At 69.8% G+C, this 57504-nt stretch carries 48 protein-coding genes (2 of these 48 cut by a window edge); 24 read left to right on the forward strand and 24 right to left on the reverse strand.

Features of this window, described 5'->3' with window-relative positions; all coding sequences use genetic code 11:
- The 3 genes in view from AC1DG4_RS12850 to yicI are tightly spaced (each overlapping or abutting the next) and all read left to right on the forward strand, a layout consistent with a single transcriptional unit that may run on beyond the window.
- Window positions 1-64, forward strand: the 3' end of a protein-coding gene (locus AC1DG4_RS12850; protein WP_477381187.1) for a carbohydrate ABC transporter permease. It extends 860 nt beyond the left edge of the window; only the last 64 of its 924 coding nucleotides appear in the window; the start codon falls outside the window, past its left edge; the stop codon is at window positions 62-64.
- Window positions 61-903, forward strand: coding sequence for a carbohydrate ABC transporter permease (locus tag AC1DG4_RS12855; RefSeq protein WP_477381189.1), 843 nt, complete (start codon window positions 61-63; stop codon window positions 901-903). Before AC1DG4_RS12850 ends, AC1DG4_RS12855 begins: the two co-directional genes overlap by 4 nt.
- The gene (gene yicI, locus AC1DG4_RS12860) at window positions 903-3026 is read left to right on the forward strand and encodes an alpha-xylosidase (RefSeq protein ID WP_477381191.1); all 2124 of its coding nucleotides are present in this window, start codon (window positions 903-905) and stop codon (window positions 3024-3026) included. The genes AC1DG4_RS12855 and yicI overlap by 1 nt, the downstream gene beginning before the upstream one ends.
- 36 nt (window positions 3027-3062) lie before the next feature.
- Here yicI and AC1DG4_RS12865 read toward each other — a convergent pair whose 3' ends face one another.
- The 5 genes from AC1DG4_RS12865 to AC1DG4_RS12885 all read right to left on the reverse strand — a co-directional run bounded on the left by AC1DG4_RS12865 (window position 3063) and on the right by AC1DG4_RS12885 (window position 7500).
- Complete coding sequence (locus AC1DG4_RS12865) at window positions 3063-3824, reverse strand: MBL fold metallo-hydrolase (RefSeq protein WP_477381193.1); 762 nt, start codon at window positions 3822-3824, stop codon at window positions 3063-3065.
- Window positions 3821-5284, reverse strand: coding sequence for a purine-cytosine permease family protein (locus AC1DG4_RS12870; protein WP_477381195.1), 1464 nt, complete (start codon window positions 5282-5284; stop codon window positions 3821-3823). The genes AC1DG4_RS12865 and AC1DG4_RS12870 overlap by 4 nt, the downstream gene beginning before the upstream one ends.
- Before the next feature lie 172 nt (window positions 5285-5456).
- Window positions 5457-6104, reverse strand: a complete 648-nt coding sequence (locus AC1DG4_RS12875) for a TetR/AcrR family transcriptional regulator (protein WP_477381197.1) — start codon at window positions 6102-6104, stop codon at window positions 5457-5459.
- 110 nt (window positions 6105-6214) lie between these two features.
- Window positions 6215-6616, reverse strand: a complete 402-nt coding sequence (locus AC1DG4_RS12880) for a hypothetical protein (protein WP_477381199.1) — start codon at window positions 6614-6616, stop codon at window positions 6215-6217.
- Complete coding sequence (locus AC1DG4_RS12885; RefSeq protein ID WP_477381480.1) at window positions 6613-7500, reverse strand: RNA polymerase sigma-70 factor; 888 nt, start codon at window positions 7498-7500, stop codon at window positions 6613-6615. Before AC1DG4_RS12885 ends, AC1DG4_RS12880 begins: the two co-directional genes overlap by 4 nt.
- A 181-nt stretch (window positions 7501-7681) precedes the next feature.
- Between AC1DG4_RS12885 and AC1DG4_RS12890 the strand changes: the two genes are divergently transcribed.
- From AC1DG4_RS12890 to AC1DG4_RS12915, 6 genes are all read left to right on the forward strand, one after another.
- Window positions 7682-8437 (forward strand): SDR family oxidoreductase, encoded by a 756-nt coding sequence (locus AC1DG4_RS12890; RefSeq protein ID WP_477381201.1) that lies wholly within the window; start codon window positions 7682-7684, stop codon window positions 8435-8437.
- Window positions 8438-8573: 136 nt separating this feature from the next.
- A complete protein-coding gene (locus AC1DG4_RS12895; RefSeq protein WP_477381203.1) occupies window positions 8574-8966 on the forward strand; it encodes an ArsR/SmtB family transcription factor in 393 nt (130 codons plus the stop codon).
- 21 nt (window positions 8967-8987) lie between these two features.
- Entirely contained in the window at window positions 8988-9965 is a 978-nt protein-coding gene (locus tag AC1DG4_RS12900) for an SRPBCC family protein (RefSeq protein WP_477381205.1), read from the forward strand.
- Window positions 9966-10102: 137 nt separating this feature from the next.
- A complete protein-coding gene (locus tag AC1DG4_RS12905) occupies window positions 10103-10657 on the forward strand; it encodes a hypothetical protein (RefSeq protein WP_477381207.1) in 555 nt (184 codons plus the stop codon).
- 69 nt (window positions 10658-10726) lie between these two features.
- The gene (locus AC1DG4_RS12910) at window positions 10727-11557 is read left to right on the forward strand and encodes a DUF998 domain-containing protein (protein WP_477421266.1); all 831 of its coding nucleotides are present in this window, start codon (window positions 10727-10729) and stop codon (window positions 11555-11557) included.
- Window positions 11558-11695: 138 nt separating this feature from the next.
- Complete coding sequence (locus tag AC1DG4_RS12915) at window positions 11696-11902, forward strand: hypothetical protein (protein WP_477381211.1); 207 nt, start codon at window positions 11696-11698, stop codon at window positions 11900-11902.
- 48 nt (window positions 11903-11950) lie between these two features.
- On the opposite strand, the gene AC1DG4_RS12920 is transcribed toward AC1DG4_RS12915, so the two are convergent.
- A complete protein-coding gene (locus tag AC1DG4_RS12920; RefSeq protein ID WP_477381213.1) occupies window positions 11951-13123 on the reverse strand; it encodes an epoxide hydrolase family protein in 1173 nt (390 codons plus the stop codon).
- A 61-nt stretch (window positions 13124-13184) separates the two neighbouring features.
- Here AC1DG4_RS12920 and AC1DG4_RS12925 point away from each other — a divergent pair, with 61 nt between their 5' ends.
- Complete coding sequence (locus tag AC1DG4_RS12925; RefSeq protein ID WP_477381215.1) at window positions 13185-14147, forward strand: helix-turn-helix transcriptional regulator; 963 nt, start codon at window positions 13185-13187, stop codon at window positions 14145-14147.
- A gap of 71 nt (window positions 14148-14218) precedes the next feature.
- Here the strand turns inward: AC1DG4_RS12925 and AC1DG4_RS12930 are convergent, their stop codons facing one another.
- Complete coding sequence (locus AC1DG4_RS12930) at window positions 14219-14821, reverse strand: helix-turn-helix domain-containing protein (RefSeq protein ID WP_477381217.1); 603 nt, start codon at window positions 14819-14821, stop codon at window positions 14219-14221.
- A 77-nt stretch (window positions 14822-14898) separates the two neighbouring features.
- Between AC1DG4_RS12930 and AC1DG4_RS12935 the strand changes: the two genes are divergently transcribed.
- Together AC1DG4_RS12935 and AC1DG4_RS12940 are read left to right on the forward strand one after the other, a co-directional pair.
- A complete protein-coding gene (locus tag AC1DG4_RS12935; protein ID WP_477381219.1) occupies window positions 14899-15825 on the forward strand; it encodes an NAD(P)/FAD-dependent oxidoreductase in 927 nt (308 codons plus the stop codon).
- Window positions 15826-15844: 19 nt separating this feature from the next.
- Window positions 15845-16120, forward strand: coding sequence for a hypothetical protein (locus AC1DG4_RS12940; RefSeq protein WP_477381221.1), 276 nt, complete (start codon window positions 15845-15847; stop codon window positions 16118-16120).
- A gap of 60 nt (window positions 16121-16180) precedes the next feature.
- Here the strand turns inward: AC1DG4_RS12940 and AC1DG4_RS12945 are convergent, their stop codons facing one another.
- The 5 genes from AC1DG4_RS12945 to AC1DG4_RS12965 form a co-directional block, all read right to left on the reverse strand.
- Window positions 16181-16537 (reverse strand): protealysin inhibitor emfourin, encoded by a 357-nt coding sequence (locus AC1DG4_RS12945; protein WP_477381223.1) that lies wholly within the window; start codon window positions 16535-16537, stop codon window positions 16181-16183.
- A complete protein-coding gene (locus AC1DG4_RS12950; RefSeq protein WP_477381225.1) occupies window positions 16518-17627 on the reverse strand; it encodes a M4 family metallopeptidase in 1110 nt (369 codons plus the stop codon). Before AC1DG4_RS12950 ends, AC1DG4_RS12945 begins: the two co-directional genes overlap by 20 nt.
- A gap of 118 nt (window positions 17628-17745) precedes the next feature.
- Complete coding sequence (locus AC1DG4_RS12955) at window positions 17746-20316, reverse strand: DEAD/DEAH box helicase (RefSeq protein ID WP_477381227.1); 2571 nt, start codon at window positions 20314-20316, stop codon at window positions 17746-17748.
- Between the two features lie 188 nt (window positions 20317-20504).
- On the reverse strand, window positions 20505-21218 hold the full coding sequence (deoD, locus tag AC1DG4_RS12960) for a purine-nucleoside phosphorylase (protein WP_477381229.1): 714 nt from the start codon (window positions 21216-21218) through the stop codon (window positions 20505-20507).
- A 107-nt stretch (window positions 21219-21325) separates the two neighbouring features.
- Window positions 21326-21988, reverse strand: a complete 663-nt coding sequence (locus AC1DG4_RS12965) for a DNA alkylation repair protein (protein WP_477381231.1) — start codon at window positions 21986-21988, stop codon at window positions 21326-21328.
- Between the two features lie 163 nt (window positions 21989-22151).
- On the opposite strand from AC1DG4_RS12965, the gene AC1DG4_RS12970 reads away from it, so the two are divergent.
- Window positions 22152-23957 carry a glycoside hydrolase family 35 protein gene (locus tag AC1DG4_RS12970; protein ID WP_477381233.1) on the forward strand — a complete coding sequence of 602 codons (1806 nt, stop codon included), beginning with the start codon at window positions 22152-22154 and terminating at the stop codon, window positions 23955-23957.
- Between the two features lie 205 nt (window positions 23958-24162).
- On the opposite strand, the gene AC1DG4_RS12975 is transcribed toward AC1DG4_RS12970, so the two are convergent.
- Window positions 24163-25200, reverse strand: coding sequence for an FUSC family protein (locus AC1DG4_RS12975; RefSeq protein WP_477381235.1), 1038 nt, complete (start codon window positions 25198-25200; stop codon window positions 24163-24165).
- A 196-nt stretch (window positions 25201-25396) separates the two neighbouring features.
- Between AC1DG4_RS12975 and AC1DG4_RS12980 the strand changes: the two genes are divergently transcribed.
- From AC1DG4_RS12980 to AC1DG4_RS12990, 3 genes are all read left to right on the forward strand, one after another.
- The gene (locus tag AC1DG4_RS12980; protein ID WP_477381237.1) at window positions 25397-25777 is read left to right on the forward strand and encodes a hypothetical protein; all 381 of its coding nucleotides are present in this window, start codon (window positions 25397-25399) and stop codon (window positions 25775-25777) included.
- A gap of 227 nt (window positions 25778-26004) precedes the next feature.
- Window positions 26005-28848: a helix-turn-helix transcriptional regulator gene (locus tag AC1DG4_RS12985; RefSeq protein ID WP_477381239.1), complete on the forward strand. Its 2844-nt coding sequence runs from the start codon at window positions 26005-26007 to the stop codon at window positions 28846-28848.
- Between the two features lie 98 nt (window positions 28849-28946).
- Complete coding sequence (locus AC1DG4_RS12990) at window positions 28947-29783, forward strand: oxidoreductase (protein ID WP_477381241.1); 837 nt, start codon at window positions 28947-28949, stop codon at window positions 29781-29783.
- Window positions 29784-29947: 164 nt separating this feature from the next.
- Here the strand turns inward: AC1DG4_RS12990 and AC1DG4_RS12995 are convergent, their stop codons facing one another.
- Window positions 29948-30886 carry a siderophore-interacting protein gene (locus tag AC1DG4_RS12995; protein ID WP_477381243.1) on the reverse strand — a complete coding sequence of 313 codons (939 nt, stop codon included), beginning with the start codon at window positions 30884-30886 and terminating at the stop codon, window positions 29948-29950.
- A gap of 24 nt (window positions 30887-30910) precedes the next feature.
- On the opposite strand from AC1DG4_RS12995, the gene AC1DG4_RS13000 reads away from it, so the two are divergent.
- The 3 genes from AC1DG4_RS13000 (at window position 30911) to AC1DG4_RS13010 (ending at window position 35153) form a co-directional block, all read left to right on the forward strand.
- The gene (locus AC1DG4_RS13000; protein WP_477381245.1) at window positions 30911-31768 is read left to right on the forward strand and encodes an ABC transporter ATP-binding protein; all 858 of its coding nucleotides are present in this window, start codon (window positions 30911-30913) and stop codon (window positions 31766-31768) included.
- 225 nt (window positions 31769-31993) lie between these two features.
- The gene (locus AC1DG4_RS13005; protein ID WP_477381247.1) at window positions 31994-33019 is read left to right on the forward strand and encodes an ABC transporter substrate-binding protein; all 1026 of its coding nucleotides are present in this window, start codon (window positions 31994-31996) and stop codon (window positions 33017-33019) included.
- A 19-nt stretch (window positions 33020-33038) separates the two neighbouring features.
- The gene (locus AC1DG4_RS13010) at window positions 33039-35153 is read left to right on the forward strand and encodes an iron ABC transporter permease (RefSeq protein ID WP_477381482.1); all 2115 of its coding nucleotides are present in this window, start codon (window positions 33039-33041) and stop codon (window positions 35151-35153) included.
- A 123-nt stretch (window positions 35154-35276) separates the two neighbouring features.
- Here the strand turns inward: AC1DG4_RS13010 and AC1DG4_RS13015 are convergent, their stop codons facing one another.
- From AC1DG4_RS13015 to AC1DG4_RS13040, 6 genes are read right to left on the reverse strand one after another with little or no spacing between them, the layout of a single operon-like run.
- Window positions 35277-35957, reverse strand: a complete 681-nt coding sequence (locus AC1DG4_RS13015) for a response regulator (RefSeq protein WP_477381248.1) — start codon at window positions 35955-35957, stop codon at window positions 35277-35279.
- Complete coding sequence (locus AC1DG4_RS13020) at window positions 35954-38803, reverse strand: ATP-binding protein (protein WP_477381484.1); 2850 nt, start codon at window positions 38801-38803, stop codon at window positions 35954-35956. The genes AC1DG4_RS13015 and AC1DG4_RS13020 overlap by 4 nt, the downstream gene beginning before the upstream one ends.
- Window positions 38804-38844: 41 nt before the next feature.
- Entirely contained in the window at window positions 38845-39486 is a 642-nt protein-coding gene (gene kdpC / locus AC1DG4_RS13025; protein ID WP_477381250.1) for a potassium-transporting ATPase subunit KdpC, read from the reverse strand.
- A gap of 15 nt (window positions 39487-39501) precedes the next feature.
- Window positions 39502-41823 carry a potassium-transporting ATPase subunit KdpB gene (gene kdpB, locus AC1DG4_RS13030; protein WP_477421267.1) on the reverse strand — a complete coding sequence of 774 codons (2322 nt, stop codon included), beginning with the start codon at window positions 41821-41823 and terminating at the stop codon, window positions 39502-39504.
- Entirely contained in the window at window positions 41820-43505 is a 1686-nt protein-coding gene (kdpA, locus tag AC1DG4_RS13035) for a potassium-transporting ATPase subunit KdpA (RefSeq protein ID WP_477381254.1), read from the reverse strand. Before kdpA ends, kdpB begins: the two co-directional genes overlap by 4 nt.
- A complete protein-coding gene (locus AC1DG4_RS13040; RefSeq protein ID WP_477381256.1) occupies window positions 43505-43594 on the reverse strand; it encodes a potassium-transporting ATPase subunit F in 90 nt (29 codons plus the stop codon). Before AC1DG4_RS13040 ends, kdpA begins: the two co-directional genes overlap by 1 nt.
- A 294-nt stretch (window positions 43595-43888) precedes the next feature.
- On the opposite strand from AC1DG4_RS13040, the gene AC1DG4_RS13045 reads away from it, so the two are divergent.
- Window positions 43889-44665: a tyrosine-protein phosphatase gene (locus tag AC1DG4_RS13045; RefSeq protein ID WP_477381258.1), complete on the forward strand. Its 777-nt coding sequence runs from the start codon at window positions 43889-43891 to the stop codon at window positions 44663-44665.
- A gap of 54 nt (window positions 44666-44719) precedes the next feature.
- Here the strand turns inward: AC1DG4_RS13045 and AC1DG4_RS13050 are convergent, their stop codons facing one another.
- The 3 genes from AC1DG4_RS13050 to AC1DG4_RS13060 all read right to left on the reverse strand — a co-directional run bounded on the left by AC1DG4_RS13050 (window position 44720) and on the right by AC1DG4_RS13060 (window position 49166).
- The gene (locus AC1DG4_RS13050; protein ID WP_477381260.1) at window positions 44720-45355 is read right to left on the reverse strand and encodes a hypothetical protein; all 636 of its coding nucleotides are present in this window, start codon (window positions 45353-45355) and stop codon (window positions 44720-44722) included.
- Between the two features lie 90 nt (window positions 45356-45445).
- Window positions 45446-46960, reverse strand: a complete 1515-nt coding sequence (locus tag AC1DG4_RS13055) for an HNH endonuclease signature motif containing protein (protein WP_477381262.1) — start codon at window positions 46958-46960, stop codon at window positions 45446-45448.
- Between the two features lie 124 nt (window positions 46961-47084).
- Window positions 47085-49166, reverse strand: coding sequence for an APC family permease (locus tag AC1DG4_RS13060; RefSeq protein WP_477381264.1), 2082 nt, complete (start codon window positions 49164-49166; stop codon window positions 47085-47087).
- A gap of 248 nt (window positions 49167-49414) precedes the next feature.
- Here AC1DG4_RS13060 and AC1DG4_RS13065 point away from each other — a divergent pair, with 248 nt between their 5' ends.
- The gene (locus AC1DG4_RS13065; RefSeq protein ID WP_477421268.1) at window positions 49415-51883 is read left to right on the forward strand and encodes a discoidin domain-containing protein; all 2469 of its coding nucleotides are present in this window, start codon (window positions 49415-49417) and stop codon (window positions 51881-51883) included.
- A gap of 65 nt (window positions 51884-51948) precedes the next feature.
- On the opposite strand, the gene AC1DG4_RS13070 is transcribed toward AC1DG4_RS13065, so the two are convergent.
- Complete coding sequence (locus AC1DG4_RS13070; protein WP_477381268.1) at window positions 51949-53115, reverse strand: ROK family transcriptional regulator; 1167 nt, start codon at window positions 53113-53115, stop codon at window positions 51949-51951.
- An 82-nt stretch (window positions 53116-53197) separates the two neighbouring features.
- On the opposite strand from AC1DG4_RS13070, the gene AC1DG4_RS13075 reads away from it, so the two are divergent.
- From AC1DG4_RS13075 to AC1DG4_RS13085, 3 genes are all read left to right on the forward strand, one after another.
- The gene (locus tag AC1DG4_RS13075) at window positions 53198-54442 is read left to right on the forward strand and encodes a Gfo/Idh/MocA family protein (protein ID WP_477381270.1); all 1245 of its coding nucleotides are present in this window, start codon (window positions 53198-53200) and stop codon (window positions 54440-54442) included.
- A gap of 17 nt (window positions 54443-54459) precedes the next feature.
- Window positions 54460-56235 (forward strand): glycoside hydrolase family 35 protein, encoded by a 1776-nt coding sequence (locus AC1DG4_RS13080; RefSeq protein ID WP_477381486.1) that lies wholly within the window; start codon window positions 54460-54462, stop codon window positions 56233-56235.
- A gap of 109 nt (window positions 56236-56344) precedes the next feature.
- Window positions 56345-57504 carry the 5' portion of an ABC transporter substrate-binding protein gene (locus AC1DG4_RS13085; protein ID WP_477421269.1) on the forward strand. 151 nt of this gene lie beyond the right edge of the window, so the window shows 1160 of its 1311 coding nt (coding positions 1-1160); it begins with the start codon at window positions 56345-56347; its stop codon lies off the right edge, out of view.

Below are 57504 nucleotides of genomic sequence, written 5' to 3' on the forward strand. Positions count from 1 at the left end.
CGTCGTCAGCGTGGTGTTCATCCTCGTGCAGAACCGCATGGAGACGAAGGAGGACCAGCGATGAGCCGTCGTGGCCCGAACCGCCGTCGGTTCTCCGACTGGATCATTCTGGCGATCGCCGTGGGGCTGGGCCTGCTCATCGCGGTTCCGCTGCTGCTGATCCTGGTCAACTCGTTCAAGTCGCCGCAGGACTACAACTCCTCCGGTCCGCTCGCGCTCCCCACGGGGCTCTACTTCGACGGCATCGTGGCGTTCTGGGAGCGCGTGGACTTCCCGCTCAAGCTCTGGAACAGCTTCTTCATCTCCGGGATGGTCGCCGTTCTCGCGGTCGGACTGTCGATGCTCAACGCATTCGCCCTCGGCATCGGCCGCGTCAAGGGCCGGCTCTGGATCGTGGTGCTGATCCTGCTCGCCAACATGCTGCCGCAGGAAGTGCTGCTCTACCCGCTGTACTTCCTGTTCAAGCAGGTCGGCCTGTACGACAATCCGTGGTCGGTGATCATCACCTTCACTGTCATCCAGTCCGCCTTCGGCACCTACCTGCTGTCCTCGGTGTACGGCACCTTCCCGAGGGAGGTGCTCGAGGCGGCAGCCCTCGACGGCGCCGGGCGCTGGCAGATCCTGTGGCGCGTCGTCTTCCCGATCTCGCGTCCGACCCTGTCGGTGCTGCTGATCTTCTTCTTCATCTGGACGTGGAACGAGTTCCTCATCCCCCTGACGTTCCTCGTCTCGAACGCCAATCAGACGGTGCCCGTGGCGATCACGGCGCTGCAGGGCGACCGGCTCATGGACGTCACCACCACGAGTGCTTCGGCGCTGCTGGGGCTGCTGCCCACGCTGGTCTTCTTCCTCATCTTCCAACGCACCCTCACTCGGGGCATCACAGCAGGAGCGGTCAAGTAATGAAGTTCACCGACGGTTTCTGGCAGCTGCGTCCCGGAGTCGACGCGATCTATGCGCGGGAGGCGAGGGAGATCGCCGTCGAGGGCGATGAGCTGAAGGTCTGGGCGCCGACCCGGGTGATCGGGGCACGCGGCGACACCCTGAACCGGCCGCTGCTGACCGTCTCGCTCGGCAGCCCTGCAGAGGGCGTGATCCGTGTCCGCATCGAGCACCACACGGGGAGCGGCGCGGCCGGGCGTCGCCTCGAGCTGCCGGGGGCCGGCAGCGGATCCGCGCAGATCCGCGTCGATGAGCATGGCGGCCTCGTCGACGCGGGGAGCCTTCGGGCCAGGGTCGCGCCAGGAGCACCCTGGCACCTTTCGTTCGAGCACGACGGAGGCGTCTACGCCACCAGCGGCGACAAGTCGATCGGACACGTGTCTCTTTCACCGGGGGCCGCGGTCGCTGCGGAGCCCGTCGGCGAGGACGGCGTCACCGCCACCGGACTCGCCGAGGCCTCGTCCTACGTGCACGCCCAGCTCTCGCTCGACGTGGGGGAGCTGATCTACGGGCTCGGCGAGCGGTTCGGCCCGCTCGTCAAGAACGGGCAGACCGTCGACATCTGGAACTCCGACGGCGGCACGTCCAGCGAGCAGTCGTACAAGAGCATCCCGTTCTACCTCTCCAACCGCGGCTACGGCGTGCTCGTGAACGACGCGGGGCATGTGTCGTTCGAGGTCGGATCCGAGGCGGTCGAGCAGGTGCAGTTCTCGGTCTCCGGGGAGTCCCTCGAGTTCTTCGTCATCGCGGGGCCGACGCCGGCCGAGGTGATCGATCGATACACCCGCCTGACCGGCCGGCCTGCGCAGGTTCCGGACTGGTCGTACGGGCTATGGCTCTCGACCAGCTTCACGACGGACTACGACGAGCAGACGGTGACGTCGTTCATCGACGGGATGGCCGAGCGTGGGATCCCCCTGGAGGTGTTCCACTTCGACTGCTTCTGGATGCGCGAGTTCCGCTGGACGGACTTCGAGTGGGATCCCGCGGTGTTCCCGGATCCCGAGGGCATGCTCGCCCGCCTCCACGAGCGGGGCATCAGGGTGAGCGCGTGGATCAACCCCTACATCGCGCAGCACTCGAGCCTGTTCCGCGAGGGGGCGGAGCGCGGGTACCTGGTGCGCCGCTCGGACGGATCGGTGTTCCAATGGGACCGCTGGCAGGCCGGAATGGCGCTCGTGGACTTCACCGATCCGGACGCGACCGCCTGGTTCCAGGGCTACGTCCGTCGCCTGCTGCGGCAGGGCGTGGACGCGATCAAGACGGACTTCGGCGAGCGGATCCCGCGGGGTCTCTCCTGGCACGACGGCAGCGACCCCGAGGCCATGCATCACCGCTACACGCAGCTGTACAACCGCGCTGTCTTCGAGGTCCTGCAGCAGGAGCGCGGCGATGGCGAGGCGGTGCTCTTCGCGCGTTCGGCCACGGTCGGCGGCCAGAGCATGCCGGTGCACTGGGGCGGGGACAGCTCGTCATCGTTCGTGTCGATGGCGGAATCCCTGCGCGGTGGTCTCTCGCTGTCGTTGAGCGGCTTCGCGTACTGGAGCCATGACATCGGCGGCTTCGAGGGATCGCCGGATCCGGCCGTGTTCAAACGATGGCTCGCCTTCGGTCTGCTCTCGAGCCATTCCCGGCTGCACGGCTCCACGAGCTATCGCGTGCCGTGGGCGTTCGACTCCGGCGACGAGGCGCCCGGTCAGAGCGCCGTCGACGTCGCGAGGATCTTCACGCTCCTGAAGCGATCGCTGCGTCCGTACCTCGTCGCGGCGGGTGAGGAGGCGCACCGCACGGGGCGGCCCGTGATGCGGCCGATGGTGCTGGAGTTCCCGGACGATCCCGCAGTCGCGCACCTCGACCGCCAGTACATGCTCGGCCCCGATCTGCTGGTCGCGCCGGTCTTCACGACTTCCGGGGAGGTCACGTACTATCTGCCGGCAGGGCGATGGACCGACTGGTTCACCAAGGAAGAGGTCGTCGGCGGCGGGTGGCGCACGGAGACCCACGGCTTCGACACCCTCCCGCTCTGGATCCGCGGGGATGCCGAGATCCCCCTGGAAGCCCCGCCCGTGAGCAAGGACGTCTAGGGATGAGCGTCACGGATCGGTCCGCGGTGAACGGGGTCAGGGCGTCCGTGCGCGCACGTAGTCGGAGATGATCTCGCGCATGCGGCGGGCGTCGAACGGATCGCCGTGACCGGGGTAGACGGTCCGCACGGCGAGCGCGCTCAGCCGCCGCATGCTGGCGACGTATTGCTCGATATCGGATTCATGGAGCTCGTCGAGCAGGACGTCGTCGTAGATGACGTCTCCGCTGAACAGCGCGCCCGTGTGCTCGTCGAACAAGCAGATGCTCCCCGGGGTGTGGCCCGGCAGGTGCAGAACGCCGAAGCGTCGATCGCCGAGATCGATCACGTCCCCGTCCTCGAGCGCAGACGTCATCGGAGCCGGGCGGATCGCATATGCCCCGGGATCGAAGCCGGGCGGCGCCGATTCGATCAGCAGGTCGGGCATGCCGAATCCCTCCAGGCCGAGCAGATCTGCGAGCTCGGGCCCTCGCAGTGAGGCCGCGGTCCGTTCGTCGACGGCGCTGAGACGGTGCATGCGCCGATCGGAGAACTCGTGCGCCGAGCCGACATGGTCGAGGTGCGCGTGCGTCAGGACGAGGACGGGGTCGTGGGCGAAGAGGTCCGGCAGGTGCTCTCGTAGAGAGGCGACACCCAGGCCCGCGTCCACGACGAGGTCCCGATCTCGTCCCCGCACGTGCCAGATGTTGGCGCGGAGGAACTCATGGACGTGCGGCTCCTCGATCCGCTCGATTCCGCGCGCGACCTGCTCGCGTCGGAACCAGGAGGTCGCGACGGGGACCGGCGGGAGGCCCGTCACGCGACGGCCTCCGGATCGAGCGTCGATGCAGGTGCGGGCAGGAGCCCTGTCCCGCGGTCGGCGCGGCGGAGGCGACGCCATTCGGCGGCCGCATACAGGCTGCCTCCCACCAGGGCGCCGGCGAAGACCGTGATGTCCGCACCGCCGAGGGCCTGCGCGATGGGGCCTACAAAGAACGTGGTGTTCAGGCAGAACGAGGCGACCAGCGTGCCGAGCAGGAGGGCGCCGAAACCGCCGAGATGGAATCCGCCGGTGAACCAATAGGGGCTGCCGGGGGACGTGTCCTGAAGGGCGGGGCCATCATAGCGGTTGCGGCGCAGGAAGATGTCCACCGCGTAGATGGCCATCGACGGTGCGAGCACCGCGAGGCTGACTTCGAGAAGCCCGGACAGTGTGTCCAGGAAGTTCGAGATGAACAGCGCATACAGTGTTACCGCGATCGCGACGACCGCATCGAAGATCACGGTGACCGAGCGCTTCCACGGGATGCCGGTCGCCAGGAGGGCGAGCCCCGTGCTGTACGCGGTGAGCGCGTTGTTGGACACGGAACCGACGATGATCACGAGCAGGAAGACCACGTAGAACCACGAGGGCACGAGCTGGGCCATCGCGATCTCCGGGTTGCTCATGTCGACCGCGGTCGCGGCCAGCGCGCCGAGAACGGCGATGCCTGTGGCGGGCAGGAAACCTCCGAATCCCGTCCAGAACGCGGTCGCCCCGGCGCTCGTCCTCGTCGGCAGATAGCGGGAGTAGTCCGCGCCGACGGACCAGGAGAGCGGCGCCGACGCGATCAGGCCGAACCCCGCCGCGGCGACCGCCCACAGCGCCGGCCCCGAGAGGACACCGCCCTTCGGCTCGTATCCGAAGTCGGCGTGGGAGAGCACGAAGAACGCCAGGATCACAAGCGCGCTCAGCAGGATCCACGCGAACCACGGCGCGAGCTTCACGATGGTCGCGTGTCCGTAAACGCTGATCGTGAAGGTGACGACGGCGAGGACGATGACGATGGCCGCCTGCAGCGGAAGCGGGGCGGAACCGAAGAACTGCGTAACGAGTGCGACGCCGGCCAACGCGCCGACCGACAGATTGATCGCCTCGTACAGCACGCCCACCACCCAGCCGACCACGATCTGGATGATGCGGTTGCCGTTGACGCCGTAGAACGCCCGGCTGATGACCTCGCTCGGGCTCCCCGATGACGGGCCGCTGATCGCCAGGTAGCCGACGCCGATCCACGCCAGGTTGCCCGCCAGGATGACGACCAGCGCCTGCCAGAGGTTAAGGCCGAGGATCACCAGCAGGCTCCCCAGCACGAAGTAGAGATAGATGATGTTGGACCCGGCCCACACGCTGAACAGAGATCGCGGGGAGCCGTGCCGCTCCGCCTCGGGGATGTAGTCCGCGCCGTGGGTCTCGACCCTGCCCGGGCGATCGGTGGTGACGACCGTGCGATCCGACATGTCCGCTCCTTTGCGACCTGTTCTTATTGCCCCGATGAGCAATAAGGTGTGGGCTGAACCTAGCACTTGTTGCACAGGTGAGCAATAACGCGGACCGGGGACACCCGTGCGACCGCCGGGATGCCGGGGTCGGCGGATCGGGTCGGCGGATCGGGGCGGCGTCAGGAGCGGGTCAGTGGAGCGCTCCGGGCGCGAGCCCGAGTTCGCGCTCCGTCGTCGCGGTGAGTAGTCCCTCGACCGCGGGGTAGTCGAGGGACGAATCGACCAGGGCGCCTCGGACCGCGGAGGCCGCGACCTGCCCGTCGAGGAGGGCGAGGACGCGCATCGCCACCACCGCGGACGGGTCCTGCAGGTCGAATTCGCCGGAGGAGGCGCCCGCCTCGATCGTGTCCTTCATATCGGCGAGGTCGAGTTCCATCTGCTGGACCACGGCCGTGCGGACCGCCGGACGATCGGCCGCCTGTCGCCAGGCGTCGAGCCAGAGCAGCCCCAGTGGATCGCGGGTAGGAGTCGTATAGGCGGCGATCGTCTCGCGCAGTCGTTCCGTCGCTGTCGGAAGCTCGGCGACCCGGGTCGCGATCGCCTCTCGTTCCGCCGTGACGACCTGGGAGAAGGCGGCGCCGACGAGCTCGTCGATCCCGCTGAAGTAGTGGGTCACGAGCCCCGAGCCGACGCCGACGAAACTCGCGACGCGACGCGCGGTCACGCCGCTCAGTCCGTCGGAGAGGGCGATACTGCACGCCGCGTCGATGATCTCCTGTCGGCGATCCTCGGGCGGCTTGCGCCGCGCGGGATTGACGGGGGATGGCGCCGCGCTCATGAGGCAAGCGTAGGCGACAGCCGCCCGTGCCTCATCGTCCGGATGAGGCGGTCGTGGAGGTCGTCCCAGTTCATCCGGGGTGCTCGCGCCAGGACAGGTGTCTCGCCCCGTCACCGCCTATTCCAGTGCCGCAGCTTCTCGGGGCTGCACACCACCCAGACGCTCGTCAGCAGCCGTCGACGCATCTCCGCCGTGACCGCCCCCACCACGAGGCCGCCGCGGGCCAGCACGAGCCCTGGCGTGCCGTTGATGGACGCCGCCGTGATCGAGGTCTCGGCGGTCGTCAGCGTGCGCAGCGCCGCCGCCACCTGGCTCGGCCCGGTGAGTGGAGTCGTCGCTGCCGAGGCGATCCCGCCGCTGTCGATGAGCATCACCACGTCGCGATGCAGCAATGCCCGCGCACTCGACTCGGCGCCGGTCAGGAGCGCGATCGCGAGCTCCTCCAGAAGAGCCCGGTCCGCGGCGCCTCGGCCTCGTCGATGCAACCACGCAGGGCGGTTGCCCCCGCTCATGCGACAGCCGCGGTCACGGTGCCGAGCTTGTCGGGGCTCATCACCCACAGCAGTTGTGCGATGCCCTCGGCGGACGTCGTCACGGTCACGAGCGTGGTGACCTCCCCGTCCTGGACGAGAGCCGCGGCGGGCTGGCCGTTGACCTCGACCCATCCGATCGACTTGCCGATCCAGAAGTGATGCGCGAACGCGGCCACGAATTTGGCGACCCGGCCCCGGCCGATCACCGGAATGCGGGCGGCGAGCTTGACGCCGTTGCCGTCGGTGTAGCTCACCACGTCGTCCGCGAACAGCTTCTCGAGGGCCTGTGCATCGCCCTGCTGGGCGGCGACCAGGAAGGCTTCGAGCAACCGGCGCTGGTGTCCCGGATCCACGGTGACCTGCCGATCCGATGCGAGGTGGGAACGTGCGCGGCTGACCAGCTGGCGAGCGCCGACCACGCTCGAGGAGATGATCTCGGCGATGCGCGGGTACGGATAGTCGAACGCCTCGCGCAGGATGTACGCGGCGCGCTCGGTCGGGGTGAGCTTCTCCAGCGTCAGCAGGATCGCGAACTGCAGCGCCTCGGCGCGCTCCGCCCCCAGAGCCGGATCGTCGTCGGTGTTCACCGGTTCGGGCAGCCACGGGCCGATGTAGGTCTCCCGCTTCGCGCGCGCCGACTGCAGCACGTTGATCGAGAGTCTCGTGGCGACGGTGGTGAGGAAGGCGGCCGGCTCCTGCACGGAAGCCCGGTCGGCGCCCTGCCAGCGGATCCACGTCTCCTGGACGATGTCCTCCGCATCCGCGACCGTGCCCACCATCCGATACGCGATGCCGAACAGTCGCCGCCGCTGGGCGGCGAACGCCTCCGCGGCGCTCTCCAGGCTCTCGGCCTCAACGTTCATTGCCACGGTCTCACTCTCCTCTGCCGGGCGGGCCTCCGGCAATGCCGGCCCCACCAGCTCTGACCGCTGATCGCCGGGATCTGTGACGGATGGAGCGGGTCTCGTCACAACCGGCCCCGCTGGCCGGTCATCCCTATGAGCACCGGAACCGGCGTCTCATCCCCCCGCGAAAGGCTTGGACATGGCAAGGATCGTCGTCATCGGAGGCACCGGCCTCATCGGCTCGAAGGTGGTCGCGAAGCTCAGCGCGCACGGCCACGAGGCCATCGCCGCATCACCCAACACGGGCGTGAACTCCCTCACCGGGGAAGGGCTCGCCGAGGTGTTGGAGGGTGCGGACGTCGTCGTGGACGTGTCGAACTCGCCCTCGTTCGCGCCCGCCGATGTGCTGGAGTTCTTCACCACCTCCACGCGCAACCTGCTCGCCGCGGAAGCCGCGGCCGGCGTCGGCCATCACGTGGCCCTGACGATCGTCGGCACGAACCGCCCGCAGAACATCCCCTACTTCGCGGCGAAGACTGCTCAGGAGAAGCTGATCCGCGAGGCCGGCATCGGCTACTCGCTCGTGCACGCCACGCAGTTCTTCGAGTTCGTCGGCAGCATCGCGGACATCTCCACCGCGGGAGACACGGTCACGCTTCCCGGCGCGCTGATCCAGCCGATCGCCGCGGAGGACGTCGCGACCGCCGTCGCGCAGGCTGCCGCCGGCGAGCCCGTCGGCGACATCGAGATCGCGGGTCCCGAGGCCTTCGGCATGGACGAGTTCGCCCGCCGCGCCCTCGCGTTCCGTCATGACCCGCGGACCGTCGTCCGTGACGACACGGCGCCCTACTACGGCGCGCAGATCGAGGAGCGGACGCTGATCCCGCTCGACGGGGCACGCCTCTTCACGACCACGCTCGAGGAGTGGCTGCCGCTGAACCCGCCGCGGGCCTAGCGTCTGTTCCGCCCAACGGGCGGGGAGTGCCGGAGGCGGCGCTCCCCGCCCGTTCGGCGTCCTGGCGCTCGACCCGTCGCAGATCCGACAACGCCGCTCTTGACACCCGGATCCAGCCGTCGTAATCTACAACCAAATGGTTGTACGAAACGAACTGAGCGATGAACAGATCGACCGTGTGTTCCAGGCCCTCGCGGCGAGCACGCGGCGCGACATCCTGCGCCGCACCGTCGAAGCCGAGCGATCGGTCTCCGAGCTCGCCCGCGACTACGACATGTCGTTCGCGGCTGTGCAGAAGCACGTCGCCGTGCTGGAGGCGGCCGAGCTCATCGTCAAGCGCGCCGAGGGACGCGAGCGGCTGGTCCGCGCGAACCCCGAGATGATCGCGCGCGCCCGAGCACTGCTGGCCCGCTACGAGGACCTGTGGCGAAGCCGTATCGCCCGCCTCGACGACCTGCTCGCCGAGGACTCCGATGCCGACAATGACTCCGATCCTGGATCCGCACCGCGCGGATCCACCACCACCTGACCGACACAGAAGGAGGGTGACATGCCCGTCACCGACGTGACCACCGATCCCGAGAACCTGACGCTGACGATCCACGCCGACTTCGCCGCCCCGGTGGAGCGGGTTTGGGCGGCGTACTCCGACCCGCGCCAGCTCGAGCGTTTCTGGGGCCCGCCCGGATGGCCGGCCACCTTCACCGCCTTCGACCACACCGTCGGCGGCATCGCGCAGTACCACCTTGATGGCCCGCGCGGCGAGAAGTCGTCGGGGCGGTGGGAGTTCACCCGGATCGAGGCGCCCACGCTGTTCGAGGTGCTCGACTCGTTCGTGGACGACGGGGGCCAGCCCATCGACGACCTCCCGGCGATGCGGATGACGCTGGAGTTCTCGCCGACCGCCGAGGGCACGCGCATGGTCGGCACCAGCCACTTCGACTCGGCCGAGGCGCTCGAGCAGGTCGTCGCGATGGGCGTGATCGAGGGCACGAAGATGGCGATGAGCCAGCTCGACACGGTGCTGCAGGATCTGCGCGACTACGCCCAGGGCAAGGGCACCCGTCTCGAACTGCTCGACGACACCCATGTGCGCATCACGCGGCTGGTCGAGGGGCCGCGCGAGCTGGTCTGGCGCGCGCACTACGAGCCGGAGCTCATGAAGCAATGGCTGCTCGGGCCCGACGGGTGGGAGATGACCGAGTGCACGGTCGCGACCGAGCCCGGTCAGACCTACCGCAGCTCGTGGGCCCCGGTCGGGGATACCCCTGGTCAGGCGTTCGGGTTCGAGGGTGAGGCGCTGCTCGTCGAAGCCCCGCGTCGCGCCGTCACCACGGAGAAGATGCAGGGCACCGACGGCCCGGTCACGCTGAACGACCTCAACCTCTATGAGGAGGACGGGGCGACCCTGATCACCCTCCTCGTCGAGTATCCCGACCTCGAGAGCCGTGACATGATCCTCGCGACGGGCATGGTCGACGGCATGGAGGCCTCATACGCCCGCATGGAGGACCTGGTCCTGGCCTGACGGCGTTCGAAACTCAGGAGATCCTGGTCGTTCCGTCCCTTTTTGGAGTGGATCCGGCCGGGATCTCCTGAGTTCGGTACGGACTCTGGCTGGCAGTCGGGGATTTCGCCGGGGCCGCGAGGCGGTACCGTCAAGAGGTGTCCGCGGTCGTGGTGAAGGTCCTCATCGTGCTGGCCGTCTTGATCCTCGTGGCGGCAGCCGTGTCGAGGATGCGCGGGCGCCGCTCCGTGGGACCCGTGCGGCAGCGCATGCCGCTGCTCGTCCCGATCGTGGGCGCTCTGTTCGTGGCTATCGGCGGGCTGATGGGGCTGGCCTCCTTCACGGAGAAGAACACCGACGGCATGCTGTGGCCGCTGCGGATCGCGTCGGTCGCGATCGCCCTGGCCGGCGTGGCCCTCCTCATGATCTACCGCAATTTCTACGTCGAGCCCCGCGTCGACGAGATCGCATTTCGTACCGTGTGGGGCCGCGAGGGCGTGATCGCTTATGCCGATATCACCGACTTCTCGGTCCGGGCATCCGGCGGGCAGTTCCGGCTCACCGTGCGGGGTTCGTCCGGTCCGCGGCTGCGCCTGAATCCGCGCCTGTTCGACATCTCGCCGCTGCTGCGCGCGAACGAGTTCCGCCAGCACAACGGACGTTGGCCCCTCCGTGGCGAGATGCACGGCGGAGCGGGCACCGTCCGCGGTTGAGGCGGCCCTCCCTACTCTCGAGTCGTCCCCCTCAGCGGACCCCCTGGCGTCCACTGAGGGGGACAGCAGATGCCGCCGTGGCAGACGACGATCTCGCATGCCTCCGCGATCGCGCTGACCGTCGCCTTCGCGGCGGTGACCGCGTTCGGGGTGCTGCTGGGCGGGCTCGTCTTCGGTGCCGGCCTGCACGACTTCCGGGCGCCGGCGCTGGGCGGCGCCCTCATCGCGGGGGTGGCGTCGGCGATCGGCGGGCGCTTCGCCTACACGGCGGGGGTGGGCATCCGCACGCGGGATCTGGCGGCGCTGCTGTTCGGCTTCCTCACGATCGGCACGCTGTTCGCGATGGCGACAGCGGCGGATCCGCTGTGGTGGCAGCAGAACTTCTCGCAGCTCGGCCTCGGCGCCCGAGGCTGGGCGTTCAACGGCACGCTCGTCGTGGCAGGGCTGCTGTTCGCGACGGTCGGCACGTACATCGGCCGCGACCTGCACCGTCTGCGCGGCGACCATGCCTTGCGCGGGATCGCCGTCGTGGTCGCCCTCTGGGGCGCCACGGGCGTCGCGCTGGCGGTCGTGGGCTTCGTGCCGATCGAGTTCAACCGGATCGTGCACTGGATCGCGGCGATCGGAACGCTCGTGCTGTTCGCGCTCGCCGCGGCGATGTCGACGAAGGCCCTGCCCGGGCCACCTCTCGCACTGCTGGTCGCCACGATCGGGCTCGGAGTGCTGCTGGCGGCGGCCGTGCTGCTGCACATTCCGGTCCGGCTGTACTCCTCGACCGGGCTCGAGGCGATCGCGGTCGGGCTGGGCCTGGTCTGGATGACGACGTTCGTCCGGGTGCTCGCCGTGCTGGTGCCGGACGTTCCACGGGTGTCGGCCAGGGCGACGCTCTGGCGCGGGTGAGGCGCGAATCGTGAGACACCACGTTCTGCGCGAGACACCGCGTCAGTGCTGGTGTCTCGCGCAGAATCTGGTGTCTCGCGGAGTCGCCGCCGCGAGAACGACGACCCGCTCGTGTGCCGGCGGGCGCACAATGGACGCATGGGCATGTTCACGCAGAAGCCGGAGGAGAAGGCCCCCTGGGCAGCACTGCCCGGAGAGCCGCTGGACCGGAATGAGGCGACCGACCTTCCGGAGGCGCCCGTCGCAGATCCGCTCGCACTCGGGCTGGGTGCACCGACCTCCGCGACGACCGTCGCGATCCCGATGCCGCCAACGCCCGCGCAAGAGCCCGCGCCGGAAGCCTGAGCGCGGGGAGCGGTGGCCTGACATCGGCTTCCGCAGGGCCGCCGAGGGTCACCCCCGCAGGGATCCGAAGAACGCGCGGATGTCGTCGGTGAGCAGCTCCGGCTCCTCCATGGCCGCGAAGTGCCCGCCGCGGTCCTCGATGTCCGTCCAGCGCACGATGCGGTGATGCTGCTCCTCGGCGAACCGCAGGCCGATGTCGTGGGCGAACGCGATCACGGCGGTCGGCACGCCGGAGCTCGGCTTCGGCGCCTCCCATGCGGTGTTCAGCGCGTAGGTGAGGGCTGCGGATGATCCACCGCTCGCCGTGAACCAATACAGCGACGCGTTGTCGAACACGAAGCGCTCGCCGAGCACGTCCACCGCATCCCGCTCGGCGGGGTGGGTCCAGGCCTGGAGCTTGTCGTAGATCCACGCGAACTGGGCGACAGGGCTGTCTGCGGTCATCTCGCCGATGAGACCGGGCCGGGTGCCCTGGATCGCGATGTAGCCGAACTCGCGCTGCATGAACTCCGCGACGCGACGCAGTCGGTCCTGCTCGAGAGGGGTGAGCCGGGCCGCGGTCTCGTCATCGACCTCGCCGAGGAACGACCCGCCGAGGGAGCCATTGACATGCACTCCGATCACGCGTTCGGGAGCAAGACGTGCCAGTTCTGGTGCCACGGCCGCTCCGTGGTCGCCGCCCTGCGCTGCGAAGCGGTCGTATCCGAGACGGGACATGAGCTCCAGGAACGCGCGTGCGGTCCGCTCGATCGTCCAGCCCGCGTCCTCCAGCGGCGTCGAGAATCCGAACCCGGGATGCGAAGGAATGATCACGTCGAAGGCGTCGGCCGCGTCGCCGCCGTGCGCGACCGGATCCGTCAGCGATCCGATGAGGCCTTCGAACTCCAGGAAGGAACCGGGCCAGCCGTGCATGAGCAGGATCGGCGTCGCTCCGGGATGCGGGGAGCGCACGTGCACGGCGTGGATGGTCTGCCCGTCGATGCGGGTGACGATCTGCGGGAGGGCGTTGAGGCGCTCCTCGGTGGCTCGCCAGTCGTGGCGCCCCCACCGTGTGACGAGGTCCTGGAGCACCGCAACGGGTACGCCGTCGCGCCAGCCGTCTCCGGGCAGCGGTGCCGGGAAGCGTGCGGTGCGGAGCCGGGAACGGAGATCGTCGAGGACGCTCTCGGCGATTTCGACGCGGAAGGGGAGGATGGCGGACTCGTTCTGGTCTTCGTTCATGACTTCAGGTTCTCGCCCATAACGGTCACAATATGACCGGAAAGCAAAGGAAGCTGAGACCATGACCCGCACGACCGGACGCACTCTCGCCCTCCTCTCTCTCCTGCAGATCCGCCGCGAATGGAGCGGCGCCGAGCTGCGCGAGCGGCTGGAGGTGAGCGATCGCACCCTGCGCCGCGACATCGACGACCTCCGCGAGCTCGGGTACGGCATCGACGCCACGCGTGGGCGACACGGCGGGTATCGGCTGGGGCCGGGCGCCAGCGTGCCGCCGTTGACCCTGTCCGACGACGAGTCGATCGCGATCGCCGTGGGTCTGCGCGCCGCCGCGAACAGCGTCGTCACCGGGATGGAGGAGGCCGCGGGGCGCGCGCTCGCGAAGCTCGAGCAGTCCCTCTCCTTCGCGGCACGCACCCGCATCGCCGAGGTCGAGCGGGCCCTGGTGCCGCTGGATCCAACGGCCGATGCGGAGGGCGCCGTGGACCCCGGGATCGTGGCGGCGATCGCCACCGCGATCGACGTCCGCCAGCGTCTCCGCGTCGATTACACCCGCCACGACGGCGCCGCCGTGCAGCGGATCATCGAGCCGCACCGCATCGTGCACACCGTGCGGCGCTGGTACCTCGTCGCGCGGGATCCTGAGCACGATGCGTGGCGCACGCTGCGGATCGACCGGATCCGGCGGTCACTGATGCTGCGGGAGGACTTCCCCGTCCGGGAGATCCCGGAGGAGGCGCTGCGGGAGTTCACGGCGCACAGCATCACGACCGCGCCCTACCGCTACCGCGCGCGGGTGCGCATGCACGCCTCTGCGACGGAGGTGCGCCGCCGGTTCGACGCCACGGTCGCGGTCGTGACCGCGGAGGCGGAGGAGACGAGCATCCTCGTTGCGGGATCCCGCTCGCCCGAGGAGTTCGCGCTGTACCTCGGAGCCTCGGGGATTCGCTTCGAGGTGCTGGAAGGAGAGGAAGTGCGTACAGCGCTGCGCACGGTCTCGGCCCGGCTGACGGAGGCCGCCGGCTGAGGACGTGGACGGAGCGACGCGTGTGCCCGGGCGGGCGGATGGCTGCCAGGGTCAGCCGCCGCCGGCCGCGCTCAGGGAGCGGTCGCCCCGTCGCTCGTGTCGCTCGCCTCGGGGATGTGCACGCGCGCGCCGTTCCGGTCGAAGAGACTGAGGATCTCTGCGGGCGCGTCGCCCGTGGCCCCGAACCAGTGCGGAGTACGGGTGTCGAAGTCCGCGACCTCGCCCTGGCTGAGCACGAGGTCCCTCTTGCCGACGATGAGGCGGATCCGCCCGCTCAGGACGTAGATCCACTCGGATCCGTCATGCGTCCGCAGGACGCCGGGGCCCTCCTCGACGGGCATCACGACCTTCCACGCCTGCACGCCGCCAGGGTTGCGGCTCAGCGGGATCACGACGCGCCCGTTCCTGCGCCGTGGGCGCAGCCGCACACGCGGATCGCCGAATTCGGGAGCGCCGACGAGGTCGTCCAGACTCATCCCGTACGCGCGGGCCAGGGGGAAGAGCAGCTCGAGGCTGGGCCGGCGTAAGCCGCTCTCCAGGCGCGAGACGGTGCTCGCGGAGGTGCCGGCGAGCTCCGCGACCTCGGCGAGGGTGAGCCCGCGGCCCGTGCGGATCCGCTGGAGGCGGGGCCCGATCCCGTCCAACGCGGTCGCGAGATCTGCGTTCGTGTTCACGAGGACAAGAACACCAGCCTTTTGCGGTTTCCGCAAGCAAGATTGCCATCTCGAAGCACCGCTGCAAACCTGGTCCCATGACCCGAGAACTGTTCGACACCGCGATCATCGGCGGCGGGGCCGCCGGGCTGAGCGCCGCACTCGTGCTCGCCCGCTCCCGCCGTTCCGTCGTGCTCCTCGACGGCGGCGCACCGCGCAACGCCCCTGCCGCGCACATGCACGGCTTCCTCTCGCGCGACGGCTTTCCGCCCTCACGTCTTCTGGAGATCGGACGCGAGGAGATCACGTCCTACGGGGTGCGCCTGGTCCCGAACCAGGTCGCGTCGGCGACCGGCGACGCCGAGGAGGGATTCGTGCTCACGACCGATGAGGGGGCCGAGATCGCCGCCCGCCGGATCATCCTCGCGACGGGCGTCGAGGATGTGCTGCCCGACGTCCCCGGGGCCCGCGAGGCCTGGGGGCGCTTCCTTCTGCATTGCCCCTATTGCCACGGCTACGAGGTCGGGGACGGATCCTTGGCCGTCTTCGGGGGCGTTCCGGGTGCCGTGAAGCACGCGATCCTCCTCCGGCAGTGGTCGTCCGATCTCACCTACTTCGCCAACGGGTGCGCCCTCTCGGAGGAGGACGCGCGTCTGCTCCGCGTCCGGGGCATCCGCGTGCAGGACGGACGGATCGCGGAACTGCTTCTCGACCGGGAGCGCTTCCATGGAGTGAGACTCGAGAGCGGCGACGTGGTCCCCGTCGATGCCGTGTTCGTCCGGCCGGAGTCCCGCCCCCGCACCGAGCTCGTCGCGGCTCTCGGAGGCGTCATCGATGGCGCGGGCTTCGCACACCTCGACGCTTCGGGACGCACCTCCGTGCCGGGAGTCTGGGTCACCGGCAACCTCGTGGATCCACGCGGACAGGTGATCACCGCCGCCGGCCACGCCAACGCGGTCGCGATGGACGTCAACGCGGATCTCGTCGACGTCGATGTCCGCGGCGAGCTCCTCGCGTCGCGCTGAGCAGAGAGGCGGACACCACATGAAGCGCACATTCGTGCCCGACGTCCCCGACGTCCCCGACGCCCCCGACGCCCCGCGGCCGCCGAGCCAGCACACGCTCGCTCTGATGATCTGGATCGCTGTGGCTCCGACTCTCCTGGCGATCAACCTGCTGCTGGGCCCGCTGATGGCCGGGATTCCCGTGGTCCCGCGCACGATCATCACCGTGACGATCGCCGTTCCCATCGTGATCTACGGGCTCATGCCGTTGCTGCACAAGCTCCGTCGTCGTTGGGCGGCCTCGCGTAGGCGCTAGGCGACGGCTGCCCGGAAGCGCGATGTGAGTCGCTCCCCGAGCGGCGTTTCGGGCCGTGGATCAGAGCGGCGCCGTGCCGGTGTCCGCCTCCTGCACCGCATCCACGAGGGCGCGCCACGGGCCGAGCAGATGCTCCTCCGGGATCACCTGCTCGTGGCGCTCGCGGCGGATCCGCACCTCGATCCGCCACGAGTAGCGATCCGCGCCGGTGCCGCGGGGAAGCTTCTCGTTCCAGGGGCACTGCTCGACGAGGACGATCCAGTGCGCGGCCTCGCCGCCGGATGGCTGCACGCTCCATCGCCGGGTCATGCCGGCGATGCCACCGCTGCGGGCGACGCGGATCGCGACGCCGTCGTCGCCGGCGGCGTCGGAGTCGACGGGGATGCCGACGGGCGGATCAGCCGGCGGCTCGCTCATCACCCGTCGCCTTGATCACGCCGACCGAGGCCCAGGCGGTGCGCGCGGCGTCGCCCGTGGCCGGGCTCACCGCCTCCGCCTCGGCGATCGTCGCCTTCGCGAACTGCGCGAAAGACGCCGATGCCGGCAGCCCGCCGGTCAGCGCGCGATACCAGACGGATCCGGCCGTCTCCCACGCGTAGCCGCCGAGCTCGACCGCGAACAGCGCGAAGGCGCGGTTCGGGATGCCCGAATTGAGGTGCACGCCGCCGTTGTCGTCGGTGGTCTGCACGTAGCCGCTCATGTCGGCCGGCTGCGGATCCTTGCCGAGCTCGGGGTCGTCGTACGCGGTGCCGGGATGCAGCATCGACCGCAGCGCCTTGCCGTGGACGGCGGGGGTGAAGATGCCCGCGCCGATGAGCCACGTCGCCTGGTCCGCGGTCTGGGCGAGCAGGTGCTGCTCGGTGAGCGCGCCGAAGACATCGGCGAGCGACTCGTTCAGCGCGCCGGGCTGCCCCTCGTAGTCCAGGCCCGCGGTGTGCTGGATGACGCCGTGCCCCAGCTCGTGACCGATCACCGTGGTCGAGCCGGTGAAGCCCTGGAAGACCTGGCCGTCGCCGTCGCCGAACACCATGCGCTCGCCGTTCCAGAACGCGTTGTCGTATCCGGATCCGTAGTGGACAGTCGCGTCCAGCGGCAGGCCCTTCCCATCGATCGAGTTGCGCTGGAAGGCGTCGAGCAGCATCTGGAACGTCGCGCCGAGCCCGTCGAACGCCTGGTTCACGGCGACGTCGGCCACCGTCGGCTCGTCCTCCGTGCGCACCACGGTGCCGGGGAGCGTCTCGGTGCCGTGCGCGTCGCTGATCGTGCGGTTCGGAGCCGCCTCGACCGTGGCCACGAGCGAGCCGTTCTCGTCGATCGACAGCCGCAGCTGAGCCCGGTGCTCGGCCGGCGCCGGGGCGATCAGGGTCTGCCTGGCGGCCTCGGCGGCCTGGGCGTACCGCTCTGACTCGGCCAGTTTCGCCAACAGGTAGGACGGGACGATGCCCTGGTGGACCTGTGCCCGCCGAGCCGGGGTCCGCGGCCCCCCGCGGCCTTCGTGAATCGTCATGATGCCCTCCGTTCCGCTCCGTGCCTCCGACGATACGCCGGGCGCCCGACATCGTCACGGATCGCGCTGATCGGCGGGAGTACGCCGCAGACGAGTGTCCCGCAGAGGTGCCGTCCTGCTACAACCGGGCCACTCCGGTCACCGCGATGACCGCCTCACCGGCTTCGTCGGAGGCGTCCAGGTCGACCATCGCGGAGATCCGCCAATCGTGGTCTCCTGCCGGGTCGTCGAGGATCTGCTGCACGGCCCATGCCCGGGCCGGGCGCTCGTGATCCTGGCCACCGGTCTCGTCGAGGATGATCAGCGCTGCGCTGCGCGCATCGGCGCCGGTGCGGATCTCGTCGTGCTCGGCGAAGTAGGCGTCCAGAGCCGCATCCCACCTCTCGGCGCCGAACTCCGGATCCAGCGCGGCGAGGGCATCCAGATCCTCGCGCGCGGCGAGCTGCACGCGGCGGAACAGCTCGTTGCGCACCAGGATCCGGAAGGCGCGCACGTTGGTCGTGAGTCGTTTGGGTGCCGGGGGCACGACGGGCTCGTCGGTGTGCGAGACGGGGTGACCGGAGACGAGTTCCTCCCATTCGTCCAGCAGCGAGGAGTCCACCTGACGGACGAGCTCGCCCAGCCACTCGATGAGGTCGCGCAGCTCCTCGCTCTTCAGATGCTCGGGGATCGTCTGCGAGGCCGCGCGGTAGGCATCGGAGAGATAGCGCAGCACGACGCCCTCGGAGCGCGCGATCTTGTACAGCGCGACATATTCCCCGAACGACATGGCCCGCTCGTACATGTCGCGGACGACCGACTTGGGGTGCAGCTCGAAGTCGCGGATCCACGGCTGCGCGGCGCTGAAGGTCTCGAACGCCGCAGACAGCAGCTCTTCGAGGGGCTTCGGATACGTGATCTCCTCGAGCGCCTCCATGCGCTCCTCGTACTCCATGCCCTCGCGCTTCATCGCTGCGACCGCCTCGCCGCGGGCGATGAACTCCTGCTGGCCCAGGATGGCGCGGGGGTCGTCGAGGGTGGCCTCCACGATCGACACCATGTCGAGCGCGAACGTGGAGGAATGCGGCACCGCGGAAGCGGATCCCGCTGTCTCCGAGCCGCTGGAAGGGTCGAGCAGGTCGAACGCCGCGAGGGCGAAGGGGGAGAGCGGCTGGTTCAGCGCGAAGTTCGGCTGCAGGTCGACGGTGAGGCGTATCGTGCCGTCGGCGTCGCGCTCGACGATCCCCGACTCGCGCAGTGTCCGGTAGATCCCGAGCGCCCGGATCGCCAGGATCCGCTGCCGCGCGCGCGACTCGTGATTGTCATATACCAAAGCGCGCATATTCGCGAAGACGTCGCCGCCGCGCCCGATGATGTTCAGCATCATCGCGCTCGTGATCTGCATGTGCGAGGTCAGCGTCTCGGGCTCCGCGGCGATGAGCTTCTGGAACGACGGCTCCCCCCAGGACACGAAACCGTCCGGTGCCTTCTTGCGGATGATCTTGCGCTTCTTCTTCGGATCGTCGCCGGCCTTGCGGACCGCGGCGATGTTGTCGCTCTCGTGCTCCGGTGCCTGCGCGACGACCGTGCCCGCAGTGTCGAAGCCGGCCCGCCCTGCGCGCCCGGCGATCTGGTGGAACTCGCGCGCATTGAGCTGGCGCATCCGAGTGCCGTCGAACTTCGTGAGCGCCGTGAGCAGCACCGTGCGGATGGGCACGTTGATTCCGACGCCGAGGGTGTCGGTGCCGCAGATCACGCGCAACAGCCCGCGTTGTGCGAGCTGCTCGACGAGCCGGCGGTACTTCGGCAGCATGCCGGCGTGGTGCACGCCGATGCCGAGCCGGAGCAGGCGCGCGAGGGTCTTGCCGAAGGAGGTGGTGAACCGGAAGCCGCCGATGAGCTCGGCGATCTCGTCGCGCTGCTCGCGGGTGGCGACCTTCGCGCTCGCGAGCGCCTGCGCGCGCTCCATGGCGGCGGCCTGGGAGAAGTGCACGACGTAGACCGGTGCGCGGTCGGTGTGCAGCAGATCCTCGATCGTCTCGTGGATCGGGGTGGTCTCGTAGAAGTAGTGCAGCGGCACGGGCCGCTCCACCCCGGTGACGACCGCGGTCTCCCGGCCGGTGCGGTGGGTGAGGTCGGCGGCGAGCTCGCTCACATCGCCGAGCGTGGCCGACATGAGGACGAACTGCGCCTGCGGCAGCGTGAGCAGCGGCACCTGCCAGGCCCAGCCTCGATCCGGGTCCCCGTAGAAGTGGAACTCGTCCATGACGACCTGGCCGACCTCGGCGTCCGGCCCCTCGCGGAGGGCCAGGTTCGCGAGGATCTCGGCCGTGCAGCACATGATCGGGGCGTCGGCGTTCACGGCGGAGTCACCGGTGACCATTCCGACGTTCTCCGCGCCGAAGACCTCCACCAGACTGAAGAACTTCTCGCTGACCAGCGCTTTGATCGGCGCGGTGTAGTACGTGCGGCGCCCGTCGGCGAGGGCCGCGAAATGGGCGGCGACCGCGACGAGCGACTTGCCGGTGCCGGTAGGGGTACTGAGGATCAGGTTCTGCCCCGACACGATCTCGATGACCGCCTCGTCCTGCGCCGGGTAGAGCGAGATCCCGGTCGACTCGGCCCACTCCACGAAGGCCAGGTAGACGGCATCCGGATCCGGAGCCCCCTCGGCGGGGCGGACGACGGACGGATCGAGGCGCGCAGACATGATGCATCGATCATCCCACCCGGGGATGGACGACGCGGGCCGTACCGTTCTCAGGATGGAATGCCCGCAATCGACGGGACAGGGCCGAGATCGCGGGGATCCGCGGAATCGATCCTGAGAACGGTCAGGGCAGGTGCCGGCAGCCAGGTTACGCGCGCGCCCGGCGGCGCGGCTGACCGCCGCCGGCGTCAGACCGCGATCGCGGCCTCGAGCGCGATGCGGACCATGTCGCCGAAGCTCTGCTCGCGCTCCAAGGCTGTGGTCTCCTCGTGCGTGACGAGGTGGTCGGAGACGGTGCAGATGCTCAGGGCGCGGCGACCGAAGTACGCGGCGAGCGTGTAGAGCGCGCTCGTCTCCATTTCGACGGCGAGGGCTCCGTGCTGCACGAACGGCTCGGTGAGCTCGGGGCGGGTGCTGTAGAACTGGTCGCTCGAGAAGAGCAGGCCGACGTGTACGACGTGGTCGAGGTCCATCCGCTCGCTCGCCTCGACGGCGCGGCGCAGGAGCCCGAAGTCGGCGACGGGCGCGTAGTCCTGGCCATGGAAGCGGACCCGGTTGATCCCGGAGTCGGTGCATGCGCCGTTCGCGATGATGATGTCGCGCATGCCGACCTTCTCCGTGAGCGCGCCGCAGGAGCCCACCCGCACGATCGTCTGCACCTCGTACTCTTGGAACAGCTCGTTCGCATAGATCGACATCGACGGCTGTCCCATGCCGGATCCCTGCACGGACACCCTGTGGCCCTGCCAGGTGCCGGTGAAGCCGAGCATGCCGCGCACCTCGGAGTAGCACTCCGCGTCGTCGAGGAAGTTCTCCGCGATCCATCTCGCGCGCAGCGGATCCCCGGGGAACAGGACGATGGGGGCGATCTGACCGGGTGCGGCGGCGATGTGCGTGCTCATGCGATCAGGGTATTCGGGCGGCTTCCTCCGGCGCGAGGCTCGCGCGCATGCGCGATCCGAGGCTCGCGCGCATCCGCGGATCCGTCCCGCCGGGTGCGAGGACGCGTTCAGCCCTGGCGGCGCACCATCTCCGCGATCCACAGCGGCGCGAAGGGCGAGGTGCAGTTCGGCGGGGTGGGGTAGTCGGCGAGCACCTGCAGCCGCTCGCCGATCGCGATCGCGCGGTCGCGCCGTGCGGGGTCGTTGATGCCGATCGTGGCGAGGGTCTCGTTCATGGCCCACTGCTCACGGGCGGGGGCGCCAGCGAGCTCGCGCTCGATCCGGTCCAGGAGCGCGTCGAGGTCGAGTCCCTCCGGAGCCTTCGCGACCCGAGCCGAGGTGAGCGACCAGGCCGCGGCGCGCGCGTCGGGCGCGGCATCGTCCAGCCAGCGCACACGCAGCTCTTCCGCGAGCGGAGACTTCTTCACGAGGTACGCGACGAGCCAGTCGTGCGCCTTGGAGCTCAGGGTCTCCCGCACCATGCGGTCGAGGTCGTCGGCGTCGAGGGCGCGGGGTTTGGCGAGCAGGATCCCAAGGAGCTGCCCCGCCACATCGCCGGACGCCCACAGCTCGCCGGCGAGCTCCGGATCTGTGCCGATCCGCTTCGCGAGCGCGCGCATCTGCGACAGGTTCACGCCGTGCGCGTCGCCGTGCCGTTCGTTGACGGCGCGGGCCTTGGGATCCTCCAGCGCGGCCAGATCGGCGAGGGCTTCGGCGAGAGTGACGGGCATGTCGCCAGCCTACGCGTGCGAAACTCAGTCGATCCGGGCCGCCCGGGGGCGGGATCCGAGCGTGGTGGCCGGATTCGACTGAGTTCGAGACCGGTTTCGGCCGACAGGTGCTGCCTGCGAGACTATGGTGACGCAAACATCGTGCCGCACCCCGAGGAGAGCCATGACCGAGTCCCCGCGCGCAGCGCTCACCTATGCCGACGGCGCGCTGCTGCGCCGCGGCCGTCCGTTCCGGATGCTCTCCGGCGCGGTGCACTACTTCCGGATCCACCCCGACCAATGGGAGGACCGGCTGCGCCGCCTCGCCGCGATGGGGGCGAACACGGTCGACACCTACATCCCGTGGAACTTCCACGAGCGGGTCGAGGGCGAGAGCGACTTCGGAGGCTGGCGCGACGCCGAGCGGTTCATCCGGCTCGCCGGCGAGATCGGGCTCGACGTGTTCGTGCGTCCCAGCCCCTACATCTGCGCGGAGTGGTCGAACGGCGGCATCCCGTTTTGGCTGAGCGGCCGCACGCGCGCTCTACGCACAAGCGACCCCGTCTTCGTCGCCGCGGTCGACGCCTGGTACGACGAGCTGATCCCCCGGCTCGCCGCGCTGCAGGCGGCGCATGGCGGTCCGATCACGGCGCTGCAGATCGAGAACGAGTACGGATCCTTCGGCAGCGACCACGACTACCTCGTGCACCTGCGCGACGGGCTGCGCTCGCGCGGGATCGTCGAGCTGCTCACCACGGCGGACGGGACCACCGCGGACATGGTGCGCAACGGCAGCGTCGAGGGCGCGATGGGGTCGTTCACCTTCGGCACAGGGGTCGAGGAGGCGCGGCGCCTGCACGTGCCGGACCAGGCACTCCTCTGCGCGGAGCTGTGGGGAGGCTGGTTCGACCACTGGGGTGAGCAGCACCACGTGCGCTCGGCCGCCAGCATGATCGGCACGGTCGAGGAGCTGCTCGCCGAGGGCGGATCCGTGAGCCTGTATATGGCGCACGGCGGCACCAACTTCGGCCTCTGGGCGGGGGCCAACCACGACGGAGTGCTGCAGCCGACCGTCACGAGCTACGACTCGGACGCGCCGATCGGCGAGGACGGATCCCTGAACGACAAGTTCCACGCGCTGCGCGCGGCGTTCGCGCCGTTCCACGACGGCGACCTCCCGCCGGTGCCGGAGCCGCCGCGTCGGCAGGCTGCCGGATCCGCGCCGCTGGTGCCCGTCGCGTCTCTGATCGACATCGCGCGTGCGGAGCCCGCGGCCGCTGCGGCCCCGATGCCGCTCACGTTCGAGGAGCTCGGCGCCGAGGACGGGTTGGTCGCCTACGAGGCCGAGATCACTTACGCCCCCGGAGCGGCCCTGACGGTCGACGTGCTGCACGACCGCGCGGTCGTATACCTCGACGGCGTGCGCCTCGGCGTGCTCGAGCGCGACGGGGTGCGCTCGCTCGACCTTCCCTCCACGGGCGGATCCGGACTGCTCACGCTCGTCGTGGAGAGCCTCGGGCGGATCAACTACGGGCCGCGCACCGGCGAGGGCAAGGGCATCATGGCTGGCGTGCGGATCGGGCGCCGCTTCGCGCACGGCTGGACGCACCGGCTCATCCCGCAGGAAGCTCCGGCGGCCCCCGGCGCACCGGCTCCCGCTGCCGCCGCACCGGCTCCCGCTGCCGCCGCACCGGCTCCCGCTGCCGCCGCACCGGCTGACGGCTTCGCCCTGGCGGTGTTCGACGTCGCCGACCCCGCCGACGCCTGGCTCGCGTTCCCCGGCGGCGCGAACGGCATGGTGTGGCTGAACGGATTCCTGCTCGGCCGCTATCGCGAGGTCGGCCCGCAGGTCACGCTGTACGCCCCTGCACCGCTGTGGCGCACGGGCCGCAACGAGATCCGCGTGCTCGACACCGACGCGCTCGGATCGGTCGTCGAGATCCGCGAGGAGCCCGACTTCGGGCCGGTGGAGGAGTTCGTCGGGGCCTGAGCGGATTTGCCCGTACCGTTCTCAGGATGGATTTCACGGAACTCCGCAGATGGGACCGATTTTCGGGCCGCAGGCCGAATTCGTCCTGAGAACGGACCGGAGCCGGTGTGAGCCGCTCGACGCGCCCCGCGAACGGCACGCTCTGCGACGCGGAATGCGCCGGGCGCTGCCGGATCCGGCGGGGCCCCGCCGGAGCGCCGGATCCTCAGTCCTCGTCGCGCAGGCCGGCGCGGATGCGGCGCAGGTCCTCGGTGAGGGATCCGATCAGCACCCAGTTACGGGACGAGGGCGGGCGGATGTCCAGTGGCGAGGTCAGAGCGGGGATCGCGGAGGTCAGCGCCTCGGGTTCCGGATCCACCTCGGCCAGCTGAACGGCGAGGCGCACGTCGTGGCCTGCGCGGTGCAGCTGCTCGGCGATCGCCGCGACCGACGGCTCGGCAGGCAGAGCGTCGTCGTACTGGTCGACGTAGGCGCGGGTCATCCCGATCACCTGCGTCACGATCGGGCCGAGGCGCTCCAGCAACGCACGCATCGCGGCGAGCTCTGAACGGTGGCGCGACCCGCGCGGATTCAGCGTGAGCGACTCCTCCCCGGCGGTCACCGACGCATCGGCGGCGTCCTTCATCGGGCGCAGCAGCCGGGCCTCGAGCATGAGCTCCTGCAGGCGTGCGGGACTCTGCTCCACCGCGATCGCGTCGCCGAGGCGGTCCAGGGTCGCGGCGAGCTCTCCGCCGAGCAGCGCCAGGTCGCGTCGCACCGGGGCGACCAGCACCGGGGGCACCACGACGACGTTGACCACGAAGCCGATCGCCGCGCCGATGAGCGTCTCCAGGATCCGGTCCACGGCGTAGTCGGGGCTCGCCGACCCCAGCGCGAGTACGAGCATCGCCGAGATCGCGACCTGATTCGCGGTGCCCGGCGTGGCCTTGAACGACCAGGCCACGACCATGGCCACCACGACCGCGAGCAGCACGACCCAGCTGAGCCCTCCGAGGGCGAGGCTCAGCAGCACCGCGATCACGACGCCCGCGATCACTCCGATGCTGCGTTCCACGGCCTTCGCGAACGACTGGTTCACGCTCGGCTGCACCACGAGCAGTGCGGCGATCGCCGCGAACACCGGCAGGTGCCCCGGGACGAGCCAGCCCGCGATCAGCCAGGCCGCGATCGTGGCCGCCGCCGACTTCGCCACCTGCAGCAACGGCGCGCGTCGGGCGGCACGGAGGGCGGCGAGCGGGCGCATGGTTCCACGGTAGTCCGGGTGCCTGTGCGCGGTGGTGCGGGCGGGGTCCTCGGGGTGGGGCGAAGGCGGGATGACCCCGCCCTCGGCTGCGGTCCGGATCCGGATCTGAGGTGCCCGCCTCAGAAGTTAAGGCATCTGCCCGATGGAGGGAGGGGGCCTTAGCGACGAGCGTATGAGTACCGGAGAAGGAGACATCATGGAACTGAACTACGCGATGAGCTACCGCATCACCACGCTGGAAATCGAGCAGGCCGCGATCCGTGCCGAGCGCGCCAGGATGGCCGCAGAGCACGCCGACATGATCGTGCGCCGCGACGGGTTCCTGCGTCGCACGCTGGGTCGGCTGCAGGCCCGCCGTACCGAGGTGGTGCCCGCCGCGACGACCCCCGCGCCCGCCGTCCCGGCGACGGCGAGTCCTGCGAGCGCAGCCCCTGCGCCGTCGCCCGAGCCCGCTGCGCCGTCGCCCGAGCTCGTGCCCGCGGCGCCGATCGCCGAGCTCGTGCCGGCTGCGTCCGCGCAGGCTGAGGAGGGCGCCCGCGCGAGCGAGCTGGTCGGCTGCGGCTCGCACGCCGCATGAGAGCCCCGGCGTCCGCCTCGGCGCCAGACACCGCGATGCCTGAGCCCTCCGCGGCACAGAACGCGCCTGATCGCGAGAGCGAGAGCCTCCCGACGATGGATCCCACACCGGATCCGCTGCCGTCGGGAGGCTCTTCCGCGTCCGGGGCGGTCTCCGCCGCTTCTGCCGAGGGCGGCGCCGGGCCACGAGCGGCGCCCGATGTCCGTGGCTGGTGGCACGATGAAGACATGTCCCTCGCCACCACGTCGGCCGCCATGGTCGGGCGCGATGCCGAACTCGCGCTCCTCGACGACGCCCTGCGCCGTGCCGGTGCCGGCGAGTCCGCTTCCGTGCTCGTGGGCGGCGAGGCGGGCATCGGCAAGTCCCGGCTGACGGCGGAGTTCCGGCGCCGCGTGGCGGACGAGGCCATCGTGCTGACGGGCTGGTGCCTCGACTACGGATCCACGCCGGCGCCCTTCGGGCCGCTCCCGGCGATCCTGCGCGGCGTGCTCGACGAGCTCGGCGACCGCGCCGACGAAGCAGCGGGCCCCGGCCGCGATGCCCTGCAGCTGCTGCTGCCCGAGCGCGCCACCGGACCGGTCGACCGGTCCGCCATCCGCCCCGAGGGGCTGCGCGAGACGATCGCGAACCTCCTCGAGGCCGCTGCCGCCACCCGGCCCGTGGTGGTGGTGATCGAAGACCTGCACTGGGCCGATGCCGCGACCCTGTCGATGCTGTCGTTCCTGCTCCGCGCCCTCGCGGGCCGACCGGTGCTGTTCCTGCTCACCTGCCGCATCGACGAGGTGCGTCGCGGGGGAGAGGTGCGCACGTTCTTCGCCGAGGCGGAGCGCGCCCGCCTTCTCGACCGGATCACCCTGAAGCGGCTCGAGGCGATCGAGGTGCGCGACCTGGTGCAGCGCCTGCGCGGCGCGGTCGATGATGCGGGACTCGCCCGCCTCATGGAGCGCAGCGAGGGCGTGCCGTTCTTCATCGAGGAGCTGCTCTGCAACGTGCAGGGCCCCATGCCCGACACTCTGCGCGACGTGCTGCTCGCGCGCTTCGACGCGCTCGGCGACGACGCGAAGCGGGTGGTGCGGGTCGCCTCGGGATCCGACGGCGCCATCGCGCACGACCTGCTCTCCACCCTTGCCGGTTTCGGCGACGAACGGCTCGACGATGCCCTGCGCGAAGCGATGGGCGCCGGAATCATCGGGCTGGCCGACCGGGAGAGCTACGGTTTCCGGCACGCCCTGCTGCGCGAGGCCGTGCACGACGACCTGCTGCCGGGCGAGCGGGCGCGCCTGCATTGGGCATACGCCGACGTCCTGGAGACAGCCGGCGCGGTGCCGTCGACGCTCGCGTTCCATTGGCACCGCGCCCACGATTCGCCCCGCGCGCTCGCCGCGGCGGTGACCGCGATGCAGGAGGCGAAGAACAGCTACGCCTTCTCGACCGCCGCGCGGTTCGGTGAGCTGGCGCTCGAGCTGTGGGACCAGGTTCCGGATGCGGCGGAGGTCGCCGGCATCGAGCGGATCCCGTTGCTCGCCCAGGTCGGATCGATCCTGCGCAACGGGGGCGACGGAGAGCGCGCGCTCGCCGTGGTGTCGCTCGCGCTCGACGAGATCGATCCCGCGGCCGTCGACCGCTCCGTGCACGCGCGGCTGCTGCGCGATAAGGCGCTCTACCTGCAGAATCTGGGTCGGCGCGGATCCATCGACCTCTTCTTGCAGGCGCTCGCGATCATCGAGTCCGAGCCGGGGCAGGAGCGGCTGCGCGCCGCGCTGCTCGGATATCTCGCAGGCCGCTACCTCATCGGCGCCCGGCTGGAGGAGGCGGTCGCGACCGCCGACGAGGCCTACCGGATGGCCGAGTCGATCGGCTTCGACAACGTGATGTCGGTCGCGGCGAATCTGCGCGGCTGCAGCCGGATCCACCTCGGCGAGGTCGAGGCCGGCCTCGCCGACTTCCGGCTCTCCTGGGAGCATGCGGCCGACCACGATGCCCAGCTGCGCTACCGGGTCAACTACGCGGACAGCCTGAACATGCTGGGCCGGTTCCGTGAGGCGGTCGAGGTCGCCGAGGCGGGGGTCGCGCACTCGCGCACGCTCGGCGTCGAGCGGTCCACCGGCGCCATCCTGTCGCACAACATGGTCGAACCGCTCCTCGAGCTCGGCGAGATCGACCGCGTGGAGGAGATCTCCGCACGGGATCTCGCGGTGCGCACCCTGCAGGTCTTCCGGATGTACTCGACGATGTCGCGAATCAGGGCACTCGTGTGGCGCGGCGAGATGGACGAGGCCGTGCGAGTGCTGCGCGAATGGCGATCGATCGCCGAGGGCGTCGCCGCCGTCGAGCGTCAGGTCTGGTACTCGCTGCACGACATCGAGATCCTCATCGCGCTCGGTCTGGGCGATTCGGTGCGGGCGGCCGAACAGCTGCGCACCGTGCTCGAGGATCCGGGCCCGCGGCTCGCACTGATGGGGCGGATCCTGCTCGAGGGCGGTCGGGTCGTGGCCGACCTGCGCGCGGACGGACATGACGTGCTCGCGGCTTCGACGGCCGATCTTGTGCGCGCCCGGTGGGCATCGCTGCCGCCCGAGCTGCAGCTTCCGCGCTGGGATGCCGTGCTCGGTGCGGTGCTCGACGGTGACGCGGACCGGCTCGAGGCGGCCGTGCCCGTGGCTGACGGCGACGACGTTCCCGCAGTGTTCCGGGCGGTCGTGCGATTGGAGCGGGCCAGAGCGCTGGTGGCCTCGGGAGACAGGGCAGCAGCTCCCGACGTCGCGGCCGAGGCGGCGGCGGTCGCCGAGGCCCTCGGCCACGACCGGTTGCGACGCCGCACCGCGGAGTTCATCGACGCGGCGGGTCTGCACCGCGCGGGATCGCGCGCGGCCCACGCCGCGGAGAGCGTAGAGCTCACCGCGCGCGAGCAGCAGGTGCTCGACCTCATCACGGAGGGACTCAGCAACCGGCAGATCGGCGAGCGCCTGTTCATCAGCGGGAAGACCGCGAGCGTGCACGTCTCCGCGATCCTGCGCAAGCTCGGCGTCTCCTCCCGCACCGAGGCGGCCGTCGCCCAACGCGCCCGCTAAGCCGGCCGCCCTGCCAGGCGCGTGCCCGCAGTCCCTTCGATGCGAGACCATTGGTCCGATACCCGGTTCGGGTGTCAGGGCAGGGGAGAGGGATCGTTATGGTCACGAAGGTCGCACTCGTCACGGGGGCCTCATCCGGCATCGGAGAGTCCGCCGCGCGTCACCTGAACGACGCGGGTTTCACGGTCTACGCCGCCGCGCGGCGTGTGGACCGGATGGCGGGGCTGCGGGACGCCGGGGTGCACACGCTCGCCCTGGACGTGACCGACGACGCGTCGGCGCAGGCCGCCGTCGCGCAGATCCTCGCGGAGCAGGGCCGGATCGATGTCCTTGTGAACAACGCGGGGTACGGGTCGTACGGCGCACTCGAGGATGTGCCGCTCGCCGAGGCGCAGGCGCAGCTCGACGTGAACGTGCTCGGTCTCGCCAGGATGACGCAGCTGGTGCTGCCACAGCTGCGCGCGCAGCGCAGCGGCACGATCATCAACATCTCGTCGATGGGCGGCAACTTCACGACTCCGCTGGGTGCGTGGTATCACGCCAGCAAGTACGCCGTCGAGGCGATCAGCGATGCGCTGCGGATGGAGGTTGCGCCGTTCGGCATCGGCGTCGTCGTGATCGAGCCGGGATCCATCCGCACCGAATGGGGTGCGATCGCGGCAACGAACGTCCTCGAGACGTCGGGAGACGGTCCGTACCGGACGCAGGCCGTGGCGGTCGCGAACGCCCTCGGCAACAGCTCGCTGCCCGGTGCCAGGATGACCTCCTCGCCGGAGGTCGTCGCGCGGGCGATCACGAAGGCGGCGACCGCCCGCCGCCCTCGCGCTCGCTATCGCATCGGCTTCGGCGCGAAGCCTCTGGTCTTCGCGCACCGGATCCTGCCCGCGCGCGTGTTCGACCGCGTCATCCAGCGAGGCATGGGCATCGGCGGCTGACCCGCCGCGGCTCCGCAGTCCGCCCAGGGAGCTGTTCTCTGGCCGCGAGACCGAACTCGAGTTCCGAGACAGCGTGTTAGATCGTCGGTCTCGGGACGGAGGTTCGGTCTCGCGGCCTGGCGGAACGCACCCGCGAGGCGGCCGTGGGCAGCGCTGCGGCGGGGTCAGGCGGCTTCGGCCCGCCCTCGGCGCCAGTAGCCCATGAACGCCACGGAGCGACGGTCGATGCCGAGGCCGCGCACGAGGTGGCGGCGCAGCGCGGTGATCGTGCTCGCCTCGCCGGCCAGCCAGGCGTAACAGGATCCGACCGACGATTCCGGCACCTCCCAGAGCACTTCGTCCTCGCTCGGATCGGCGAGCTCGGTTCCCGCGGGCGCGTCGACGGCATGCGCATCCGCTGGCGCGGGCGCGGCCTCGGCGGCCCGCGTCTCGCCCCAGGCGTGCACCGCTGCACTCAGCCGCAGCCCGTGGGCCGCGCTTCCGCGTGCGAGCCACGTCACCGCCACACCCTCGGGTGCTGTGAGTCGCAGCGCGTCGGCCTCCGTGGGCACCTCGATGTAGACGGATCCGGTCACGTGCGCGGGGAGCGACTCGACGATCGCGCAGATCGCCGGCACCGCGGTCTCATCTCCCGCGATGAGCACCGATTCGGCATCGCCCGGATGCCACTCCAGCCCGCCGGTCTCATGGGCGCGCGCATCGGGGCCGATCACGACCAGCGGCGCCCCGGGCGCAGCGACGGAGGCCCAGGCGGACGCGGGGCCCTCAGTGCCGTGCAGCACGAAGTCGACGTCGATCTCGCGGGACTCGGGCCGCGCCGCGCGGATCGTGTACGTGCGGATCGGATTGCGATCCTCATCGGGGAGTTCTCGCCAGCGGCGATACCACTCCATCATGCCGACCGATTCGTCGAACTGGCCGACGTCGGTGAAGGATCCATCGGACAGCGGCAGCACGAGCTTGATGCGCTGATCGAGGCCCGCCGTGCCGAAATACACGAGGTCGGGGCCGGTCAACGTCATGCGCAGGAAGTTCGGCGACAGCTGCTCGCGACGAGCGACGGTGGTGCGATACGTCCGGTAGGGGTGATGTGACACGTCCATCAGGATAGGTTAGGCTCCCCTAACATGACGAATCGGGATTCTTCCGGCTTCCTCCCGCCGGCCGGGCTCGTGGCCGAGGGCTTGGCGCTGAACTACGGCCGCACACCCGTCGTGCACGACGTCGCGATGACGCTCCGCCCCGGGACGGTCACGGCGCTCATCGGCCCGAACGGCAGCGGGAAGTCCACTGCGCTGCGGGCCATCGCGCGGCTGCACCGCATCCAAGCCGGATCCGTGCGCCTCGAGGCCGGCGGCGTTCACCGTGACGCCGCGACGCTGGATGCGAAGGAGTTCGCGCGCACGGTGGCGATGCTGTCGCAGTCGCGTCCGCATCCATCCGGACTGGAGGTGCGCGATGTCGTCGCCTTCGGCCGGCATCCGCATCGCGGTCGCTTCTCCGGCCTGCGCGACGAGGACCGTGAGGCCATCGACAGGGCGCTCGTCCTCACCGGTCTGGGTGCGATGGGAGCGCGACCCGTGGACGAACTCTCCGGAGGGGAGCTGCAGCGCGTCTGGCTCGCCACCGCGCTCGCACAGACCACGCCGATCCTCCTGCTCGACGAGCCGACCAATCACCTCGACCTGCGCTACCAGATCGAGACGCTCGACCTCATCCGCGATCTCGCCGACGCGGGCACCGCCCTCGGCGTCGTGCTGCACGACCTCGACCACGCCGCAGCGGTCGCCGATCGCGTCGTGCTCCTCCACGACGGTCGCGTGCGTGCTGACGGCACCCCGGCCGAGGTGCTCACCGGCGAGAACCTCTCCGCGGCCTATGGGCTGCGCATCGACACCGCGCTCGACGACGACGGCCGGGTGCGCGTGATCCCGCGCGGCCGGCACGTCGCCCGTCTCCCCGCCCGCGAACCGCAGCCCGCTTGATCTGACCCACCTGACAGGTGGCCCGGTCCCTGAGCGAGGAGCGCAGCGACGAGACGAAGGGCCTCAGCAACCGACGTCCTTCGCCTCGCTGCGCTCGCTCGTCCTTCGTCTCGCTGCGCTCGCTCAGGAACCAACGACACCCAGACCAGCGGCGGCCATCCCCCGCGGCCGGATCCGACCTCGACCCCGACCTCTCGCTCCCCGACTCACCCACCCTGGAGAACCATGCGCAAGCCCTTCGCCGTCCTCACGCTGCTCGCGGCGACCACCCTGGCCCTCGCCGGCTGCGGAACGACCTCTGTCACGGCGCCCACCGACAGCGGCGCACCCGCCGCGAGCGCGGAGTGCGCCAAGGACACCACGACCACCGCCACCGGGCCGGTGAGCGTGACCGACGCCCTCGGCCGCACCGTGAAGCTGGACAAGCCCGCCGAGCGCGTCGCCGTGCTGGAGTGGCAGCAGGTCGAGGACGCCCTCTCGCTGTGCGTGACGCCCGTCGCCGTGGCGGATGCCGCCGGCTATCGCCAGTGGGACAAGGCAGAGAAGCTGCCCGAAGGCGTCAAGAGTGTCGGAACCCGGCAGGAGCCGAACCTCGATGCGCTGTTCCAGACCAAGCCCGACCTCGTCGTGGTCGAGGCGCAGACCCGCGACGACGCGATCATCGGCCAGCTCGAGAAGTACGGCGTGCCCGTGCTCGTGACGATCGGCGCCGACGCGAAGGATCCGATGAAGCAGCTTCTCGCGACCTTCGACCTCATCGCGCAGGCGACGGGCCGCACCGAGCGCGCCGAGGTCGTCACGGCCGAGATGAAGAGCCATCTCGCGGAGGCGAAGAAGACCCTCGCCGCCGCGAAGCCGGAGAGCACCGACTTCGTGTACTTCGACGGCTGGGTCGACGGCGGCACCGTGTCGCTGCGCCCGTTCGGCACCGGTTCGCTGATCGGCGCGATCGGCGGCGAACTGGGCCTCACGAACGTGTGGAAGGGCGAGACCGACCCCGCCTACGGGCTCGGCAGCACCGACATCGAGGGCATGACGACCGTCGGATCCGCGACGCTGCTCTACACCGGCACCGACGACCCCGACAGCGGCAGCTTCATCACGGCGGCCGAGAAGAACCCGGCCTGGGCCTCGATCCCCGCGGTCAAGGACAAGCGGATCCACGCGTTCCCGACCGGTATCTGGACCTTCGGCGGACCGCGCTCGGCCGAGAAGATCGCCGACGCGTACGTCGACGCGTTCCGCAAGTGACTCGGAGGCGATGAGCGCGATGCGGGTGGAGGAGCAGGATCCGGCGATCACGGTCTCGGCCGGGTCGCGGGAGCCGATGGCGGAGGCGGGCGCGGACGCCCGGGCGACCGGAGAAGCGGGGACGAGCCCTGCGACCGGCGTCCGCGCCCGGCTCGGCGCCGTCGGCGTGCTCGTCCTGCTGCTGCTCGCGCTCATCGCCGCCGCGGGCTGGCACCTCACACAGGGGACGAGCGGAGCGGGCTGGGCCGATCCGGACATCCTGCTCGGGGCGCGCCTGCCCCGGCTCGCGGCGGGCGTCGCGGTCGGCGTCGCACTCGGCGTTGCCGGCCTGCTCATGCAGTCGCTGGCGCGCAACGCCCTCGCCTCCCCCGACACGCTCGGAGTGACGGCAGGCGCGTATCTCGCGATCACCGCGGTGGCCGCCTTCGGGATCTCGATCCCGTTCTGGGCGTCGGGGATCGTCGCGTTCGGCGGCGGGCTCGTGGCCGCGGTGATCGTGCTGGGGCTCGCGGGAGGGGCCGGATCCTCCACGACCCGGCTCGTGCTGGCCGGATCCGCCCTGGCCCTGGCGTTCCAGGCCGCGACCTCGGCCCTGCTGATCCTGTTCAGCGAGCAGACCAAGGGCCTGCTCGCCTGGGGGAGCGGCAGCCTGTCGCAGCTCGGGCTCGACGCGTTCCTGCGCGCAGCGCCGGTCGTCGTGGTCGCCGGCCTGCTGGCGCTGCTGCTCGCCCGCCGTCTCGACGTGCTCGCGCTCGGCGACGATCTGGCCGCATCCCTCGGCGTGCGGATCCGTTCGACGCGCATCCTCGGGATCCTGCTGTCCGTCCTGCTGACAGCGACCGCCGTCACCCTCGCCGGCCCGCTCGGCTTCGTCGGACTGTGCGCGCCGGTGCTCGCGCGCCTGCTCGTGCGGATCGTGCCAGGGCTCGGCCGGCACGCGCTGCTGCTGCCCGCATCCGGACTCATCGGTGCGCTCGTGGTGATCCTCGCCGACGCCCTGCTGCGGCTCATCATCGGGGCCGAGGGCGCGATCGCCGTGCCCACGGGTGTGGCGACGACCGTTCTCGGATCCGTCGTGCTCGTGGTGATGGCGCGGCGACTGCGCGATTCCGGGCCCACGCGGCGGCCGCCGTCGATCCGGTTCGGAGTGCGCGGGCCGCTGCGCTTCCGGCTCGTGCTGATGATCGCGGCCGTGCTGGTGGTCGCCGTCGTGGTCGCCGGCCTGCTGCTCGGTGCGACGCCGCTGCTCACGGGGGATGTGCTGCTCTGGCTGCAGGGGCAGGCGCCTCCGCAGATCGCGTTCGCGCTGGACGAGCGGGCGCCGCGGGTGATCGCCGCCGTCACGGCGGGCGCGGCGCTCGCGCTCGCCGGATGCCTCACGCAGGCGGTGAGCCGCAATCCGCTCGCGGATCCTGGCCTTCTCGGAATCACCGGCGGGGCGGGGCTCGGAGCCGTGCTCGTGGTGACGAGCGCCGCGGCCTCGACGTTCGGCATGCTCGTGGCGGCGGTGATCGGCGCGCTCTGTGCGTTCGCCCTCGTGTACCTGCTGGCCTGGCGCGGCGGGCTCAGCGCGGACCGGTTCATCCTCATCGGGATCGGCGTCTCATCGGCGGCGGTCGCGCTCACCTCGTTCGTGCTTCTGCGCACGAGTCCGTTCAACACCCCGAAGATCTACACCTGGCTGAGYGGCACGACGTACGGCCGGATCTGGGATCAGGTGGTACCGCTGGCCGTGGTGCTGCTGATCGCGCTGCCGGTGGTGCTGCTGCGCGGCCGCGAGCTCGACCTGCTCGCGCTCGATGAGGACACTCCGCGCGTGCTCGGAATGAAGCTCGAGCGCTCGCGTCTGCTGATCCTCGCGGTGGCGGCGCTGCTCGCGGCGTTCAGTGTGGTGGCGGTCGGGGTCATCGGCTTCGTCGGCCTGGTCGCCCCGCATGCGGCCCGGGCCCTGGTCGGCGCCCGGCACGCGCGCGTGGTCCCGGTCGCGGTGCTGCTGGGGGCGGTGCTCGTGGGCCTCGCCGACGCGGTGGGCCGCACGGTCATCGCCCCCGCACAGCTGCCCGCGGGGCTCGTCGTCGCGGTCCTCGGCGCCCCGTACTTCGTCTGGCTCCTCTGGCGCTCCCGCGACGTGTGAGCCACGGGTTGCCCGCGTCCTTCGTCTCGCTGCGCTCGCTCAGGAACCGTCCGGTCCCTGAGCGAGGAGCGCAGCGACGAGACGAAGGGCGTCTCGGCGCGCTCGCTCAGCGACCAGACGGCGTCAGGCCGGGTCCAGAACCAGGCGGTAGCCCATGCCCTGCTCGGTGAGCAGGTGCTCGGGGGCGCTGGGGGTGCGCTCGAGCTTCTTGCGCAGCTGCGACAGGTACAGCCGCAGGTAGCCGGTGTCGGTGATCTGCTCGGTGCCCCAGATCTCGCGCAGCAGCTCCTGCCGCGTCACGAGCGCGCCGGGGTGCCGGGCCAGGTGCTCCAGGATCTGCCACTCCGTCGGCGTGAGGTGCACGCGGGATCCGCCGCGTGTCACGGCCTTGGCCGCCAGATCCACCTCCACCTCGCCGAACGCGACGGACGACTCCGCGGGCGTCCCGCCGCGGCGGCGGGCGAGGGCGCGTAGCCGCGCGAGCAGCTCGTCGATCTGGAACGGCTTCGTGACGTAGTCGTCGGCACCCGCGTCGAGCGCCTCGACCTTGTCGGCGGATCCGGTCCGTCCCGACACGACCAGGATCGGCACGTCGCTCCAGCCGCGCAGCGCCTCGATCACGGCGATCCCGTCGAGCTTCGGCATGCCGAGGTCGAGCAGCACGATCTCGGGGTGCGCCTGAGCGGCCATCGCGATCGCGGCGGCGCCGTCGGGAGCCGCGATCACGTCGTAGCCGTGCGCGGCGAGCGTGATCCGCAGGGCGCGCACGAGCTGCGGGTCGTCGTCGGCGACGAGCAGTTTCATCGCGGGTCCTCCTCGGTGGGCATTCTCAGGGGGTTCCCGTCGCGAAAGGTGTCGCTTTCCGACCCGGATACCGACAGGTTTCGCGACGGGAGCGAGAAGGGGAACTCGGAATCGGTCAGCGGATCCGCCTCCGCCAGCGGCAGCGACACCACCATCGTGAGGCCGCCGCCCGGGGTGTCCTCGGCCGTCAGCGTACCGCCCATGCCCTCGGTGAAACCCCGGGACAGGGCCAGGCCCAGGCCGAGACCGGTCGTGTTGTCGGTGTCGCCGTGCCGCTGGAACGGCAGGAACGCGCTCTCGCGCTGATCCTCGGGGATCCCTTCGCCGCGATCCGCCACGCGGATCTCCGCACGCTCGCCGAGACGGCTCGTCGACACGATCACCCGGCAGTCCGCGGGCGAGTGCCGCACGGCGTTGGTGAGCAGGTTCACGAGCACGCGCTGCAGAAGCACCGGATCCGCGCGCAGCGGCGGCAGCGCCGGATCCAGGGCGAGTTCGACGTCGGCGGGTCCGAGCGACAGCTCGTCGAGCGCTGCGACCACGCCGCCGGCCGCGTCCACCCGGTCCAGAGACACCGCCAGCACCCCGGCCTGCACGCGGCTGACGTCGAGCAGGTCGGTGACCAGGCGCGACAAGGTGGCGAGGCTCTCGTCGGCGGTCTCGACGAGTTCGGCGCGGTCCTCCGCCGACAGGCGATGCGCGCTGCGGAGCCCGCCGACCGCGGCGACGGCCGCGGCGAGCGGCCGGCGCAGGTCGTGACTGAGCGCGGAGAGCAGGGCGCTTCGGACCTGGTCTGTCTCGGCGAGCACCGCGGCCTGGCTCGCGGTCTCGCGCAGATCGGTGTGCTCGATCGCCGCGGCGAGCTGGGCGACGATCGCGTCGAGCAGGCGACGGCCGGCGGCGTCGAGATCGCCCCCGTGCAGCTCGAGGACCGCACGCGGCCGGCCATCGACGCCGACCCCGACCGGTACGGTCTCGACGCGCGCCGCCTGTGCCGCCGCCGCGTCCGCCGCATCCGCCGCATCCGCCCCGAACGTCGGCGCTGACCGCGAGACCGAACCCCTGTCCCGAAACGGTGCATCGCGTCGTCGGTCTCGGGACGGAGGTTCGGTCTCGCGGCCACCCGGGCGGTCATCCGGGCGGTCAGCCGGGCGGTCAGCCGGATCCGCTCCGCCCGCTCCGCCACCGCCGAGCGGTTCGCCGTCGGCGGCGATGACCGTGCCGTCGGGGGAGAGCAGCCGGATGCCGCTCAGCCCGAACGCCTCGCGCGCTCGGGCGACGAGAGCCGTGGGGGCGCTGTCGCCGCGCAGCACGTTGCCCGCCACGGCGGCGAGCAGCTCGGCCTCTCCGGCCGCGCGCTGGGCGGCGCGGGCTCGCCGGGCGGCCTGGTCCACGACGATGCTCACGAGCACGGCGATCACGACGTAGAGCGCGAGGGCGAGGGCGTGCAGCGGATCCGCGATCGTGACGGTGAACAGCGGTTCCACGAAGAGGAAGTCGAGGGTGAATCCGCTCAGCACGGCCGCGAACAGCGCGGGCCGCAGGCCGCCGATGAGTGCGACCACCACGACCAGCAACTGATAGCTGAGCACATCGGTGGTGATGGATCCGGGCGCCTTGAGCGCGAACAGCAGCCAGGACAGCAGCGGCCCGCCGACCAGTGCCACGGCGAAGCCGATGAGCTGTCGCCGCCAGCCCAGGGCCCCGCCGCTGATCGAGGGGAGCGGTCCGCGCCGGCCCGCCGCGGCATGGGTGACGATGTGCACGTCGATGTCGCCCGAGCGGCGGATGATCTCCGCGCCGATGCCCGGTCCGGTGAGCGCCGCGGAGAGACGGGAGCGCCGGCTCACGCCGATCACGAGCTGGCTCGCGTCGACGGACTGCGCGAACTCGACCAGCGTTCCAGGCACGTCGTCGCCCACGAGCTGGTGGTAGCTGCCGCCGAGCGATTCCACCAGGCCGCGCTGGGCGCTGAGCGCGCCGGGACGGTCGCCGCGCAGGCCGTCCTGCGTCGTGACATGCACGGCCAGCAGCTCGCCGCCCGCCGAACGCGCGGCGATCCTCGCGCCGCGGCGCAGCAGCGTCTCTCCCTCCGGGCCGCCGGTGAGGGCGACCACCACGCGCTCGCGGGCCTGCCAGGCGCTGTCGATACCGTGCTGGGTGCGATAGCTGCGCAGTGCGCTGTCCACCTCGTCGGCCAGCCACAGCAGTGCCAGCTCGCGGAGGGCGGTGAGGTTGCCGAGGCGGAAGTAGTTCGACAGCGCGGCGTCGATCCGCTCCGCGGGGTACACCTGGCCCGCCGAGAGGCGGTCGCGCAGGGTCTGCGGGGCGAGGTCCACGACCTCCACCTCGTCGGCGCCGCGGATCACCGCGTCCGGCACGGTCTCCTGCTGCACGACGCCGGTGATCTTCTCGACCACGGCGTTGAGCGACTCGATGTGCTGCACGTTCACGGTCGTGATGACGTCGATGCCCGCGTCCAGCAGCTCTTGCACGTCCTGCCAGCGTTTGGCGTTGCGGGATCCGGGGGCGTTGGTGTGCGCCATCTCGTCGATCAGGGCGAGCTCCGGCCGACGTGCGAGCACCGCGTCGATGTCGAGCTCGTCGAGCTGCACCTCGCGGTGCGACACGGTCCGGCGCGCCACCTGCTCGATGCCCCGGGTCTGCGCGAGCGTCGCATCGCGGCCGTGCGTCTCCACGATCCCGATCACCACATCACGCCCGGCCTCGGCGAGACGGTGCCCTTCGCTGAGCATCTCGTAGGTCTTGCCCACGCCGGGTGCCGCGCCGAGCAGCACGCGCAGCCGGCCGCGGGCTCCGGATCCGCCCTCGCGCCTCGCGCCCATCATCGCCTCGCTCACTGCACGTGCCTTCTCGTCGCCGCGTCTCACCGCTGCAGGGCGTCGAGGGCCTGGTTCAGCGCGAGCACGTTCACCCGCTCCTCACCGAGGAAGCCCGCATCGCGCGTTTGAATCCTAGACTCCACCAGCGTGCGCACCGCGGACGCGTCCAGGCCGCGCGCCTCGGCGACCCGGTTCACCTGGAGCAGCGCGTACGCCGGGCTGATGTGCGGATCGAGCCCCGAGGCCGACGCGGTGACGGCGTCGGCGGGGACCGCGGACTCTGCGACGTGCTCGCGGGCCGCGGTGGCTGCACGGCGGTCGGCGATCGCCTTCACGAGGTCGGGATTGTTCGGGCCGAGGTTGCTGCCTCCCGAGGCTGTGGGGTCGTAGCCCTTCTCGCCCGCCGCGGACGGGCGGGGCTGGAAGTACTGCGGCAGCGCATCGCCCTTCGCATCGGTGAAGGACTGCCCGATGAGGGCGCTGCCGGCCGGAGCCTCGCCGCCGGTCCAGCCGCCGGTGGCGCTCCCCTTCGCGTCGACGAGGGATCCGTTCGACTGCCAGGGGAGCGCGAGCTGGCCGATGCCGGTGAGGGCGAGCGTGTAGCCGACGCCGAGGACGAGGGTGAGCACGAGCATCGCGCGGACGGCGACGCCGGTGAGGCGGACGGTGCCGCGGAGATTCGACATGGTGTGCCTTTCAGATCAGAAGCCGGGGAGGAGGGCGACGACGAGGTCGATGAGCTTGATGCCGACGAACGGGGCGATGACGCCGCCCACGCCGTAGATCAGCAGGTTGCGCTGCAGGATCTGCGAGGCGCTCGCCGGCCGGTAGGTCACGCCACGCAGGGCGAGCGGGATGAGGAAGACGATGACGATCGCGTTGAAGATGATCGCGCTCGTCACCGCGGACGCCGGCGAGTGCAGCTGCATGATGTTGAGCGCCGCGAGCCCCGGGAACGCACCCATGAACATCGCAGGGATGATCGCGAAGTACTTGGCGATGTCGTTCGCGAGCGAGAACGTGGTGAGCGCGCCGCGGGTGATGAGCAGCTGCTTGCCGATCCTCACGATGTCGATGAGCTTGGTCGGATCCGAGTCGAGATCGACCATGTTCCCGGCTTCCTTGGCGGCGGAGGTGCCGGTGTTCATCGCGACGCCGACGTCGGCCTGGGCGAGCGCGGGGGCGTCATTGGTGCCGTCTCCGGTCATCGCGACGAGGCGCCCGCCCTCCTGCTCCCGGCGGATGAGGGCGAGCTTGTCCTCCGGCGTGGCTTCGGCGAGGTAGTCGTCGACACCGGCCTCGGCGGCGATCGCCTTCGCCGTGAGCGGGTTGTCGCCCGTGATCATCACGGTGCGGATGCCCATGCTGCGCAGCTCCCGGAACCGCTCGGACAAGCCCTCCTTGACCACGTCCTTGAGGTGCACGACGCCGAGGATCCGGGCGCCGGTCGATGCGCCCGCGACGGCTACGACGAGCGGGGTGCCGCCGGAAGCGGCGATCTCGTCGGCGAACCGCGCCGCCTCTTCCGCCCCCGTCGATGGGCGTCCTTCGTCTCGCTCCGCTCGCTCAGGAACCGGGGAGTCAGGAACCGGGGAATCAGGAACCGGGGAGTCAGGAACCGGGGAATCCGGTCCCTGAACGAGCCGCAGGCGAGACGAAGGGGCATCCCCGATCCAGCCGCGGATGGCGGATCCTGCGCCCTTGCGGATCTGCGATCCGTCGGCCAGATCCACACCGCTCATGCGCGTCTGCGCCGTGAAGGGCACGGTCTCCGCGCCCTCGGGGGCGGCGGCGGTGATGCCGCGTGCGGCGGCGAGCTCGACGATCGAGGCGCCCTCGGGCGTGGGGTCGGCGAGCGAGGACAGCGCTGCGGCGTGCAGCAGCTCCTCCACGGACACTCCCGCGACCGGCCGCACATCGGTGGCACGACGGTTGCCGTAGGTGATCGTGCCCGTCTTGTCGAGCAGCAGCGTGGTGACGTCGCCGGCGGCCTCGACCGCGCGGCCGGACATCGCGAGCACGTTGCGCTGCACGAGCCGGTCCATGCYGGCGATGCCGATCGCCGAGAGCAGCGCGCCGATCGTGGTCGGGATGAGGCACACGAGCAGGGCGATCAGCACGGGGATGCTCACCGGGGACGCCGAGTACGACGCGATCGGGTTGAGCGCCAGCACGACCACGAGGAACACGATCGAGAGGCTCGCGAGCAGGATGTTGAGCGCGATCTCGTTGGGGGTGCGCTGCCGGTCGGCGCCTTCGACGAGGGCGATCATGCGGTCGACGAAGGTCTCGCCGGGCTTCGAGGTGATCCGCACCACGATCCGGTCCGACAGCACACGCGTGCCGCCGGTCACGGCGCTGCGGTCGCCGCCCGATTCGCGCACCACGGGTGCGCTCTCTCCGGTGATCGCCGACTCGTCGACGGTCGCGATGCCGGCGATGATGTCGCCGTCGCCGGGGATCGGCTCGCCCGCGACCACCACGACGACGTCGTCGCGGCGCAGATCGGAGGAGGAGACCTCCTCGCACGCCGCGTGTTCCGCGGACGGATCGGCCGCGGCATCGTAGCCGGTGACGCGTCGGGCCATCGTGCTCGTGCGCGTCTTGCGGAGGGTGGCGGCCTGCGCCTTGCCGCGGCCCTCCGCGACCGACTCCGCGACGTTCGCGAACAGCACGGTGAGCCACAGCCAGACCGCGATCGACCAGGTGAAGCCGTTCGGCACCGGCGTGCCGCCGGACTCCGCGGCGCCGGATCCGAGGAACGGCTCGGCGATGGCCAGCACGGTCGTGAGCGCCGCCCCGGCCCAGACCAGCAGGATCACGGGGTTGCGCAGCAGCATCGCAGGGTTGAGCCGGCGCAGCGCGCCAGGGAGCGCCTGCACGAGCTGGCTCCACCCGAACGCGCGCTGCGGGCGCGTCGGGGGTTCGCCCTTCGTCTCGTCGTTGTGCTCCGGCTCCTGAGCGAGCGGGGGGAGACGAAGGGCGCTCGGGATCCGAGTGGATGAGTGGCGATCGATGGTCATCGGACGAGTCCTTCTGCGAGCGGCCCGAGCGTGAGCACGGGGAAGTAGGTGAGGGCGGTGACCACGACGGAGACCGCGATGAGGAGCCCGACGAACTGCGGGCGGTGCGTGGGCAGCGTTCCCGCCGTCTCCGGCACGCGCTGCTGCTGGGCCAGGGACCCGGCGAGGGCCAGGACGAACACGATCGGGATGAACCTGCCGAGCAGCATCGCGACGCCGAGGGCGGTGTTCAGCCAGGGGGTGTTCGCGGTGAGGCCGGCGAAGGCGGATCCGTTGTTGTTCGCGGCCGACGTGAAGGCGTACAGCACCTCGCTGAGTCCGTGCGGGCCGGGATTGAGGATGCTCGTCTTCTCGATGTCCGCCCGGATGGCCGGAATCGCGAAGCTCAGCGCGGTGCCGGCCAGCACGAGGGTCGGAGTGACCAGGATGTAGAGGCTGGCGAGCTTGATCTCGCGGGGGCCGAGGCGCTTGCCGAGGTACTCCGGGGTGCGGCCGACCAGCAGCCCGCCCACGAACACGGCGATCACGGCGAGGATGAGCATGCCGTAGAGGCCCGATCCGACGCCGCCGGGGGCGACCTCGCCGAGCATCATGTTGAGCATCGGCATCATGCCGCCGAGGGCCGTGTAGGAGTCGTGCATCGAGTTCACGGCACCGGTCGAGGTGAGCGTGGACGCGGTGCCGAAGAGGGTGGATCCGAGGATCCCGAAGCGCTGCTCCTTGCCCTCCATCGCGGCCCCGGCCAACTGCGGAGCGGCGCCCTGGCCGCTCACCTCGAAGGCGCTCAGCGCGACCAGCGAGGCGAGGAAGATCGTGCCCATCACGGCGGCGATCGCGTACCCCTGACGGTGGTCGCCGACGATCCGTCCGAACGTGCGCGGCAGCGCGAACGGGATCGCCAGGATCAGGAGGATCTCGAGGAGGTTGGTCCACGCGGTCGGGTTCTCGAAGGGGTGCGCGGAGTTCGCGTTGTAGAAGCCGCCGCCGTTCGTGCCGAGGAGCTTGATGGCCTCCTGCGAGGCGACGGGACCGCCCGGGATCGACTGCGCGGCACCCGCGACCGTGTGCACGTCGGTGAAGCCGGAGAGGTTCTGCGCCACTCCGCCCGCGATGAGCGCGAGCGCCGAGAGCACGGCGAGCGGTAGCAGCAGCCGGATCAGGCCGCGGATGAGATCGACCCAGAAGTTGCCGATCGTCGCGCTGCCCCGGCGGGCGAAGCCGCGGACGAGCGCGATCGCGATCGCGATCCCGACCGCCGCCGAGGTGAAGTTCTGCACGGCGAGGCCGGCGAGTTGCACGAGGTGGCCCATGGTCTGCTCGGGCGAGTACGACTGCCAGTTGGTGTTGGCGACGAATGAGGCCGCGGTGTTGAAGGCCAGTCCCTCCGGCACCGCGGGCAGGCCGAGCGAGAGCGGCAGGACCTGCTGCGCGCGCTGCAGCAGGTAGAGCAGCAGCAGGCCGACCACGGAGAACGCGAGCACGCTGCGGGCGTATGCGCGCCAGGTCTGCTCGGAGGAGGCGTCCACGCCGATCAGGCGGTAGACGACGCGCTCCACGCGCAGGTCCTTGGCGTCGGTGTAGACGCGGGCGATGTAGTCGCCGAGCGGGCGGTACAGCAGCACGAGGACAGCGATGAGGGTGGCGGCCTGCAGCACGCCGAGCCAGATGTCCGCGGCGCCCATCAGAACTTCTCCGGGGCGACGAGGGCCACCACGAGGTAGCCGATCGCGGCGACCGCGAGGACGGCGGCGATGATCTCGAAGACGATCACAGCTTCTCCGCCCCCTTCGCGATCAGTGCGACGAGGGCGAACAGCGCGAGCGTGAGAGCCACGTAGATGATGTCGAGCACGGATCCGATCGAACCGGTCGGATCGGCCTCCGAACGGCTTCCTCACGGTTTCCGTGCGGGTGCCGCGCGGATCCTCACACGCTGTACACGTCTGGCGGCCGCACACGCCTGCACGCCGAGATCACCGGAGATGCCAGGATCGGAGGAGGACGGAGCCGTCCGGCCGCGCCTGCGGTCGCCGGAACCGCCGTCCCATCGTGAATGGAGTCCCCCGATGACCTCAACCGCCGTGTTCTCCGCCGAGCCGCTTCCGGTCGCCGGCACGGTGAACTTCCGCGCGGCAGTGGCGGGATCCGCGGCGGTGCGCCCCGGAGTGCTCTTCCGATCCGACGGGCTCGGCTCGCTCGGCCCGGAGGGACGACGCGCGCTCGCCGGCCTGGGCATCGCGCGGATCATCGACCTGCGCTCTGCTGAGGAGGCGGCGGATGCGCCAGACGACGTCGAGGGCACCGGGATCGAGGTCGTGCACGTGCCGATCATGGCCGGATCCCTGCGCGGCTTCATGGCGCAGCTCTCCGACGGTGAGGGGCCGTCGCTGTCGGCGCTCTATGTCACCATGCTGCGCGACGGCGGCGCCGCGTTCGCGCGCGTGCTCTCGCTGGTCGCCGAGGGCGGCCCGACGGTGATCCACTGCACGGCGGGCAAGGACCGCACAGGACTCGCCGTGGCGCTCGCACTGCTGGCGATCGGCGTCGACGTCGACGATGTGGTCGCGGACTACGCGCGCACCGAGGGGAACCTCGCAGGGGAGTGGGTCGACGCCATGGCGGGGCGGCTCGCGTCGTACGGCGTGCCGTTCGAAGGCCCGATCCGCGAGCTCGTCTCAGGAAGCCCGGCCGGAGCGCTCCGCGGTGCGCTCGACGAGGTGGTGCTGGCCGACGGATCCGCCGACGCCTATCTCGACCGGATCGGCGTCGATGACGAGCTGCGCTCGCTGTTGAGGGCGGTGCTCTCGACGGCGCCGATCGCGGCGGAGGTGCCGACCCGCTGATCCCTCACGACAAGAGGGGTGCGATGCGCTTCCCGGCGCGTGCGGCGGCCCGTGTCAGAAGTGCATCTGCTTCAGCGCGCCGTACTTGATGAGGATCTCCTGCAGGTCCGGATCGTCGTCGAGGGACTCGAACCGGATCGTCTTCGCCGCCCCGTCCGCGAGCATGATGTCGGGCCCGTTCGAGAGGAGCAGTTTCTCCCATGGCGCCGACCACACGAGATCCTCTGCGGCATCGACGGCGCGGACCCCGGTGGCATCGAGCTCGACGCCCGCCACCTTGTCGGTGCCCTTCACGGAGAAGCGCGCAGGGAACTCGCTGCCCTCCCACTCCCGGAAGTACACCGAGAGGCCGAGCTTCGCCTGTGGCCACCCGGCGCGCAGGCTCCGCGCGATCCGCGAGACATGGACCTCCTGCTCGATGCGGTCGCCATCGGCCCCTGCCCGGGCCAGCACGAGACTGCTGCCGACGGGATACCTGAGCCGGAACAACTCCTCCTGACGCTTGTCGGAGGCGTCGAGGTCGGAGCTCTCCAGGAACGGCTGGTCGCCGATCCACACCTGGCGCACGGTGAAGGTGTGCTGCGTCGCCGCGCGTTTCCGCCGGGAGCTCAGCACCCCGAAGACGACGATGGCGACGAGTACCAGCACGCCCGCGCCGAGGAAGATCAGGATCCCAGTGTCATCGTCCACGACGGAAGGATACCGTGACTGAAGCCCCGTTCAGTCATCCCCTTGTCGTGCGCCATCCTCAGTTGGATCGCCGCGCTCCGGTCCGATCTGTCATCCGCCAGGTGGTGCGAGGGCCGCCGCGAGCTCGCGTCTGACGCGGTCGCCGCCTCGGGTGCGGGGGCGGTGCCAGGTGCTGTGGGGGTCCCACCAGTGGGGTCCGTGGATTTCGGGGACGCCGTGGTTCATCCGGATGCGCCATCCGGAGGTGTCGAGGGTGCGGTGGTGGTGCCAGCAGAGGGCGACGCCGTTGCTGGTGTGGGTGGGTCCGCCGTCGGCCCATTCGGTGACGTGGTGGATCTCGCACCAGGTTGCGGGGATGTGGCAGCCGGGGATCAGGCATTCTCGGTCGCGGAGGATGATCGCGCGGCGTTGGACGGCGTTGAAGATGCGGGCGGTGGTGCCGATCGAGACGATCTGCCCGTGTTCGTCGAACAGGACCCGTTGGATCCCGCCCGCACAGGCCGTGCGCCGCGCGACGGTCAGCGGGACATGCCATCCGGTGCCCTCGACCGTGGCGCGTCCGGTCCCGTCGAGGTAGTCCTGCGCCGTGACCGACACGACCAGGGTGGGGGCCGCCCCGCCGAGGGTCGGGAACTCGCCGGTGGAGGCGGCGACGGTGAGGATGCTGGCGAATGCGTCGTGGCGTTTCTGGCTCGGGGTCCGCGGATCGGGCGGGTCCGGCAACTCGTCCGGATCGGGATCCGGTGATTCAGAGTCGGGGCCGTGCCCGTGGTCGGGGCCGTGCTCGCCGTCGACGAAGCTGACGCGCGATGGCTCCACGTCTGGCACCGGCTCGGTCTTCGGATTGAGGAGCGCATCGAGGAGGCGTTGCAGCTGCCCGGCCACATCCGGCAGCAACCCGCCCGACACGGGGATCACCCCGTCCCGGATCCGCCCCAGGGTGAGTCCACGCTTGCGGTGCGCGACCGCGTCGGCCGGCTCGGCCCCGTCCGGGTCCAGCACCAGCACGATGTGCGCCGCGAGCGCGGCGAGCTCGTCCGTCGTCGGCACCGGGCCGGCGCGGCCGGTGTCGTCGGCGAGGTCCAGACCGCGGGCCGCGTCCGCGAGCACCCTGTCTGCTCGGGCGAGATCGGCCGATCCGACCCGAGGCGCGGCCCGCTCCAGAGGGGTCGTTGCGGCGAGCAGCCCGGTCAGTGACAGCTCCCCGTCCTGCAGCGCCTCCGCCAGCGCACCGAACCTCGCCGGGAGCAGCTCCCCCGTGCACACCGCCCGCTCCTGATGCACGGCCCGCGACGCGGCCGCATACCGGCGTGCCGTGCCGATGTCCACCCGCAGCGCCCGCCGCAGCAACTCCGTCACATCCCTGCACCCCGCGACGGCGGAGACGCGTTCGTCTGCGAGACCGCCGTCCCGATCCGCGATCTCCCCGACCGTGGTCGTGATCACGGCGTCCAGATGCCGTTGGATCCGGCCCGCTGCCTGCAGCAACTCCACCAGCTCGGCCTGGTTCATCCCACCGAACCGCGCACCCAGCTCACCCGACGCGCACACCTTGGACAGGAGCAGGTCMACCTGCTCCAGAACCGGGGTCGCGGTCGATGTCATGCCTCCATTCAACCCCGGGCCACCGACATTCAACCCCCAGATCAGAGGCTGAATTCAAACGGTGCAAAACTCTCCGAGAAGGCGACCTGTGGAGGACGAAGGGGCACCGCCGCTCTGCCGGCGCTCAGTCCTTCTCGGGCGGGCCTGCGGGACGCTGCACGCGGCGTCCGGCCTGCGCATGCGCGTCGCCGTAGAGCGGGCGACCGCTGCGCTGCTGGCCGGGCACCGGCCGGGAGCGGCGGCCGTAGATGAGCTCGGAGGAGTCGAGCAGCCACGGCACGAGCGTGATCGTGACGCCGTGCACCATCATCAGCTGGTTGGCCACGCGACGTGCACGACGGTTGTGCAGGATCGATTCCCACCAGTGYCCGACGATGTACTGCGGCAGGTACACCGTGACCACCGCGGGGCCGTGCTTCTGTCGGTACTTGCTGATGTAGGCCTCGACCGGTGCCGCGTAGTGGCGGAACGGCGACTCCACGATCACGAGAGGGATCGGGATCCGGTGCTGCTGCCAGTCCTTCTGCAGCTGCACGCCATCCTCCGGATTGGCGGCGACGTGCAGCGCGATCGTCTTCTGGTGCTTGGCGGCGATGGCGTAGTCGATCGCCTTGATCACGGGCTTCTGCAGCCGGTTGACGAGGATGATCGCGACGTCGCCCTCGGATCCGAAGTGGGTCGTGTCGTCGATCGAGATCTCGTGCTCGACGTCGCGGTAGTAGCGCTTCACGCCCATCATCAGCACGGCGAGGATCGGGATCGCGATGAACACCATCCACGCGCCGTGCGTGAACTTGGTGACCGTGACGATCACGAGCACCGCGATGGTCAGCGTGGCGCCGAGCGAGTTGATCGCCAGCCCCGTGTAGGCGGTGCGCCGTGCCTGCGCCGCGACCTCCGCGTTCTGGCTCCGGGCGTTGCGGAGCAGTGTCCTCCAGTGCCGCACCATGCCGACCTGGCCGAGCGAGAACGACACGAACACGCCGATGATGTACAGCTGGATGAGGCTGGTCAGGTTCGCCTGGAACAGCACCAGCACGCCGATCGCGGCGATGCCGAGCAGGATCATTCCGTTCGAGAACACCAGCCGGTCACCGCGGGTGTTCAGCGCCTTGGGGGCGTAGCCGTCGCGGGCCAGCACGGCGCCGAGCAGCGGGAAGCCGTTGAACGCGGTGTTGGCGGCGAGCAGTAGGACGCAGGCCGTGGCGGCCTGGATGATGAAGAAGGGCAGCGATCCTCCGCCGAACACCGCGGATGCCACCTGCGCCATGAGCGATTGCTGCGGCTGGCCGCAGACGTATCCGACGAGGTCGCGGCAGGGATCCTCCGCGTAGTGCACCTGCGTGATCAGTCCGAGCGCGGTGAGGCCGGTGAACAGCACGATCGCGATCCCGCCCATCATCGCGAGCGTCGCCTGGGCGTTGCGGATCTTCGGGATCCGGAACGCCTGCACGCCGTTCGAGACGGCCTCGACGCCGGTCAGGGCGGAACAGCCGCTGGAGAACGCCCGCAGCACGAGAAGGATGACCGCCGCGTTCGCGAGCTGGTCGCCGTGCATCGTGTACTGCGCGCTCTCGGCGATCGGGGCGTCGCCGAGGAACGTGCGCACCAGCCCCGTGACGATCATGACGGCGACGGATCCGACGAACACGTACGTGGGGATCGCGAAGAAGGTCGACGCCTCGCGCACGCCGCGCAGGTTCACGACGACGATGAGGATGACGAAGCCGACCGCGAGCTCCACGCGCCACGGGTTCAGCTGCGGCACGGCCGAGATGATGTTGTCCACGCCGGAGGCGATCGACACCGACACCGTCAGGATGTAGTCGACCAGGAGCGCGGCGGCCACGACGACAGCAGGGATCTCGCCGAGGTTCTTCGAGGCGACCTCGTAGTCGCCGCCGCCCGAGGGGTAGGCCTGGATGAGCTTGCGATAGCTCAGCACGATCACGATCAGCAGCAGCACGACCGCCGCGGCGACCCACGGGGCGAAGGCGAGGAACGCCAGTCCGCCGAGCCCCAGGGTCATCAGCATCTCCTGCGGGCCGTAGGCCACGGAGGAGAGCGCGTCGGATGCGAAGATCGGCAGCGCCATCCGTTTCGGGAGGAGCTGTTCGTTCGCCTTCTCTGTGCTGAGCGGTTCTCCGAGCAGGATGCGTTTGGCTACCTGCGGGGCGTCGGCGCTCTCACGGCTGTCATTTGCCACGAGCGGCAAAACTACGCCTGGAACGGGTCGGATGCAATTTCGCGCGCGGGTTGTTGCATCACTGTTCCATCACTCTTTGCCCTCGGCGGGGCCCGGGCGTGTCCGGAAGCGGTAACAGTGCGGCGCGGGAAAGCCCTCTTCCCGGTCCTCGAACCAGGGGCTGGCTATTTATGCAATGGCCTTATATATTATCTGCGATCGCACCGTCCAACGAAGGGCAGGACATGACTAATCCACGCATAAGACCGTTGACCCCGAATCGAATGGCCGCGCTGGCGGTCGCCGCGCTCCTGGCTGTCTTCGGGTCCAGCGTCATCGCTGCGGCGCCGGGGCACGCCGCCGGTGGAACTACTTATTACGTCGATGCGGGCGCTGGCAACGACGGCGCCGCCGGCACGAGCACCGGTTCACCATGGCGTTCTCTCGACAAGGTGAACGCGTCGAGCTTCGCCCCCGGCGACAGCGTTCTGTTCAAGGGCGGTTCATCCTGGACGGGAAGCCTCACGGTGACGTCGTCCGGATCGGCGGGAGCGCCGATCACGATCGGTTCGTACGGGACGGGCCGCGGCCGGATCGACGGCGCGGGCGTCGTCACCAACACCCTGACCGTGCGGAACGCGAACTACGTCACCATCCAGAACCTGGAGGTCACGAACTCGGCCTCGATGACGACGTCCACGGCCAACATCCGTCGTGGCATCTACGTCGAAGCGAAGGACATCGGCGAGGTCGACGGCATCTCGATTCTGAATAACCTGGTGCACCTCGTGGACGGGCAGGGCAAGTCGGGCGGAATCGGAGAGGGCGGCATCGCCGTGGGCGTGCGCGGGAACTCGGTGCCGACGTGGTTCTCCGGCACCCGCATCTCCGGCAACGAGGTCAGCGACGTCAACGCATACGGCATTTCGACGTTCACGACGTGGTGCGGTGGCTGCGAGATCTATTCGGGGGAGACCGGTATCCCTTCGGCGGAGGTCTCAGGGACGCGTAAGGCGTTCGCCGGTCTCACGGTGGATCAGAACTACGTTCATGACGTCACCGGAGGCGGCATCACTCCGCAGTACGCGGACAACGCTCTCGTCGAATGGAACACGGTCGACCGCGCCGCAAGCCATCAGCTGATCGGCGGTGGAGGCAACGTCGGCATCTGGTGGCAGGGCACCAAGGGCATCGTCGTGCAGTACAACACGGTTCGACGGACCGCCGCTGAGGGCATCTATTCCGACGCCGACGGACTCGCGTTCGACGCCGACATGGGCTCGCAGAACAGTGTCGTGCAGAACAACATCAGCGACAGCAACAACGGTGGTTTCTTCATGTGTCTGATCTCCGCGTATCAGAACCAGGTGCGCTACAACCTCAGTGTCAATGACAAGCGCCTCATCTTTCGATTCCTCTCCGGCTGCGGGGGCACGCGAGCTCACAACAACACGATCTGGACCTCCGCGGACCCCGGGCCCACGCTTACGTCTCCTGGTGTCAGCGGCGCGCCCAAACAGCTCGCAGGCATCGTGGCGGTGGACACGTCCGGCAACTCGATCGGCCGGGGTCAGGCGGTAGCCGACAACGTCATCTACAACCCCTCCAATGCTCCGTACAACGTCTCAGGTCAGCCGGTGACGCCTTACTCGAACAACCTCTATTGGAACGGAACCTCCTCCACGGCCCCCGCGGCGAACGACGCCGGTGCCGCCGTGGGCGACCCGCAGCTGGCCAACACAGCCGCCACGCTGCCGTCCGGCGGTTTCATCACGCCGACGCAGTTCACGGCGTACGTTGCGGCGTTCACACCCGCCGCCACGTCGCCGGCGCGCAACAAGGGCGTCTCCGAGTGGGGGCAGTCGAAGGATGCGCTCGGCGGCAAGGTGCCCGTAGGGGCCGTCGATCTCGGCGCGATCCAGCACGCCGTCGCGGCGACCGCTTCGACCGCACTCGGAACGTCCGCGGGAAGCGTCGCAAACGTCGCCGATGGGGATGTGACGACATCGTGGGCCGCTGCGAACGGCGCCACGTTCCCCGGCGATGTCACTGTGCAGTACGACGACCCCCGCACAATCGACACCATCACCCTCGCGGCGGCATTCGGCCAAGGGCAGGGTCCGACCAGCGTCGATGTCCAGACCTGGAACGGCACCGGCTGGCAGACGCAGCTCTCGAACGCGCCGATCAGTTGGTCGTCCAACAACTCGACCGTCGAGTACAAGCGTCTGATGCTGCCCGCCGCGGTGACGACCGGCCGGATCCGGGTCGTCATCAAGGCGGCCAATCTGACCTGGGGGCATGTGGCGCTCAACGAGCTGTCCGCCTCGTACCGGGGCATGGCGGCGACGAACATGGGTGAACTGTCGTCCAGCAACACCACCGCGGCACTGGTCGACGACAACCCTGCGACCTCGTGGGCATCCGAAGGGTCCGCACTCGGCTACGTGCAGATCGACGGTCCACCGGTGACGGCGACGTCGATCACGTTGAGCGCCGCCTTCGGGCAGGGGCAGGGTCCGACTCAGGTCTTCGTGCAGGCGCTGAACGGAGACACGGGCACGTGGCAGACGGTCGTTCCGACGACGGCGGTCACGTGGGCGAGCAACACGTCGACGGTCGAGACCAGGACACYGGCGTTCAGCGCGCCCTTCACCGCAACCCGATTCGAGGTCCAGTTCTCCGCCGCGAACCTCACCTGGGGTCACGTGGCGGTGAACGACATCCGGTTGCAGTAGGAGCGCCGGCACGTGCCGAAGGGGCGGGGCGCCCGCGCTCCGCCCCTTCGGCCGTCGCAGGCTGGTCAGGCGATCTGCAGCACCGTGTGGGTCAGGTGGTCGCGGCTCATGGCGACGCCCCCGAGTGCGACGGCCGATTGGCCGAGCGTGGAGGTGCGCAGCTCCACGGGGAAGAGAGTCAGAGCCGCGACAGCAGCATGAAGGGGCTCGATCAGGCGCTCGCCGAAGCGCGTGCTCCCGCCACCGATGATGACGACTTCAGGATCGAGAACGAGGCACAATGCCGCGATTCCTCGCGCGAGATCCTCCGCGAACTTCTCCAGCCTCCGAAGAGCCGCCGGGTCGTCGTCGGCGATGCCGCCCAGAGTGTCTTGTACGCGGCCGGCCGGGCCAGCCAGTCTGCGGTATGCGCTCTCCCATCGGGCCGCGGGCAATGCGCCGATCTCGCCCGCGGCGCCATGCACGCCGCGCGTGAGCCTGCCGTCGAGGATGACTCCCGCACCCACCCGATGTCCCACGAGGACGTTGACCATGCTCCGAGCGCCAACCGCGCTTCCCCACGCGAGTTCGCCGACGGTCGCCAGGTTGGCGTCGTTCTCAAAGATGACATGCATCGAGGCGAACCGCTCACGGATGCGTTCTGTGAGGCGGAACGAACGCCATTCCGGCACGACGACTGTCAGGGAGACATCGCCCCGGGCGTCGACGATCGCGGGAAGTCCCACGGTGAGCGCGATGACATCCTTCTCCGCCCTGCCGGATTCGGTCAGAGCCGCTGTGACGGCGTCGACGAGCGCGGCGAAGGCCTGTTCTCCGCTCGGGATGTCGAGGTCGGCGATCCGAGCCGTCGCAAGCACCTCGCCGCGCAAAGTCGCCGCCGTGCAGATCACTCCGTGCGGGCCGAGATCCACGCCCATGATGAGTTTCGAGCGGTCCGCGAAGGCGTAGTACTTGGCAGGTCTCCCCGCACCTCGCCCCGAAGTCTGGGGCTCGCTTTCCAGGACCCATCCCTCGCGAAGAAGCTGGGCGAGCGTCCCTTCGACAGTGGGGCGACTGAGCGCACGCGCAGCGGCGATCTCCGCCACCGAGCGAGCGCGATCGGAGTCGAACAGGAGTCTGAGCACGGCCCGTTCGTTGATCCACCGCAGGGTGGAAACTTCGCTGCCGTCTAGTTCGTGCACGAGTCTCAGTATGGCGCGGTCTTCAAGCCCAGCTACCTCGCCACGGCCCATGCCACCCCTTCCCATATTACGCAAGGCTCCTATATATTAACAGTCGGTCATGAGACCGCATACGTACGAAGCTAGGAGATGCATGTCCACCTCTGTCCGTCTCGCCGTCGTCGGTGCCGGCTCGCGTGGCACGAACTATGCGCGACTCGCAGCGCGAGCCGGTGCCATGGTGTCGTCGGTGGCCGAGCCCGATCCAGAACGCCGCAGGCTGTTCGCCGAGGAGTTCGCGCTCAGCGATGACCGCGTCTTCACCACCTGGGAGCATCTGTTGGCGTCGCCGAAAGTCGACGATGCCGTCGTCGTCGCGACCCAGGACCGCGCCCACAACGAACCCGCCGTTGCCTTCGCCGAGGCCGGCTACGACATCCTCCTGGAGAAGCCGATCGCGCCGACGGAGGAGGAGGCAGCTCAGATCGTCGCCGCCGTCGAAGCCGCAGGAGTCATCATGGCCGTTGGTCACGTCATGCGTTACAGCGACTACACGCGTGAGCTCAAGGCGCTCCTCGAGGACGGCACGATCGGAAAGATCGTATCCGTCGAGCATCTCGAACCGATCGGGTGGTGGCACTTCGCGCATTCCTACGTGCGCGGGAACTGGCGCAACGAAGCGTCATCGAGCTCCATGCTGATGGCCAAGTCGTCACATGACCTGGACTGGCTGTCCTACATCGTCGGAAGATCCGTCCGCAGGATCTCGTCTTTCGGTGGGCTGTATTGGTTCACGCCGGAGAACAAGCCCGCCCAGGCCGCGAACCGCTGCGTCGACTGCCCACTACAGAAGACCTGTGCCTATTCCGCGACGAAGATCTACGAGGGATTCCTCGATACTCCGTCCTATCAGGTCTGGCCCTTGGGCGTGCTGACGCCGAACCCCACGCGAGAGACGGTGCAGGATGCGCTCGAGAACGGACCTTACGGAGAGTGCGTCTACAACGGGCAGAACGACGTCGCAGATCACCAGGTCGTCACCCTGGAGTTCGACGACGGCGCCACCGCCTCCTTCACGGCTGTCGCGTTCACACAGCTGGAGTTCCGCAAGACCCGTGTGTTCGGTACCGCGGGTTCCATCGACGGTGACGGCCGGCACCTGACGATCGTGGACTTCGCAACGGGCGAGTCGAAGACGATCGACACCATGCCGTCCGGCGGCGCCAGCGCGGCTGACGGCCATGGCGGCGCGGACGGACGGCTTGTGGAGGCCTTCCTGCACGCGGTGTTGATGCGCGATGTGTCGGCGGTGTCATCCGTCCGCGAAAGCTTCGAGTCGCATCAGCTCGTCTGGGCTGCGGAGCGGGCGCGTGAGCGGGGCGAGGTCGTGTCGCTGTGAGCGCTTCGAACGGGCGCATGCCTCCCACGGGATGGATCGATCAAGAGCGCGTACTGTCGGGCGCGATGCACTACTTCCGCGTCCACCCGGCGCTGTGGGCCGACCGGTTGGGAAGGCTGGCGGCGATGGGTGCCACGCACGTGGAGACGTACGTGCCGTGGAACTTCCACGAGCGTGCGCGCGGCAGGTTCGACTTCGATGGATGGCGCGACCTGACGCGCTTCATCCGCCTGGCCGAGCAGGTGGGGCTTGCCGTCATCGTGCGCCCTGGGCCGTTCATCTGCGCGGAGTGGGACAACGGCGGCCTGCCGACTTGGTTGCAGTACGACGGGCCGATCCCGGTGCGAACCAGCGACGCCCGGTTCCTTGGGCCGGTGGACGCCTGGTTCGATGCACTGATGCCCCAGGTAGTGCCCCTGCAGACGACTCACGGCGGGCCGATCGTGGCCGTGCAGGTCGAGAACGAGTACGGCTCGTTCGGCTCGGATCGCGGGTATCTGGAGCATCTGCGCGAGGGGCTTCGATCGCGCGGCATCGAGGTGCCGTTGTTCACCTCCGACGGGCCGACCGACCTCATGCTCGACGCGGGGACGCTCCCGGATGTGGCTGCGACGGCAAACTTCGGCAGCGCCGCGGTAGACGCTATGCGAGTGCTGGAGCGACGCCGGCCGGGAGAACCTTTCTTGTGCGCCGAATTCTGGGGCGGGTGGTTCGACCACTGGGGACGCGAGCACCATACGCGCGCGGCAGAGGATATGGCGTCGGCGATCGAGCCCCTGCTTGACGGCGGTGGATCCATCAATATCTATATGGCTCATGGAGGAACGAGCTTCGGCACGTGGCCCGGGGCGAACATCGATCAGGGTGTTTACCTTCCGACTGTCACTTCATATGACTCCGACGCCCCCATCGGCGAAGCCGGTGAGCTCACGGAGAAATTCTGGGAGCTGAGACGTCTGTTCGGATCTGCCCGAGGCGTGCGTCTGCCGGATCCGCCGCCGCTCCCGGAGCGTCAGCCGGCCCGACGTGTGCCGCTTGTGCCTGGCGCGTCTCTGCTGGCGGCTCTGCGGAGCTCCGCCATGGCCGGCGTGCGCACTTCCGAGCTGCCGCTCTCCCAGGAGCAGCTCCGCCAGCCCGCAGGGCTGACGTTGTACGAGGCGGATCTGTTGATTCCCGCGGAAGACACCACCCTCCGTGTGCTCGAACCCCGGGATCGCGCCTGGGTGTTCCTCGACGGTGCTCTGGTTCATCGCGTCGATCGCAACGTGCCGGATGAGGGCGTGCCGCTCGCCGGCACCGGTACTGTGGCGCGGCTCTCGATCGTCGTCGAGAACGAGGGAAGGGTGAACTTCGGCCGTCACGTCGGCGAAAAGAAGGGACTCCTGGGGGGAGCCTGTTTGGATGCTCACGGCGTCTCACGCCTCGTTCACGGGTGGAGCCAGTGGCCCGTGGACCTGCAATCGCTGACCGAGCTCCCGGAGATCCCGACCTCATCGACCGACGAGGCATCGGGTGTCTATCGTTCTGAGCTCGCCTGCGATCGCCCGGCCGACGCGTTCATCGCCCTCCCGGGCTGGGAGAAGGTCTACGTCTGGCTCAACGGCTTCCTCGTCGGCCGCCTCGACGCACGGGGCCCTCAGGGCACGCTGTACGCGCCTGGCGCGTTGTGGGAGAGGGGCGACAACATCGTGGAGGTGCTCTCCCTAGGGGCTCGCGGCGGCGATCTGCAGCTCGAGGAAGGCCCCCGGCTTGATACTTTCACGGACGATTTAATCGCTCGTCAACAGGGATAAAAAGAGTCTCTTGTATTAAAGAATGGCCTTATGTAATACTTCGAGTGCGAGCTCTCACCCGGATGGCTCGCACCACCCAGCACTTCACCCTCAGAGGAAGGAGCGCGCGATGAGGTTGTCGCGACGCACTGCATCATTCATGGCCATCGGCACCATCGCCCTCGCTACCGTCGCCCTTTCTGGCTGCGGCCAGAAGGTCGGCGGAGGCGATGCCGGAGAGAAGTCCGGCGGTACGGTGACGTATCTGACGGCCTGGCCGGCAGATACCCCCCAGGCGAAGATCTTCGCCCAGGCGGCGAAGGACTACACCAGCAAGACCGGTGTCAAGGTCGACATCAAGCAGCTCGGCAACGGCGGCTCGACGGCGATCATCAATGCTTCAAACTCGGGTACCGGGCCTGACATGTTCGACGACTCGCCCGACAACGCTCCGGCGTACCGCTCGGCGGGCCTGATCGCGGACCTATCCGATGTGCTGTCCTCGAAGGCTGAGGGTGAGAGCACGACGATCAAGGAGGACTACCCGAAGTCCGTGATCGATGCCGCTTCCGACAAGGACGGCCTGGCATTCATCCCGCACACCATCCTTTCCGGAGGCGTGTGGTACGACGCGGACGCTCACCCAGAGCTGGTCTCGAAGGCTCCTGCGAGCTGGGACGATCTGAAGGCGGAGTTCGCGAAGCTCAAGGAGTCCGGCAAGGTCCCGATCGCGCAGGAGGGCGGCAACGCCTCCTACAACGTGCTCTGGTTCTACTGGCTGATGCTACGCTCGCACGGTCCGGGAGCGATCTTGAACCTGAGCAAGTCGGCTGATGCGTGGAGCGATCCCGCGGTCCTCGCCGCCGCACAGGAAGTCGCATCCATCCGCCCGTATTTCCAGAGTGGATACGATGGCTCGCGCTATCCGAACGCGCAGAACGCGTGGGCTCAGGGAGACYACGTCTTCGACCTGAACGGCTCGTGGCTCGCCGGCGAGGTCAAGTCGGTCGTCCCCAGCAGCGCCAAGCTCAGCACCTTCCCGTTCCCGACCTACGGCGCTGAATCGAAGTCGGTCGAGGAACTCAACGTCCTCGGCTGGACCGTCAACGCCAAGGGCAAGAACGCCAAGGGCGCCAAGGAGTTCATCAAGTTCCTGGTGCAGAAGAAGTACATCGAGAAGATCGGTTCCGATGCGCTGAACATCCCGGCCCGCTCCGACGTCGAGGCGCCCAGCGCCCTGGCCGCCATGCAGAAGGCCGTGCTCGACAGCAGCGCGACCACCGGCTACAT

The organism is Microbacterium sp. 05N427 (assembly GCF_056397105.1).

Excerpts from the sequence above, each read along its gene's own strand:
- AC1DG4_RS13045 (WP_477381258.1), top strand. The coding sequence starts at position 43,889 with ATGACCTCAACCGCCGTGTTCTCCGCCGAGCCGCTTCCGGTCGCCGGC.
- yicI (WP_477381191.1), top strand. The coding sequence starts at position 903 with ATGAAGTTCACCGACGGTTTCTGGCAGCTGCGTCCCGGAGTCGACGCG.
- kdpC (WP_477381250.1), bottom strand. The coding sequence starts at position 39,486 with ATGTCGAATCTCCGCGGCACCGTCCGCCTCACCGGCGTCGCCGTCCGC.
- AC1DG4_RS12895 (WP_477381203.1), top strand. The coding sequence starts at position 8,574 with ATGGTTGTACGAAACGAACTGAGCGATGAACAGATCGACCGTGTGTTC.
- AC1DG4_RS12995 (WP_477381243.1), bottom strand. The coding sequence starts at position 30,886 with ATGGACGTGTCACATCACCCCTACCGGACGTATCGCACCACCGTCGCT.
- AC1DG4_RS12925 (WP_477381215.1), top strand. The coding sequence starts at position 13,185 with ATGACCCGCACGACCGGACGCACTCTCGCCCTCCTCTCTCTCCTGCAG.
- deoD (WP_477381229.1), bottom strand. The coding sequence starts at position 21,218 with ATGAGCACGCACATCGCCGCCGCACCCGGTCAGATCGCCCCCATCGTC.
- AC1DG4_RS12870 (WP_477381195.1), bottom strand. The coding sequence starts at position 5,284 with ATGTCGGATCGCACGGTCGTCACCACCGATCGCCCGGGCAGGGTCGAG.
- AC1DG4_RS13070 (WP_477381268.1), bottom strand. The coding sequence starts at position 53,115 with ATGGGCCGTGGCGAGGTAGCTGGGCTTGAAGACCGCGCCATACTGAGA.
- AC1DG4_RS13000 (WP_477381245.1), top strand. The coding sequence starts at position 30,911 with ATGACGAATCGGGATTCTTCCGGCTTCCTCCCGCCGGCCGGGCTCGTG.
- AC1DG4_RS13005 (WP_477381247.1), top strand. The coding sequence starts at position 31,994 with ATGCGCAAGCCCTTCGCCGTCCTCACGCTGCTCGCGGCGACCACCCTG.
- AC1DG4_RS12890 (WP_477381201.1), top strand. The coding sequence starts at position 7,682 with ATGGCAAGGATCGTCGTCATCGGAGGCACCGGCCTCATCGGCTCGAAG.
- AC1DG4_RS12945 (WP_477381223.1), bottom strand. The coding sequence starts at position 16,537 with ATGAGCGAGCCGCCGGCTGATCCGCCCGTCGGCATCCCCGTCGACTCC.
- AC1DG4_RS12855 (WP_477381189.1), top strand. The coding sequence starts at position 61 with ATGAGCCGTCGTGGCCCGAACCGCCGTCGGTTCTCCGACTGGATCATT.
- AC1DG4_RS13075 (WP_477381270.1), top strand. The coding sequence starts at position 53,198 with ATGTCCACCTCTGTCCGTCTCGCCGTCGTCGGTGCCGGCTCGCGTGGC.
- AC1DG4_RS12910 (WP_477421266.1), top strand. The coding sequence starts at position 10,727 with ATGCCGCCGTGGCAGACGACGATCTCGCATGCCTCCGCGATCGCGCTG.
- AC1DG4_RS12900 (WP_477381205.1), top strand. The coding sequence starts at position 8,988 with ATGCCCGTCACCGACGTGACCACCGATCCCGAGAACCTGACGCTGACG.
- AC1DG4_RS12950 (WP_477381225.1), bottom strand. The coding sequence starts at position 17,627 with ATGACGATTCACGAAGGCCGCGGGGGGCCGCGGACCCCGGCTCGGCGG.
- AC1DG4_RS12980 (WP_477381237.1), top strand. The coding sequence starts at position 25,397 with ATGGAACTGAACTACGCGATGAGCTACCGCATCACCACGCTGGAAATC.
- AC1DG4_RS12915 (WP_477381211.1), top strand. The coding sequence starts at position 11,696 with ATGGGCATGTTCACGCAGAAGCCGGAGGAGAAGGCCCCCTGGGCAGCA.
- AC1DG4_RS12985 (WP_477381239.1), top strand. The coding sequence starts at position 26,005 with ATGTCCCTCGCCACCACGTCGGCCGCCATGGTCGGGCGCGATGCCGAA.
- AC1DG4_RS12935 (WP_477381219.1), top strand. The coding sequence starts at position 14,899 with ATGACCCGAGAACTGTTCGACACCGCGATCATCGGCGGCGGGGCCGCC.
- AC1DG4_RS13020 (WP_477381484.1), bottom strand. The coding sequence starts at position 38,803 with ATGGGCGCGAGGCGCGAGGGCGGATCCGGAGCCCGCGGCCGGCTGCGC.
- AC1DG4_RS12875 (WP_477381197.1), bottom strand. The coding sequence starts at position 6,104 with ATGAGCGCGGCGCCATCCCCCGTCAATCCCGCGCGGCGCAAGCCGCCC.
- AC1DG4_RS12955 (WP_477381227.1), bottom strand. The coding sequence starts at position 20,316 with ATGTCTGCGCGCCTCGATCCGTCCGTCGTCCGCCCCGCCGAGGGGGCT.
- AC1DG4_RS12975 (WP_477381235.1), bottom strand. The coding sequence starts at position 25,200 with ATGCGCCCGCTCGCCGCCCTCCGTGCCGCCCGACGCGCGCCGTTGCTG.
- AC1DG4_RS12920 (WP_477381213.1), bottom strand. The coding sequence starts at position 13,123 with ATGAACGAAGACCAGAACGAGTCCGCCATCCTCCCCTTCCGCGTCGAA.
- AC1DG4_RS12970 (WP_477381233.1), top strand. The coding sequence starts at position 22,152 with ATGACCGAGTCCCCGCGCGCAGCGCTCACCTATGCCGACGGCGCGCTG.
- AC1DG4_RS12990 (WP_477381241.1), top strand. The coding sequence starts at position 28,947 with ATGGTCACGAAGGTCGCACTCGTCACGGGGGCCTCATCCGGCATCGGA.
- AC1DG4_RS12965 (WP_477381231.1), bottom strand. The coding sequence starts at position 21,988 with ATGCCCGTCACTCTCGCCGAAGCCCTCGCCGATCTGGCCGCGCTGGAG.
- AC1DG4_RS13015 (WP_477381248.1), bottom strand. The coding sequence starts at position 35,957 with ATGAAACTGCTCGTCGCCGACGACGACCCGCAGCTCGTGCGCGCCCTG.
- AC1DG4_RS12880 (WP_477381199.1), bottom strand. The coding sequence starts at position 6,616 with ATGAGCGGGGGCAACCGCCCTGCGTGGTTGCATCGACGAGGCCGAGGC.
- AC1DG4_RS12940 (WP_477381221.1), top strand. The coding sequence starts at position 15,845 with ATGAAGCGCACATTCGTGCCCGACGTCCCCGACGTCCCCGACGCCCCC.
- AC1DG4_RS13080 (WP_477381486.1), top strand. The coding sequence starts at position 54,460 with ATGCCTCCCACGGGATGGATCGATCAAGAGCGCGTACTGTCGGGCGCG.
- AC1DG4_RS12885 (WP_477381480.1), bottom strand. The coding sequence starts at position 7,500 with ATGAACGTTGAGGCCGAGAGCCTGGAGAGCGCCGCGGAGGCGTTCGCC.
- kdpA (WP_477381254.1), bottom strand. The coding sequence starts at position 43,505 with ATGGGCGCCGCGGACATCTGGCTCGGCGTGCTGCAGGCCGCCACCCTC.